Origin of the sequence: Paenibacillus sp. GCM10023250, assembly GCF_042653205.1 — a bacterium.
GTDB lineage: Bacteria > Bacillota > Bacilli > Paenibacillales > Paenibacillaceae > Paenibacillus_Z.
Map to the genome: position 1 here is coordinate 1 of NZ_JBHSHY010000013.1, position 55,680 is coordinate 55,680.

Genomic DNA, 55,680 nt, shown 5'->3' on the forward strand with positions numbered 1-55,680 from the left:
GCGAAAGGGCTCAAGAGTATGCTTTCACGTTATTTGGAGCTTTGTTAACCTTTTGGAACCGCCGTATGCGGACCCGCATGTACGGTGGTGTGAGAGGACGGAGGCTAGCCGCCTCCTCCTACTCGATTTGCCGAACGATCGCCGATCGTCGACCGGGACCGTACGAGTGGGGGAGGATGCGCGCCAAGACGTCGAAGGCGATGCTCGGAGGAAGAAGCAAGCCGGTAAGCTATTCAGCCGTCACAGGCTGTCAGCGGATAACACACGGCGATCAGAGCGGGAGGAGCGCTCCGGGTTAGAGCTTGTAAGCCTGCTCTTCGGCAAAATCGCCGATGATCGGCAGCTTGAACCATCTGCCCTGCAGCGCGAGGAGCATTAAGGCAATCCATAAAACAAATGACAGCGGAGTTAGCAATAAGCCGAGAAACCAGCCGATAAACGGAATGAAGTCGAGCACAATATTAAGGACGAACAACCCCGCGAACAGCACGACAGACTGCATGGCGTGGAATTTCACGAACATGCTCCGTTTCTCGATCGCGAGAAAAAGCAGACCCGTCACGAAGACGCCCAGGTAACAAAGCAGCCCGACAACCCTCGAATCGATACCGGTCGACGACCGGTCGGGCACAAAACGCGGCGCTTGCATCCTTCAGCCACCCCTTCCTTTTGTAGGTATTTATTCGGCCGAAGGAAGAACTATGCGCCGTCCGCGCCAATTTGTCCGCCCAAGCGGTACCAGTTTTGCCAGCATCCCGCCGTTAACGCGCTGTAACCTTCGCGGACGCCGGATCGTTTACGATGAGGGTGGCGGCATCAAGACTCGCCACAGACAGGAGTTTGCGTATCATCATGAACAAACCGAGAAGAAATCGCGGCTATAGATGGGTGGCCGCCGTGCTCGCCGTCCTCGTGATCGGGGGTGCGCTGGCTTATTACAACCGAACGGCGCTGGCGCTGTGGGGGTTCGATACCTTCCTGTCCGGCAAGGTGAAGGATAAGCTGGAGAACTCCTACAAGCCTCTCGAGGGGCGCATGCCGGTGCCAACGACGTACGAGAAGGCGGAGCCGTTCTCGCTGCTGCTGCTCGGCATCGACCAACGAAATAAGGAAATCGGACGCTCCGATACGATGATCTATACGGTCGTCCGGCCCAAGGACGAAGCGATCCTCATGCTCTCGATTCCGCGCGACACGTACGTCGACATCGTCGGCAAGAAGACCAGATCCGGCAGGCGGTGGCAGGACAAAATCACGCATGCTTACGCGTTCGGCGGGGCGAAGATGTCGGTGGAAACGGTGGAGAAGTTCTTTGGCGCTCGGGTCGATCATTATGCTACAATAAACTTCAAGGGCTTTCGCGACGTCATCGACGCGATGGGCGGCATCTCGCTTCCCATCACGAAGGATCTCGTCAATGACGACCCCGATCACGAGAAGTTTGTCGTCAAGGCCGGCAAGCCCGTGTACAACGGCACGGAGGCGCTCAACTATGTGCGCTACCGGGAGGACGCCGGGGGCGACACCAGCCGCGCGCAGCGCCATCAGGTGTTTTTGAACGCGATCATGAACAAGGCGTCGAAAGTCGGGCAGTGGGCGAAAATCCCGCAGCTGGTGGACATTATGGGCAACAACTTCAGCACGGACCTGACACCGGAGCAAATGATCGATCTGGCGAAGAGCATGCTGCAGGAGCCCGATCGCGCGATTTTCAGCCATACGCTGAAAGGAGAAGGGCATCGCAAGGTCGCCGGAGGCGCATGGTACTATTTTGCTGACGACGCGGACCTGGCGAAGACGCAGTCGCTGATCGAAGCATGGCTGGATCCGGCCACGCCGAAGGCACAGCTGCCGCTCCCGGAGGAATATCGGCACGGCGATCCCAACGCGGCGAAAGCGAAGCCGCTCTCGACCCGACCGGCGAAGGGGACCGCGAAGAAATAACGGCAGGCGAATTGCCCCAGCTCTTTCTGCAAGCTAGCGGAAGAACAAGAAGGAAGGTGGGCAGTACACGCATGAATATCGCATTTTTTCTATTACCGAAGCAAGAAGTCGTTTGGCTGACGATGGATGCCACGCTGCGGCAGACGCTCGAGAAGATGGAGCATCACCGGTACACGGCCGTGCCGATTCTCGACAACGACGGCGGCTACGCCGGGACGCTGACCGAGGGCGATCTGCTCTGGCACATGAAGAACAACCCGCAGCTCACCTTTGAGCAGACGAACAAAGTCAAGCTGTCGGACGTGCGGATGCGGCTGAGCAACAAGGCGGTCCAAATCGACGCCAACATGGAAGATCTCTTATCCCTGGCGAAGGTGCAGAACTTCGTGCCGGTCATCGACGACATGAACCGGTTCATTGGCATCGTACGCCGCAGCGATATTATCGATTATTGCGAAGCACTTATCGTGAATGCGAATAATTCCAAGAAAGAAATGGCCGCCGGGTAACCCGCGCCATCCGGACGCCGCCCTCCACGCGAGGGCGGCGTTTTGCGTACGGGGGAAGGGAGCGGATGCAAAGGTTAGACCGCCTCGCCGGCTTCGGCGTACGGCGTTCAATCCGCCTCGGGGGTGCTGGCGCGACCCGCCGCTTCCGCTCGCGCCGCCGGCCGGCAGCCGCCTGCTGGTCGAGGTCTCCTGTGCTTTCGGGATTCGTTTTATGCTATAATGGGGAGTAAAGCTTAGGCTGCGCATAGTAACTGGAGCAAGAGGTGAACGGTTTGAAAACCGGGGCAAAATCGATTTTGTGGAGCGCCGCGGCTTTGCTGCTGCTGCTCGCCATCGCCGTACCGCTCGTGAATGCGCTCGTATTCGCCGTCATGATGGTGCCGGCCGTCGTGCTGTACGCGACGCTGCCGCGGCAGTGGTTCGCCTTGCATATGGCCGCCGTGTACGCGATCGGCGCCATCGTGCTCGGACCTGCAGCCTTGATCGTCGGGTTGTTCTTTCTGATTCCGTCCGTCGTGATGGGCCATCTATACCGCAAGGGGATTCAAGCCCGTCAAGTGCTGACGAGCGTCACGCTGACGCTGCTCGGCTTGTCGCTGCTGGAACTGCTGCTGGCCGATCTGTGGTTCGGGTTCTCGCTCATCCATGAGATTCGCGTGATGATCACGGACACGGTGGACGGCCTGAACCGCGAGGGCATCATGCCGGGCACGTGGACCGCGGACATGACGGAATCGTACATCCAGAATTTGATCCATTCCATTCCGATGGCGCTCATCGTCGCCTCGTTCGTGCTTGCGGTTGTGACGCACGCCATCGCGGGGTCCGTCCTGCGGGCTGGGGGATTGGCCGTGCCGAAGCTGCAGCCGATCCGGAAATGGATGCTGCCGCGGATATTCGTCCTGTACTACTTGATCGTACTGCTCGCGGACATGGCGGTGCCAAGCGACGCGACCTCATTCATGGCGGTCGTGCTGCATAACCTGGCGCCGCTGATGAAATTGGCGTTCTCCATTCAGGCGATGGGTTTCTTCTTCTATATTGCGCATGAACGGAAATGGAACAAGGCGATCCCGGTGCTTCTTGCCGTGATTGTCGCGATTTTTCCGCCGTTTAGCTTGATCGGGGTGCTGGACGCGGCGTTTCCGATCCGAAAAGCGTTCAAGAAATCGTGACACAGGGGCGGAAACGAACATGCCGAAGTTTCTGATAAAACGATGGCACGGCCTGCATCATTTATGGGCGTTCGTGCTGATGTTGTTCATGTCGATCGCGCTTGCGACATACGATTGGAAGCTGGGGGTGCTGGGCCTCGTGCTGTCCGGCGCCATCGGCGTCTACTCCGTTCTGGCGGAGCGGGCGTTCCGCCGGGATTTGAAAATGTACCTCGGCACGCTGTCCTACCGCGTAAAGAAGGCGAACCGCGAGGTCATCAGCGATCTGCCGTTCGGGATCATCCTCTATAATGAGGATAAGACGGTCGAATGGCATAACGCCTTCATCACCAACATGATGGAGCGGGACTCCATCGTCGGCGAATCGCTGAACGACCTGTTCCCGACGTTATCGCAGGCCAAGGAACGCGAAGGCACGATCGAAGCGTCGATCGGCAACGCCATCTACGAGCTGATGTTCCGGTTCGACGAACGGCTGCTCTACGTCCGCGACATCACGAAGCAGTGGCAGCTGGCCAAGCGGTACGAGGAAGAGAAGCTCGCGATCGGCATCGTGCTCATGGATAATCTCGAAGAAGTCACCCAAGGGATGGACGATCAGCAGCGCAGCGCGCTCATGTCCCGGGCGACGGCGGAGATTACGGAATGGGCCAACAAGTTCCGCATCTATCTGAAGCGGCTGACGTCGGACCGCTACCTCGTCATTACCGACCAGCGCACGCTAAAGCAGCTGGAGCTGTCGCGCTTCGTGCTGCTCGACGAGGTTCGCGAGATTGTCGCGGAGAACAAAATCCCGATGACGCTCAGCATCGGCTTCGCGGCCGGCGCGGAGAGCATCGTGGAGCTCGGCCAATGGGCGCAGACGAGCCTCGATTACGCGCTCGGCCGCGGCGGCGACCAGGCGGCCGTCAAGGTCGGGCAGCGCCAGTCGTTCTACGGCGGCAAGTCCAATGCCGTCGAGAAGCGGACGCGCGTGCGGGCCCGCGTCGTGGCGCATGCGCTGCGCGACCTGATGCGCGACTGCGACCGTGTCGTCATCATGGGGCACAAGATGCCGGACATGGATTCGCTCGGCGCGGCCATCGGAGTGCTCAAGGCGGCGCTGCTGTTCAACAAGGAAGCGTACATTGTCTTAGAAGGCGTCAATCCCGCCATCCAGCGCATGGCGGAGATGCTGCGGGAAGACGAGCGCATCGCCAAGCGGTTCATCACGCCGGATCAGGCGCTCGGCATCGTGGACGGCAAGACGCTCGCCGTCGTCGTCGATACGCATAAGGCGTCGATGGTGAAGGAGCCGCGCCTCTTGACCTTGACGGACAAGATCGTCGTGGTCGACCACCACCGGCGCGGCGAAGAATTCATCACGAACGCGATTCTCGTCTACATGGAGCCCTACGCGTCGTCGACCTGCGAGCTGATTACGGAGCTGCTGCAGTACATCCACGACCGCGTGCTGCTGGACGTGAAGGAAGCGACGGCGCTGCTCGCGGGCATCACGGTCGACACGAAGAGCTTCTCGCTGCGCACCGGCTCGCGGACGTTCGAGGCGGCGTCGTTCCTGCGCCGCAACGGCGCGGACTCCTCGCTCGTCCAGCGCATGCTGAAGGAAGACTTGGCGGAGTACCTCAAGAAGGCCGAGATGATCCGGCAAGCGGAGATCGTCTACGAGCATATCGCGATCGCGGCGACGGAGCAGGGGCGGAAATATTCGCAGCTGCTCATCGCGCAGACGGCAGATACGCTGCTGAACATGACCGACGTGCTGGCCTCCTTCGTCATCGGGGAACGGCCGGACGGGTTGATCGGCATCAGCGCCCGCTCGCTCGGCCATATGAACGTGCAGGTGGTCATGGAGCGCATGGGCGGCGGGGGGCATCTGACGAACGCGGCCGCGCAGCTCGAGGGTACCGTGGCGGAAGTCGCGCAGCGCCTGAAGCAGGTGCTGCAAGAAATCGAACAGGAAGAGGGGTTATTCGAATGAAGGTTATTTTTCTGCAGGACGTAAAGGGGCAAGGGAAGAAGGGCGAAATCAAGGATTTGTCGGAAGGCTACGTGCGCAATTTCCTGTTGCCCAAAAATCTCGCGAAGCCGGCATCGGACGGCAACCTGAAGACGCTGGACGCGCAGAACGCCGCCGAGAAGCGGAAGAAGGAGCAAGAGAAGGCCGACGCGCAGGAGCTCGGCAAGCGGCTGGAAGAGATGAAGGTCGTCGTGAAGACGAAGGCCGGCGAGGGCGGCCGCCTGTTCGGGGCCATCACGAGCAAGCAGATCGCCGAAGCGCTGGAGGCGCAGGGCGTGAAGGTGGACAAACGGAAAATCGAGCTGGACGAACCGATCCGCACGCTCGGCGTGACGCAGGTCTTCGTCAAGCTGCATCCCGACGTGAAAGCGAAGCTGAGCGTGCATGCCGCGGAAGAATAATCACGAAGGAGCCAGGGACGCCATGGATGACGGGCTGACGATGTTCGATCGCGTGCCTCCCCAGAACATGGAGGCGGAGCAGGCGGTCCTGGGGGCCGTCCTGCTGCAGACCGAAGCGCTCATCACGGCGATGGAGCGGCTGCGGAGCGAGGACTTCTACCTGCCGTCGCACCAGCTGATCTACGAAGCGATGGTCGATCTCGGCGAGAACAACCAGCCCATCGACCTGGTGACCCTGACGTCCTACCTGCAGGACCGGCAGCAGCTGGAGGAGATTGGCGGCGTCAGCTACCTGGCGAAGCTGGGCAATGCGGTGCCGACGGCGGCGAACGTGGATTACTACGCGCAGATCGTGGAAGAGAAGTCCATGCTTCGCCGGCTCATCCGCACGGCGACGAACATCGTCTCGGACGGCTACGCGGCCGCGGACGACGTCGGGCTGATGCTGAGCGATGCGGAAGCGCGCATCATGGAGCTGTCCAACCGGCGCTCCAGCACCGGATTCATCTCCATCCGCGACGTGCTGATGGAGGTGTTCGAGCGGGTCGAGCACTTGTACTCCAACAAGGGCGGCGCCACGGGCATCCCGTCGGGCTTCAGCGATCTCGACAAGATGACGTCCGGCTTCCAGCGCAGCGACTTGATTATCGTGGCGGCGCGTCCTTCCGTCGGCAAGACGGCGTTCGCGCTGAACATCGCGCAGAACGTCGGCGTCCGCGCCCGGGAGACGGTCGCGATCTTCAGCCTCGAGATGTCGGCGGGCCAGCTGGTGCAGCGGATGATCTGCGCGGAATCGAACGTCGACGCCGGCCGGATGCGGACCGGGTATCTAGAAGGCGACGATTGGGAAAAACTAACGATGGCGATCGGCTCGCTCTCGGAAGCGCAGATCTACATCGACGACACGCCGGGCATCACCGTCGCGGACATTCGCGCCAAGTGCCGGCGGCTCAAGAAGGAGCGGGGCCTCGGTATGATCTTGATCGACTACCTGCAGCTCATTCAGGGCCGCGGCAAGCCGGGCGAGAACCGGCAGCAGGAAGTCTCCGAGATCTCGCGGACGCTGAAGCAGATCGCGCGGGAGCTCGAAGTGCCGGTCATCGCGCTGTCGCAGCTCAGCCGGGGCGTCGAGCAGCGGCAGGACAAGCGGCCGATGATGTCCGACCTTCGGGAATCCGGTTCCATCGAGCAGGACGCCGACATCGTCGCGTTCCTGTACCGGGACGATTACTACGATAAGGAATCGGAGAAGAAGAACATCATCGAGATCATCATCGCCAAGCAGCGGAACGGTCCGGTCGGCACCGTCGAGCTGGCGTTCCTGAAAAATTTCAACAAGTTCGTCGGGCTTGATCGCACCCATCAGGAGACGGCTTCCTGACCGGGAAACCGCGCGGGTGGCGGGGACGGCGGACGCGGGGCAGTGCTTGCGGCACTTATATTTCAATTTCCGAACAATTGTAGGGGTGACCTTGCGATTGTTCGCTTTTTCGTTGACTTTAGTGGACTAAAACGGTACACTAAACATGCTGCTTTCAAGAGGCAGCCGAGAATTCCTGTGTATGCGTGCGAATAACTTGTAATGTAATTGGGGGTATATCCATGTCAACGGTAGTTGTAGTCGGGACCCAGTGGGGCGACGAAGGCAAAGGAAAAATCACCGATTTTCTGGCGGACGGCGCCGATGTCGTAGCCCGGTACCAAGGGGGCAATAACGCGGGCCACACCATCATGATCGGCAACAAGAAATATAAGCTCACCATGATCCCGTCCGGCATTTTCAACGAAAATAAGGTGTGCGTCATCGGCAACGGCATGGTCATTAATCCGTCCGCCCTCATCGACGAAATTAACTATATTCATGACAATGGCTTCTCCACCGATAACTTGAAAATCAGCGACCGCGCGCATCTGATCATGCCGTACCACCTCGTGCTGGACGGCCTCGAGGAAGAGCGCAAAGGCGACAATAAAATCGGCACCACCCGCAAGGGCATCGGCCCGTGCTATATGGACAAGGCGGCCCGCAACGGCATCCGCGTCGCGGATCTGATGGACGCCGAAGAATTCGGATCGAAGCTCCGCCGCCTCGTCGCGGAGAAGAACCAAGTGATCGAGCAGATGTACGGCGGCGAGAAGCTGGACGCGGACGAGATCCTCGGCCAGTACCTCGGCTACGCGGAGACGCTGCGCCCGTACGTCACGGACACGTCCGTCGTGCTGAACGACGCGATCGACGACAACCAGAAAGTGCTGTTCGAGGGCGCGCAGGGCGTCATGCTCGACATCGACCAAGGCACGTACCCGTACGTCACGTCGTCCAACCCGACGGCGGGCGGCGTCTGCATCGGCTCCGGCGTCGGCCCGTCGAAGATTCAGCAGGTCATCGGCGTGGCCAAGGCGTACACGACGCGCGTCGGCGACGGCCCATTCCCGACAGAGCTGAATGACGCGATCGGCGACACGATCCGCGAGAAAGGCCACGAGTACGGCACCGTCACCGGCCGTCCGCGCCGCGTCGGCTGGTTCGACACCGTCGTCGTCCGGCACGCGCGCCGCGTCAGCGGCATCACGGGTCTGTCCCTGAACTCGCTCGACGTACTGTCGGGCCTCGAGACGGTCAAGATCTGCACGGGCTACAAGCTGCGCGGCGAGATCATCGAGCACTACCCGGCCAGCCTCAAGCTGATCTCCGAGTGCGAAGCGGTCTACGAGGAGCTGCCGGGCTGGAGCGAGGACATCTCGAACGCGAAGACGCTCGACGACCTGCCGGCTAACACGCGCCGCTATGTCGAGCGCGTCTCCGAGCTGACGGGCATCCCGATTGCGATCTTCTCCGTGGGCCGCAACCGCGAGCAGACGAATCCGGTCATGCCGATTTATATCTAACTCACCCCGATAGGAAGAGGGCTGCGAGCGATCGCGGTCCTCTTTCTTTTTTGCGAGAGTTGAATGACCCGGCCGCCCCGTGCCCATACTTGAAGTAGAGGCGATAGGCAGCACCATCATAGCCGCGGGTTGCTAGGCGGCATAGCAAAGGGTGATAGACATGTGGAAGATAACGGGGAAGGTCGCGGCGGCGGTCGGGAAGCTGGCGGCGTCGGCGCTGCTGATCAGCTTCCTGTCGATCTGGACGACGGGCTACGTGGTGAACAGCTACGTGGAGACGCTGCTGAAGCAGTTCCATATTCCGCTCGAACAGCAGCCGTTCGCGCTCAGCGGGATGTGGGGCGGGATGTGGGGCGCCGATCCGGAGCTGAAGGACGGCGCGAAATCGAACGCGGCGGATAGCGCGAAGGATAAAGGCAAGTCGGCAGCGGGCAGCGGCGATGCGAGTACGGGCGAGGATGCGCCGAAGAGCGGCAGCGGAGCAGCGGCGGATGCAAGCGGCGCGTCCGGCGAGGACAAGACGGGCGCTTCGAAGGAAGGCGACGGCAGCAACGACGGGTCCGTCGATGCGTTCGGCGACCTGCCGCAGGGCGAGCTGAGCGACATCGGCGGCGGCACAGGCCCGAAAGGCAACAGCGGCGCGGATTCCGGCCAAGACAGCGCGAGCTCGGGCGATGCGTCGAAAGACGCGGCGAAGGACGGCGTGGCGATGTCGACGGACGAGATCAATGCCGCGAAATCGCAGATCAGCGACGCCGACAAGGAGAAGCTGTTCAGCGTCATGAACAAGCTCCCGCAGGAGGCGTGGCAGCAGATATCGACCTACATGGAGAACGGGCTGACGGCCGAGGAAATGACGAAGGTCAAGCAGCTGATGGCGCAGTATTTGGACCGCGCGGCCTACGATGAGATGTCATCGATTCTGAGCAAATATTAATCTGTGGTCAATGGACGTCCGGTTGAACCTCCGCGCAGCGTTATGATACAGTAAGGAACGTGACTGACGATGTAGAAATTACCTTGTCGGATCCGCTCTAAACTTGGCAGCATAACGCGAAAAGGAGACGATCATGACCATTTTTACGGACAAGGGTCGATTCCGAAAGGCATGGAACTCATTCCGGGCATCTTTTCGGCGCGTAGGCCCTCAACAGGACAATCGGATGACGGATACGGATATAGAAAGCGGCTCGACGCGGCGCATGCTGCGGAAGAAACCGCTATTGCTCGCAGGAAGCGCGATCGTCGTGCTGACGATCGCCGGCTTCAGCGGGGCGCATTATGTGAAAGCCCACACCGTGGATTTCGTGGAAGTGTACCGGGACGGCAGCTTGATCGGCGAGGTCGGCTCGAAGGACCAGGTCGCGGATTTTATCGAAGAGACGCAAGCGAAGCTGGATGCCGGCAATAAGGGTGTACATATGGTGCTCGAGACAGGTGAGATCACATATGGGCATAAAAGCGCTTACAAGGCGGAGCCGGATACGGCCGCCACGCTGCAGAAGCTGGGCGGCATGTTCCAGTCGCACGCCACCGGCGTGGTGATGACGATCGACGGCAAGCAGGTCGGCATCGTGAAGGACCAGGCGACTGCGGACGCGCTGCTGCAGCGGGTCGAGGACAAGTACGCACCTAATACGAAGTCCGCCAGGACGGAAGTCACGGCGCTGGCGTATGCGGCCGACGGCAGCGTGAAGTCGAAGACCGCGCTGAAATCGGTGCAACTGCTGGAGAAGGTCGCGACCAGCGAGAAGAGCGTGCAGCCGTCCGACATTACTGATCCCGAGCAGCTGTATCTGAAGCTGATCAAGGGCACGGTGAAGCCGAAGTCCTATACGGTGCAGGAAGGCGATTGCGTCGGATGCATCGCGCAGAAGTTCGACATCTCGCCACAGGTCATCTACGAGCGGAACAAGTGGATCAAGGACGACATGATCAAGGTCGGCGACGTGCTCGACTTGACCGTCCTGCAGCCGGAAGTGACCGTGCAGACGGTCGAGAACGTTACGGAGACGGAAACGATCGAGCCGAAGACGGTCTACCAGAAGAACAGCAAGTTGAAGAAGGGCGAGCAGAAGGTCATCCGCCAGGGACAGAGCGGCAAGAAGCAGCTCGTATACCGGCTGGTGAAGCAGAACGGCTACCTGATGAGCGAAGAGCTGATCAGCGAAGTCGTGCTGGAGCCTTCCGTGCCGGCCATCATCATGAAGGGCACCAAGGACGTCGGCGAAGGCACCGGACAATTCAATTGGCCGGTAACCGGCCACCGCCTCACGAGTTATTTCGGGATGCGCTGGGGCGCAATGCACCGCGGCGTCGACATGGTGGGCAACCACAACATCATGGCAGCGGACAATGGCGTCGTGTCCTTCGTCGGCACGCGTCCGGGTCTCGGCAACTGCATCATCATCGACCATAAGAACGGCTACGAGACGTGGTACGGCCACCTGAGCAAGATCCTCGTGAAGAAGGGCGAGACGGTGAGCCAAGGTTCGAAGATCGGCATCATGGGCAACACCGGCCATTCCTTCGGCACGCATCTGCATTTCGAGGTGCATAAGAACGGCGAACTGCAGAACCCGCTGAAATATCTATAATCCGATATGCGGAGACACCAACCACCGCCCGGCCCTTCGGCCGAGGCGGTGGTTTGCGCTTCAGGCTGGGCGCTATTGGCCGATAGGAGGCGGATTCGCCGTTTTTCGCCTAAATCTCCCCTGATCTGAGCGAACTTTCATTGGGAACGGACATGCCGCTATGGTAGAATAAAGGCAGATTGCTTATCGAATGGCGGTGTAGCGATGCACGGTAAAATCTTAGTGGTCGACGACGAACAACCGATTGCGGATATTATAAAATTCAACCTGGAGAAGGAAGGCTATCAAGTCATTTGCGCCTTCGACGGGGGCGAGGCGGTCCGGCTGGCGTTCGAAGAGCTGCCGGACCTGATTTTGCTTGATCTGATGCTGCCGGTGAAGGACGGCATGGACGTCTGCCGCGAGGTGCGCACCCGGCTGCAGACGCCGATCATCATGCTGACGGCCAAGGACACGGAGCTCGACAAGGTGCTCGGCCTCGAGCTCGGCGCGGACGACTACGTGACGAAGCCGTTCGGCACGCGCGAGCTGCTGGCCCGGGTGAAGGCGCATCTGCGCCGGACGAAGAGCGAGCCGGCCGCGGCGCCCGCCGCGGCGAACAGCGCGCAGGGAACGGAAGGACCCGCGCGGACGGACAAGCAGGGGCTGGCGATTTTCAACCTGTTCATCGATACCGACATGTACGTCGTGTACAAGGACAACGAGCCGCTCGATCTGACCCATCGCGAGTACGAGCTCGTGTATTACCTGGCCCGCAACTGCGGCAAGGTCATGACGCGCGAGCATCTGCTGCAGGCGGTCTGGGGCTTCGAATACTTCGGCGACGTGCGCACCGTGGACGTGACGATCCGCCGGCTGCGCGAGAAGATCGAGGATGATCCGAGCCGTCCGGAATATATATTGACGCGGCGCGGACTGGGGTATCTCATGCGCAATCCGAAATCCGGAGGGTACGGCTTCGGATGAACGGGGGCATACGGTTCTTCCGCACCATTCAGGTCAAGCTGATCATCATCTACGTGCTGCTCATTCTGATCGCGATGCAGCTGATCGGCGTCTACTTCATCAGCACGATGAAGACGTCGCTGACCTCGACGTTCACGAACAATATGAACGAGCAGGCGAACCTGCTCTCCGAGATCGCGGCGCAGACGCTGTCCAACCAGCCGGAGAAGCCGGGCAGCCCCGACGACCAGACGCGCGAGGAGTACTTGGCCGTGCTGGTCAGCAACCTGTTCAGCATCAACGAGGCGGAGATTCAGGTGATGGACGCGAGCGGGAAGGTGCTGGCGACGTCGTCGCAATCCCATCAGTCGTACATCGGGAAGAAAAACACGTCGCTTGCCGTCAGCCGCGCGCTGCAGGGCATCCGCGACAACGAAGAGGAAATCATCGACGAGGACGGGCTGCGCAAGAAAGTCATTGCGAAGCCCGTCGTCTATAGCGATAAAGTCGTCGGCGCGGTCTACCTGGTCGCGTCGATGAAGGAGCTGTACCGGACGGTCGACCGGATCAACCGGATCTTCATGTCCGGCATGCTGTTCGCGCTCGGCTTGACGGGCGTGCTCGGCATCCTGCTCGCGACGACGATCACGAATCCGATCAAGGCGCTTACGCGGCAGGCGGCCGGCGTTGCCGAAGGGCGATTCGACCAGCAGGTGCCGGTGCTCGGGGACGACGAGATCGGCCGGCTGTCGGAAGTGTTCAACAACATGACGATGCGGCTGCGGGACGCGCTCTCGGCGAACGAGGAGGAGAAGGAGAAACTGGCTTCGATCCTCGCGAACATGAGCGACGGCGTCGTGGCGGCGGACGAGCGCGGCTTCGTGATCATCAGCAACCGCCGGGCGCAGGAGATGCTGCGCAGGGAGAACTGCGAGGGCGTGCGCCTAAGCGAGCTGTTCGGGCTCGAGGAATCGCAGCTGAGGACGCTGCCGGACGGGAACGCTCAGCCGCAGGTGATCTACCACATGCAGGCCGAAGGCGAAGAAGAGGACGAGCTGCTGCGCGTAACGCTGACGCCGATCCACCGCCGGGAGCACGGCATCTCCGGCACGATCGCGGTGCTGCAGGACATCACGGAGCAGGAGCGGCTCGAGCAGTCGCGGCGGGAGTTCGTGGCGAACGTGTCGCACGAGCTGCGCACGCCGCTCACGACGATCAAGAGCTATGCGGAGGCGCTCGATGAGGGCGCGTTGGAGGAGCGGGAGCTCGGACAGCGCTTCGTCGGCGTCATCCGCAACGAGACGGAGCGGATGATCCGGCTCGTCACCGACCTGCTGCACCTGTCGCGGCTCGACTCCAACCAGGCGCCGCTGCGCAGGCAGCAGACGAACGTGCCCGAGATGCTCGAGGAGGTGGCGGACCGGTTCTCGTTCCAGATGCGGAAGAAGGCGATCCGCGCGAGCGTCCGGGTCGATGACGGGATCAAGACGGTCTGGCTCGACCGCGACCAGATCGACCAGGTGCTCGACAACCTCGTCTCCAACGCGATCAAGTATACGCTCGACGGCGGGCGCATCGAGATCTCTGCCCGCAAGCAGGAGACGTCCGCGATCGCGATCAGCGTGAAGGACACGGGCATCGGCATTCCGAAGCGGGATCTCGGGCGCATCTTCGACCGGTTCTACCGCGTCGACAAGGCCCGCTCACGGAGCATGGGCGGCACCGGTCTCGGACTGTCCATTGCCCGGGAAATCGTCAAGGCGCACGGCGGCTCCATCTCGCTCGACTCCGAGCTGAACGAAGGGACGACCGTGACGGTCGTGCTGCCCTTGATGAGCGGAGGTGAGACGGCATGATTGACCGCGCGAAGACCGCGATTCTGACCGTGCTCGTCGTCGTCAGCCTCATCCAGAGCTACCTGCTCGCGTACAGCATGCCGGGCCTCGGTGTCACGGCGTCGCCGCAGCAGGGGTACATACCGCCGGTGACGATGGGCGAAGAGGAACAAGTGGAGAACGTGATCTTTCCCGAAGACATGGTGCTGCACCTCGGCAAGGCGAGGCACACGGTGCTGTATCCGGCGTCGAATTTCTATAACTTGATCTTCGAGAAAATCAAGAGCCGCGAGTTTAAGGGCTTCCAGCGCGCGGCCGTCTCCGCCGTCGACTGGAACGAGGTCCGGGACGGCGACCAGGGGATCGAGCTGCGCTTCGGGCGCGGGGTGCCAATGGAGCTGCTGAGCAAAGTGCTCAAGCTCGAGGGCGATGCGCCGTTCATGAACGACGTCGTCGACCGGATCTGGATCTATGCCGGCAGCGACGGCGAGGAAGTGCGGACGTACTTCTTCAGCGCCGACAATATGACCGTCTACGAGTCGGTGAAGGCCGACTTGACCGCGCAGGACGTGCAGATGTACGTAGGGTACGGGGAATATCAGGTGAATTACAAGCGGGTCGGCCAGGATCTGTACCTGCCGGAAGGGCCGGTGGAGGCGAGCGCCTCCGTGGTCGGCTACGACAGCTATACGCCCGAGCAGATGCAGAGCTACTTGTTCCTCGATCCCGGCGTGACGCGGACGATCAGCGACCGCAACGGCTCGCAAATCTACACGGACGGCAAGCGCGGGCTGCAGATCGAGCAGAACGGACGCTGGCTCAGCTATACCGATCCGGTCGCGGTGCAGGGCCAGGGCGACAACGAGAGCCAGAACGTCTACGCCGCCGTGCAGTTCGTCAATTCGCACGGCGGCTGGGACGGGATGCACCGCTTCGTACACGCGGGCGGCCCAGGGGGCGGGCAGGTGCTGCGCTTTCAGCAGTATTACGGCTCGTTCCCGGTCATTCCGATGGATCCATTCCTGTTCGGCAGCATGAAGCTGCGCCTGCAGGAAGGCGACGTCTCGGAATACGAGCGGTCGATGCTGATGCTCAAGAAGAAGCCGGACAAGCGCAGCGTGCGCTGGCTGCCGGGCGGCGACATGCTCGAGAGCGCGCTCACGGGCTACGCCCGCAAGGCGGACGTCGCTGCGATCTACCCGGCGCTGCTCGCCCGTCCAGCGAACGACAAGACACTCACGCTCGACCCGGTCTGGGCGGTGCGTCTGGGCGACGACACGCAGGCGGTGCTGCTGGAGGCGGTCCCGGGCGGCTACAAGCCGCTGCCGGGCGAGCCAGGCGGCGCGCCGCTCGAGCAGCCGGACGGCGGCGGAAACGCGAGCTCGGGCTCGGGCGATAGCGGCGCGCACGGCAGCGGCGCCACGGGCGGCGGCATCGCCATGGGCGGGCTGCCGCCGAGCCTGACGGGGGCGTGGTAGGCGGGCGAGCGGGCAACGCCGCTGGCGCGGCGGCAGGGCGCATGGCGGCGCCGGATAGGCGGCCGGCCAAGCTCCGTCCTGTTCGCCCGCCGCGTGGCGGCAGCTTGTTCACATCGAGAAACGGTCAATCGAAGGGGATGTCGGTATGGACTGGGGCAGGGCGAAGAGTGTGCTGATCGTCGCGTTCTTGCTGCTCAATCTCGTGCTTGGGTACCAGCTCTGGTCCAACATCCGGGAGGGCCGGGACGCCAGCACGGACGTGAATGATTTGCGCCCGGAGACGCAGGCGCTCATGAAGGAGAAGGGCATCAGGCTCGACGCGAGCATTCCATCGGATACGCCCGCGCTGAAGGATCTGACCTTCCGCGCGAAAACGAAGCTCGGCGGGGGCGAGCGCCACGAGCTGGAGACGCCCGTGGACAGCAAAGCGGTGTTTAACGAGAAGGAGCTGCTCGCGAGCCTGGGCGGCGTCATCCCGGATTTGAATAAATACGCGTTTGGCGAGAACCTCGACAGCGAGTTCGTGTTCTATCGGACGGTCGAGGGCCGGCCGATGTTCGACGTGAAGCTGGAGCTGTTCTACAGCAATTTGAAAATCACCGCGTACAAGCAGGACGTCATCGAGGTGCTGCCATCCGAGAAATCGACAGCGCAGGCCGTGCTGCCGGCGACCAAAGCACTGGCGACGCTCATCGAGAAACAGCTGCACGACGGCGCGGTCATCAAGGAGATCAAGCTGGGCTACCACGGGCAGATTTTCAACTCGGACGTGCAGGTGTCGGCGCCGACGTGGCGGGTGCTGCTGGAGGACGGCGGCCAGTTCTACATGAACGCCATCAGCGGCGAGGTCGTGACGGAATAACGGGCGAACGGTTCGGAAGAGCGGGTTCGAACGGCAAGAGGATGGACAGCGGGCAAGCAGCTCGGCCGGCGATGGGACCGGCGGGCCGGAGCGGGGAAAGGGCAGGTTAGGGGAACCTATGGGACTACGATTTACGGTATTGGGAAGCGGTTCGACGGGAAACGCGACGATCGTGCGGGGGCAGGATGCCACCGTGCTGGTCGACGCCGGGCTGAGCGTGAGGCGGCTCGAGGAATTGATGCGGGAGCAGGGCGTGGCCGGTCATGAGATCGATGCGGTCGTGGTGACGCACGAGCATTCCGACCATATTAAAGGGCTCGGGGCGTTCGCCCGCAAGTTCAACGTGCCGATCTACGCCAACGAGGCGACGTGGGGCGCGCTGGAGCGGCATGTCGGGCAGATCGGGAGCGAGCAGCGCGTCGTCGTCGAGACGGGCGAATGCGTTAATTTCGGTACGCTGCGGGCGACCTCCTACGCGATCTCGCACGACGCGGCGGAGCCGGTGGGCTACGTGTTCGAGGAGGACGGGCTGAAGCTCAGCCTCGCTACCGATCTGGGCTACGTGAGCGACAAGGTAAGGCGGATGATCGAAGATTCCGACGTGCTCGTACTGGAGTCGAACCACGACGTGAACATGCTGCGCATGGGACGGTATCCGTGGAACATCAAGCGGCGGATCTTAAGCGACGTCGGGCATCTGTCGAACGAAGCGGCCGGAGAAGCGCTGTGCCAGCTGATGACGGACCGGACGAAGCGGGTATACCTGGCGCATCTGAGCCTCGACCACAACCTGATTGACTTGGCCCGGATGACGGTGAATGAAGTGTTGGAGAACAACGGGCATTTCTTCAAGAAGGACGAGCATCCGCTCCGCGAGACGTACTATGACCGGCCTACGGCATGGGATGAAGTGAAGCGGAAATAAGCTCGTCCAGCTCGGCATCGAGCGAGCGCATCTTGCGCTCCAGCTCGTCCGGGGCGAAAATGCCTTTGTCGACCAGCAGCTCCGTCAGGGCGCCGATCGTGAGCAGGGCGCGGTAATGGTCTTCCTTGAGATCGGCCAGCTTGGCGGCGAGGTTGAGCTGCTCGAGCGCGGCGGACGCTTTGCACGGCATGGGCGGTTCCTCCTTCGGGGGCAAGAGATTGTAGAGCGAGACGTCATCTACTACTAGTGTAGTCCAATCTACCGATAACATTCCTAGATTCGCAAAATAATGATCTTGATGTCCCCGGGCGTCGGGAGGAGCGATTAGACATGAGCTTATTCGATGATGATTTCTATTCGACGCGCGTATCGCGGAGAGCGCGGGCGTCCTTTCTGGCCGGGAAGGCGGCGCCGTTCAAGCGCCGCCGCCTCCGGTGGACGCCGGCGAAGCTCGCCCTCGCCTCATCGGCCGCCGGTGCGGCCGTGGCCGTGCTCTTGTTCGGGCTCTTCGCGGGCTTCGACCGCGGAGACCATGTGGTGAGCGCCGTCGCCGGGGTCACGAAAGTCGGCATGAACGAGAGCGGGGACCCGCTGGAGAAGACGATCACGGCGGCGGCGAAGGTTCGGCCGGCGGTCGTGAGCATCATTAACGAGCAGGCGGTGCCGGCTGGCGCGGCGGGCGGCGGCTCGGGCGGATCCGGCGCCGGGGACGACGGTTCGGGGCTGGAGCAGGCGGCGCTCGGCTCCGGGTTTATTTTCGAGATCGTGAAGGGCAAGGCGCATATTCTGACGAACAACCACGTCATCGCCGACGCCGCGGCCGTGAAGGCCGTGATGAGCAATGGCGACACGCGCGAAGCGAAGATCATCGGCAAGGACGAGATCACGGACCTCGCCGTGCTCGAGATGGACGCGCGCGGCATCGACGCGGTGGCGAAGTTCGGGGAGTCGGACGACCTGCGCGCCGGACAGTGGGTCATGGCGATCGGCAATCCGCTGGGCTTAAGCGATTCGCTCTCCATGGGCATCGTGAGCAAGACGAAGCGGATCATTCCGGTCTCGCTCAGCCAGGACGGCAACTACGACTGGGAGCAGGAAGTCATCCAGATCGACGCGTCGATCAACCAGGGCAACAGCGGCGGTCCGCTGATCGATCTCGACGGCAACGTCGTCGGCATCAACAGCATGAAGATCGCCGATTACGGCGTCGAGGGCGTCGGCTTCGCGATCCCGTCGCATCAGGCGCTGCCGATCGTGGACAGCCTGCTGAAGTACGGCAAGGTGAAGCGGCCGTATCTGGGCGTGTACACGATGGACCTCGCGCAGTACTTGGCGCAATCGGCGGCCGCCGACGCCGCGGGCAGCAGCCCGGGCGACGGCAAGAGCAGTGATGGCGATAGCGGGGACGACGCGCAGGCGGGCGACGGCGACGGTGGCGGCCCGGCGGGCGGCCTCGAGCCGGGCGCGGACGGATCGTCGCCAGGCGCAGGCGGTGCGCTGCCGGGCGCGGGCGGCGGCGACAGCGGCACGATCACGGTGCCGCGCAGCGAGCTCCAGTTGCCGGACGGCGTCAAGGACGGCGTCATCGTCCTGCAAGCGGTCGGGCCGGCGCAGGCAGCAGGCCTCAAGCTGAACGATATCATCGTGAAGCTGGATAACCAGCCGGTCTCCAGCACGTTGGAGCTGCGGAAGTACCTATACGGGAAGAAGCGGATCGGCGATGCGATCGCGGTCACGTACTACCGCGACGGCAAGAAGGCGGCGACGACGTTAAAGCTCGAGGAAAAAACGGAAGACTAAGCGATACCGATCGCAACAGGCGAATCAGCTCGTGGCAGCGCCCGGAAGCGGGACCTGGCCTTACGGGCTGATTTTTTTGCGCCGATTGCGTACAATGGAGCTAACGGACCAGATTAGAGTTGGAGGACAAGCCTGTATGTATTGTGTATGCAAAGAGCACGTGGAGCTGGCGATCGACAAATTCGTGGACGAGTACGAGGATGCGCCGGACATCATGGACCTCGTGAAGACGAAGTTCGCGGAGTGGGAAGCGCCGGCGACGTGCGAGATGCCGCGGTGCGATCATATCGCGGAATACTTGGTGGTGTAACGATGCACATTCAAATCGCTGCCGTCGGCAAGTTGAAGGAGAAGTACCTCGCGCTCGGCATCGCCGAGTACGCGAAGCGGCTGGGCCCGTACGTGAAGCTGACGCTCACGGAGGTGCCGGACGAGCGGGCGCCCGAGACGATGAGCGCCGCCGAAGAAGCTCAGGTGCGCGAGCGCGAGGGCGAGCGGCTGCTCGCGCAGCTGAAGCCGGACGCGCATGTGATCGCGCTGGCGCTGGACGGGGAGCTCTGGTCGAGCGAGGACCTCGCCGGCCAGCTCGATTCGTTAGCCACGTATGGGCGGAGCCACGTGGCTTTTGTCATTGGCGGGAGCACCGGGCTCGCGCCCGCCGTCTTGAAGCGCGCCCAGCAGCGGCTGAGCTTCGGGCGGATGACTTTGCCGCATCAGCTCATGCGGCTGGTGCTGCTGGAGCAGGTGTACCGGGCGGTGAAGATTAATCGCGGGGAACCGTACCACAAGTAACGGCGAAAATTTTGAATTGAAGATCTATACGTTTGGGCTAAGTGCCAGCAAGTGTTTGAGGTTATCATCAATGAATTGATTATCGGCACTGTTGATGCCACGACCTGCAAAATGACCCCAGATCGAATGGATGGGCTTAAGAACCGCATTAGGCATTTGGTTAGCCTCGTATCTATTGTCGTCCGCTGTGCAGAAGAGATCCGTGCTCCCTGGCATGATGCAGGCTAGAGCGCTGATACTCTTAAGTGCCTTATGGAAATCTCCATTATAGGAGGAGTTAGCGCTAATATCTGCATGTTGTCCTGTCCATAACATGGCCAGGACATTGTGCGGATCCATCTTCATAAAGCTATCTTCCCATACGCCAGTCACAAACTCTTCCAAGGAGTCAAATCCTAGCGAACGATAAAGCTCCTCCCGGTAAAACGCATGAGACAATCCCCATCCCGCATAGACGCGGCCAACAGCCCGCAAGTTATCGGAAGTCAGCTCGTTCAGCCTGCTTGGATTGAAATCAACGGCAGACAGCAGCGAAGCTTTCAAGCTGTCCAGAACTACGAATGTATGAGGCCAAGGCTTGGCTATTCCCAAGAAAGGTGCAATGCGTTCCACCATATCCGGATAACTGGCTCCCCATTGATAGGCCTGAATCCCACCCATGGACCATCCAACGACTAGAGCAATTTTTTGGATGCCGAATTTTTCGGTCACCAGCCGATGCTGGAATTTTACGTTGTCATAGATGGTTACCTGCGGAAAATAAGCCCGGTCAAATGGCGGAGGCGTGTTGCTGGGAGATGAAGATAATCCGTTACCCATCAGATTTGGAACAATAATAAAATATTTCTCCGGGTCCAGAGCCATTCCGCTGCCAATCAACCATTCATTTTGAATGTGCTGATCGCCAAAGGCAGTGGGATAGACGATAACATTATCGTTCCGCTCATTTAATTTCCCGTAAGTCTTATAAGCGAGAAAAGCGCCGGGCAGCGTCACTCCTGATTGCAAGGCGACATTCCCCAAATCGAAAATTTCATAATCCATCTTGGAAGCACTCCCTTTTCAGTATGAAACCACACGTTCGCCGGACGTTCACCGGATGATTTCTTGTGCTAAGTATAAATCCGTGATAGTCTCAATAAAAGTGAATGAAATTAAATGTAGTCTTCAATAATTTTGAAGGTTAAGGAGAGTTATAGGATGGAGCTGCGCCAATTGAATACATTCCGCACGGTTGCAACAACCTTAAATTTCACTCGTGCGGCGGAAGTGCTTAATTACGTCCCCTCCAACGTAACGATGCAAATGAAAGCATTGGAGGCTGAGCTCGGTGTTCGTCTCTTTGATCGCCTGGGCAAGCAGCTTGTTCTTACGTCTGCGGGTAAGCGTTATTTAACTCATATCCAAGGCGTACTTGATAAATTGGACGAAGCCCGCAGCGACGTTCATAACGATGGAAATCTAAGCGGAACCCTAACGGTCAGCGCCAACGAGGTGATTTGTGCCTATCGGCTTCCGGCTGTCTTTCGGCAGTTTCGTTCGCAGTATCCGGGAGTTCGTCTAATTTTCCGCTCCGTTTCCAATCAAGAGCTCAAGCAAACCCTTTTTGAGGGAATGGCGGATGTCGTTTATATGTTGGATGAACCCATCCGCTCAAATGGTCTAGCCGTGGAATCGTTGGTGGAAGAGAATTTCCGCTTGTTCGCTGCACCGGACCACCCGCTAGCGAGACGAACGGTTCTGCAGCTGGAAGATTTTCATGGAGAAGTATTCCTGACGAATGAAAAGGGTTGTCCTTATCGAACCATGTTTGACCGGTCATTCGAAAAAGAGGGCATTGACAGTATTACATATTTAGAGTTTCAAAGTGCGGAAGCCATTAAACAATGCGCAATTTCGGGAATCGGTATTGCCTTTCTTCCTGAAATCGTAACAGCAGCCGAGGTTGAACGAGGAGAACTTGTTCCCCTTTCTTGGCAAATTCCGGACCTGCACGTGTATACACAGATGTTGTGGCATAAAGACAAGTGGCTTTCACCCATCATATTATCTTTCATAGAAGCAGCTAGGCATGTACTAAAGTAGGAAGAGGCACCTGTTCAGAAGGTGCCTTTTTGATTCGCCGTTCCCCGCGCTTTCCCCCATAAGGATGAAATCGGCATCTTGATCAATCGACCGGTCGTAGAAGTCCTTCATTTGAAAATAAACGCAATCGATCTATATTCCCTCGGCTGCAGCCATCTCGGCTTTTGCCGATAGACCCGTTAAGGAGAACCGTATCATAAGTAGGGCGAATAATCGCCCATAGGCGTGGCAAGTATTTTGTTACAATAACGGGTAGAAATGAAAATGAATTGAAAAATCGAAAGGATATCTTATGAAGAATTAATAATACCCTACCTTGTGAGCTGCCTTCGGTATTTTACCGGAGTCAGCTTGTTTAATTTCCGTTGTGATCGGCCATGGTTGTAAAAATGAATGTAAGCTTCCAGTTCAGATGGTGCCTTTGGCAATGCTGAAAGCTCAATCCATCGGGATTTATTCCGGTTGAAGGATTAGTATTTTATATATCAATATGATATATTATAATTATTAATATGACAGAACGATATATATTGAGGCACCCTCACATCCGTTAATGGTTCATCTTTGTTCGATTTCTCAAATAGGACTGCTCATAAACCGATTATTTTAAATTCTCTATAGAAAGGTGAGGTATATTTTGAAAATCCAAGGCGTCATTCTCGGAATTCTAAATTCAGGTCCTCATTCTGGATACGAAATCAAGCGTTATTTAGAAGAGCGGTTCTCCTTCTTCTTCGATGCCAGTTTCGGCACGATTTATCCAACCTTGAGGAAAATGGAGACGGAATATCTCATTACAAAAGAATCCGTGAAACAAGAAGGTAAACCGGATAAAAATATTTACAACATAACCGGTTCCGGAGTTGATCGCTTTCAAGAATATTTAAATGCGCCTTTGGAAAAGGAAGTGTCTAATTCTGATTTCCTAATGCGATTGTATTTCGGAGAGATGGCCACCAAAGAAACGATGGAGACGCTGCTCCGCCAAGCTTTGAAAGAAAATCAAGACCTGTATGACAAGCTGAATGAAAAATATGAGCAGTATGAAGGATCTCCGCACATATTCCAGAAGTCGTGTATAGAGCTAGGATTAATTCATTATGATTCGTTTATTCAAAAAATAAACAGCCTTTTAACAGTAGCTGAAAATATGGAATGATTATTTCGATTTTAGGGAGCGAACAAAACATGAGCGAACAATTATTCAAACTAGGTTTTTCGAACTTGGATCTTGAACAAAACGCCGTACCGCTAAAAACGCAAGGTCGTATTCCTTCCTGGTTAAACGGTACTTTGTTCCGAAATGGCCCGGCCAAATTCTCCGCGGATGAAAACGCGGGCTGGCATACGCATTGGTTCGATGGACTTGCCATGCTGCATAAATTTTCGTTTTGCGAGGGCAATGTGATTTACTCAAACCGTTATTTGCGATCGAACGCTTACTACTCGACGCTGGAAAAGGGACAATTTAATATCGGTTTTGGCTCGAAAGGCGGCACCAGTATCAAGTATGCCAACAATACGAATATTAACGTGGCTATTCTTGACGACCGGTTTGTGGCGCTAACCGAAAATCCTGGCATTATGGAATTCAATCCGGTTAATCTCGAAACCGTAGACGTATTCAATTTTGACGACAGTCTGGGCGGCCAGTTGACGACGGCGCATCCGCATTATGATCTGCAGACCGGACGTTACATCAACTTCACGACTGAATTCGGACGTGCGCATGCGTATAATGTATATTCGGTAGCTCCGCATAGCCGCAAGCGAGATTTGATTGCCTCGGTTCCGACGGATCGGCCAGCCTACATGCACAGCTTTGCAAACACGGAAAATTATGTCGTCATCACGGAATTTCCGCTCGTGATCGATCCTCGCGATTTGGCAAATGAACACAAAACGCTGATCGAAAACTTTACATGGAAGCCAGATCATGGAATGCTGTTCCGCGTTGTGCGCAAGTCAGATGGGGTCATTCTGAAAACATTCGAAGCCGAAGCTTTCTTCTCTTTCCATCACGTGAATGCTTTCGAGATCGACGGCGGTTTGGTTTTGGACATTTGCGCCCTGAAGGATGACAAAACGGTAAATCATTTGCAAGTCAGCAATTTGAAGGGGAAAACGGGCGAGCCTATTTTCGTTCAATTGCGCAGATATACGGTGAGGTTTGATTCGCGAAATGTTTCTTACGAAGCGATCTCTCCGGAATCCATCGAGCTTCCGACGATCAATTACGCCCGGTGCAGCGGCAAATCTTACCGCTATGCGTATGGAATTAGTACCAACAAGGAGCATTACGAGAATTACCCGAATCAATTGGCCAAAGCGGATGTGCAGAGCGGTACGACAACAATTTGGCGTCAAGACGGCTGCTATCCAGGTGAACCGATTTTTGTTCAACGACCGAATGCGAATGGCGAAGATGACGGTGTCTTATTATCGGTCATTCTGGACGGTCGCAATTCGCACTCCTTCTTGCTCGTTCTAGACGCGCAAACGTTCGAAGAACTGGGAAGAGCGGACGTCATTCACCATATTCCTTTTGGTTTTCACGGGATGTTCACTAGCGAGCAATATATGTAAAGAGCTGTAGACATCGAGGGTGAGTCAGTCATCAAAGCATCGTTAGAGGGATATGCTGAACCGTATCATAAATGACGGCGATTTTTACTGGAGAACGTCCAATATGGAGTTCTCCTTCACGTCATTTACAGGTGCTCGATCCACGACTTCCTAAAATCATCGTATCCGTGATCAGCGGAACGGATATTCTGAATGATCGCCGGAAGGGTTCGATTGAGCACGGGATGATACCGGAAAAGAATCAGGTGTTCGCTCCGCACATAGCTTTCAATTCGATTGATCCATCGCTCGCGTTTGGTTTTATCCGGTTCGATCTTATATCCTTCTAACATGCTGTCGATCGTCCGAAGATGCTCCTCGCTCAGAAACCTGCGATAGATGAGAGATTCATTATAGAAGCTGTCCAAGATGGATAAGTACGGATCGGCGGATGCGCTTTCCCCCATAAAGATGAAATCAGCATCTTGATCCATCGACCGGTCATAGAAGTCCTTCATTTGAAAATAAACGCAATCGACCGATATTCCCTCGGCAGCAGCCATCTCGGCAAACCAACGTGCCTCCTCTCTTTCCCTTGGAACATGATTCGCATATAGCGTCAGTCGCTCGCCCTCGTAACCTGATTGCGCAAGCAGCCGTTTCGCTTCGTCTTTGCTCTTTCTCGGCAGGCTCGATTTCCAGGGGATGAAACTCGAAGCCGCCACCAAAGATTCGCGTCCCAGATCGACCTGCATTTGATCCATATCCAGCAAATGATAGAGCGCTTCCCTGAACTTAAGTTGGCGAACGATCGGTGATTTCCGGAAATTGAATGCGAGATACCGATATTTATTCAAGACGTCCTCCTTCAGGAAGGCAGGGTCATGCGGAGCATGATCTTTGTTTAGATAGATCATTGCTTCTGAAGCTTCTTCGGAAGCCAGATATAGCTCCACTTCGTCGAGAAAAGGCCGTTCCAGGAAATACTGATCGAACGCCTGCAGAACAATCAGGGTATCTGATCGCTTTTTCAGCTGAAACGGGCCGGTGCCGATCCATTTGTGTTCTGCAAAAGGTTCGTCCTTAGGAAGAATGGATAAGTTGCAAGCGCAGAGATACCTCGGAAACAATAAATTCGGTCGGTTCAAGCGAAAGTGAACGACATACGGAGATAGGCACTCCATTTCCTGAATGTCCTGAACGAGCCACCGCATCGGCGCTTTTTCGCCTTGGAACCGCCGAAAGGTATAAACGACATCTTCGCTGGTTAAGGTGCGATGATGATGGAAGCGAACCCCTTTCCGCAGATAAAAGGTCCATGACGAATGGTTGTTATCCGATATCCAGCGATAAGCCAGATGGGGACGGACTTCCTCTGTTATTGGATCGTATACGGCCAATGTATCTCCAAGCTGTTGAATACAATAATGTTCGAGTGAGATGGATGCCACCAATGGATCAAGCGTCGACACTTTATTCATCACAACCGTACGCAAAACATCCTTCTCATGATCGGGAGAATGCAGTCCGAATAAATGCTGCACCTCTTTCGACACTTCGGCGATCCATGATTTCGGAACCGAAAGTTGTAAAAATCGAATAATGTCTTCCAGTTGATCATTGTTGACGCATGCTAGCACAGCTTGCTCCACTTCATCCTGAAAAGATCGCGCGAATGTAAGACGCGAAAGATTTCCCCTTCCGATACCTGGATCGTAACGAAATCGTCCTTCTTGTTCATATTTTTTTAGTTTTCGCTTCACGTTTTTTCGGTCGCAAAACCAGATGCTTTCGAGCTCGAGAAGTTTGAATTCCACTCGTTTCTCTACTTCTCGTTCGTACAAGAAAGCCCGCATTTCATAATAGGAAAAGTCTCTCATGACCATCCCTCCACATAAAAGGGGTCGATTATTCGCGAATCATACCATTTTTACCCCCTTTTGACCAGCGTATAATTGTGAGCAAAGGAGGGGCTTGCATATGTATAAATCTTTGCATCCGAACATTCGATTGAGGCTTTACGTCACGTTTCTAAGCCGATTAAGCGGCTCGATGATATTCCCGTTTATTGCGATTTATTTTTCTCGGGAGTTGGGAACGGCTGTTGCGGGAGGTATAGTGATGGCCCAAGTAGCTGTCGAATTGCTCGCTAGTTTTGCTGGAGGATATTGGGCAGACCGGATTGGCAGAAAACCCCTGCTTGTCATCGGTGAGTGTTTGAACACCTTTGCTTTTCTAGGGATGCTTTTGGCGAACTCACTCTGGTGGTCTTCTGCTTGGGTCACTTTCGCCATGCTCTTGCTCATCGGCATCGCAACAGGACTGATAAATCCAGCCGCAGATGCCATGCTGATTGACGTGAGTACCAAGGAAACACGGACCTACATGTATTCCATCAACTACTGGACACGCAACATCTCGCTCATGCTCGGACTCATGGTTGGCGGATGGTTTTTTCAGAACCATCTTTTCGGGCTGCTGTTCGTCCTCTTTAGTATGTCCCTATTTACGCTGACAATTACCCTGCTGTATATCAGGGAAACGTATGATCGTCAGCATCCCGTCACCGTACCCGCTTCTAACGGATTGCATGCCGTGCTGAGCAGTTATCGGGCGGTTGTTCGCGATATTCCGTTTGTCTGGTTTACGCTGGGAGGGATTGCAATTTACGCACTTGAGTTTCAGCGCGTCAATTTCATTTCCATCCGAATGGAGCATGAAATCGCCGCGCGTACCGTCCGATTGTTCGATTTTCCTCCGTTTATATTGGATGGCGTAAAGTTAATGAGCCTGCTAACCGTCGAAAATACGCTGCTGATCGTTTTGTTCGTATCCACCGCGGCCAAGCTCATTCGCAATCGTTCTGAACAGCCTGTCATGTACGCCGGATTCACTCTCTTCGGTCTCGGTTATGCCTATCTCGCCTTCTCCAATCAAATTGTGGGATTGTTCCTTGCCGTGATCGTATTGACGATCGGAGAACTGTTGTACGTTCCGACACGCCAAACGATGCTGGCGAGCATCGTGGACGAATCGAAACGCGGGTCCTATATGGCTTTCAACGGCCTTGTCGTACAAGCCGGGAAAATGTTCGGAGCCTTGGGCATCTTCGTGGGAGGATGGGTCAGCAATATCGGAATGGGCTTGCTCTATTTGCTTTTTGCAATCATGGCGATCGGCTTATCAAGACTGGGCTGCGTCAAATGGAATCGCCAAACAAAAGCAATGAAGATGCCTGCATCTATTATAAAGTCATGATAGCCTGACAACCGGCGAGACAAACGTTACAGGCACATACTTAGATAGTAAGGTGCAAGCGGTATGAAGATTTCAACCGGAGATGAAAACCATCATGATTCTCGTCTATTACCTCGTTACCTCAATCGGAGCGCTGCTGTTGGGCTTTGTTCAGCCCGCGCTTGGCGTACCCGAGGTGCCGTGCTAATCGCAGGCACGTTTGCCGCTGACTGGCTGTGGTACGCAGTCACCGGCCATTCGGTCGCCTATACTTCTCCTGCTTCCTTCCCGCATCCATTCTGGATCATTGTGGTCGCCCAATTTATAGGAGCGGCGGGAGAAGAGGTGGGTTGGCGCTGCTTCCTGCAACCGACGCTTCAGAGCCGAATCGGCACCTTCCCGGCCTCCATCGTCGTGGGCATTGCGTGGGGCGTCTGGCATATCGGCGTTTTCGCCGAAGGTTGGGTTTATGCGTCGCTGTTCATTCTATTCGCCGTCTCCCTCTCTGTCATATTCGGCGAACTGTTAAGCGATGCTAGAGGCGGGAGGCTCTTGCTGGCCACTTCGTGCCATGCCCTGTTTAACCTAGGCATGCTCCTCTGGTTCAACGAGGAGGACGGCAGCCGCTTGGCGATGGGCACATTGGCCTCGGCATGCACGATCGCCGCCGTCATCGTTATGGTGATCGTACGCGGGAAGTGGGCCGGGACCAGTGCTGTCCATCTACCGACTAAATCGGCGAGATAACCGTGATCAACTGAGGGTAACTAAAGACAGCGCGGAGAACTTTATCACAAGTAACGGTGAAAATATTTGCAGGAGGAGCATGGCGGCGTATGTGCTTTAGCTAAACACTGCGAGTGGCAAGTTTTTGGACAATGTATTAAGGGCAGGGATCTGAAGTGCGGTAACGAATAATGAATGGCATCCCCCCTGCAATAGTTGAACTTGACGAGTCGGATGCCTCGAAATATATCCTGCTACTCTAAGAGAGAAAGGAGGTCATTGGATGAATATGCTCGAGAGCTTTAATAGTGCGTTAGACTATATCGAACGGAATCTGGAGAATGAGATCGACGAAAATGAGCTGGCGAAACGTGCTCACTGTTCTGTTTATCATTTTAAAAGAATGTTTTCCTACTTGGCGGATATTTCGCTTCATGAATATATTCGTCGTAGACGTCTAACGCTTGCGGCGCTTGAGTTGCAGAACAGCCCAGTCAAGGTGATTGATGTCGCCATGAAATATGGATACTACTCGCCTGATGCATTTACGCGTGCTTTTCAAGTCCAACATGGAGTTACGCCAACAGAACTGAGGATATCGAACCAGTCACTGAAAGTATATCCTCCAATGACCTTTCGATTATCTATTGGAGGTGGCGAACCGATGATGTTCAGAATTGAAAACAAGGATGAATTCCAAGTGATCGGAATAACCAATCGGGTTACACCGATTGAAATGGGCGAACATCCTGGCGTCGAGCAAGTTTGGAGGTCTACGGATCACGACACGTATGCCGAATTGAAATCGATTAATAACGTAGAGCCATTCGGTATTCTTCATGTGAACGTAGGCGAAGAGTTTGGAAACAGAAAGGCTGATTATAATTACTATCTAGCCGTAGCCTCGACGGAAGTAAGTCCAGACAAATTTTCTAGGTTAGTCATACCGGCGATGACCTGGGTCGTTGTTGATACGAAAGTTCCTTGGGAACCGGGAAAATGGAAGCAAATCTACGGAGAATGGTTTCCTACCTCAGGGTATGAACAGGTTGAAGGACCAACAATACAAGTGGGGCCCGAGATCCAAATAGGCGTGGAAAAGCAGCTTCTCACAGAAGAAGTTGGAGTAGAGTTCTGGATACCTATTAAGAAGGCACGGTAGATCAAACAGATCATACTCTTGACATTAGGGCCATCCGATACCGGGTGGCCTTAAAACTTGCCGCTACAGACGGTGCGGAGAACCTTATCACAAGTCATGCATCAAAGAAGTGGCAAAGAACTCAATAAAAAGCATCATTTTTTGATACATTTAAAAGATACAATCAAACTTGTAAGAAATAGAGCATCGGAGGAGATAATAATATGTCTAACTACTCTATCAGAGCAATCCTCAAAAACGACAAAATGACGGGTACGGAACAAACCACGAAAGGAGAAACGCTTCCTCGGGGAATAGCGATTGCTTATTGGGTTGCGACGGCGCTGCTTGCTTTTGTAGTGGGGAGCGGAGGAATCGGGGATATCACCCATCAATGGGGGACGATCGAGACGGAGGAGATATTGGGGTATCCTTCGTACTTTCTGACCGTGATCGGGATTTGGAAGGTGCTAGGGGCGATCGCCGTTCTAGTACCGGGTTTTCCGCGAATGAAAGAATGGGCATACGCAGGTATTTTCTTTGAAATGACGGGCGCTGCCGCATCGCATGCATTCGCGGGAGACTATGGGGCTTATTCATACCATATGCTCACCACCATTGGTTTTGCAGTCCTGACGATCGTTTCGTGGGCATTGCGTCCGAACAGCCGCAAACTTTAAGTTCGATGAAGAATATCGCCAAAGGAGAGATGGAAGTGTCCTATACAGTTGATTTCAAAAAGGTGTCTACGGTTGGTTTAGAGTCTTCCCCCGTAGCAGATGCGCTTGCGGGTTTACGCGCGAATGAAGCTCGTTACTTCATGAACAAATACAAGCAGGAATTTACGGTTGTACCCGCTAGCGAAAGCAAGGAGACGCTGGATTATGTGAATCGCATTTTGAAAGAAGAACGCGGCATTGAGTTCGCAGCCATGCCGTTGCAAACGGCGCGTCTTCAAGTGGAGAATATCGACTGGACCTTCGTCTTTTATGAGGATGGTCTAGGGGTCAACGTCCTGTATACGGTGGATGACGCTAAGAAGCGGGCCGTAGGGTTTAAGCTGTCCGAGGGAATGGAAGTACCTAAGGAGCTGGAAGAGAAGAAGTTCAAGTTTGCTAGACAGAAGTCTAGCCTAGCGGGGACGATTCGCGGCACGTTTTTTGTCATTAAAGGCGAATATTAAGGTAATCGGCCAAATCTAAAGGGGGCTGCCGCGGGCAGCTCCTTTCGTCACTTCGTCGTTATGACCGTTAAGTTTAGTTCACGTTCATGCGCTTCCAGTTTGTTTTTCTCATCCTGTACGGGTTGGGTTTCTCAACTATAAAGACATTCTTGAATGCTTTTCTTTCGAGGTGGGAGAGGGTATCCCGTGTTCCAGGTAATTTGGAACAGAGTAATGATTGGAACGTATACAAGACAGATGCGATGCTAATAAGTAGGGGAGTTTAATGGAAATTAAAGAAATAGCTATTGTTGGTGGAGGAACTATATGTTTTATAATAGCGGGATTATTAATTAATCGAGCTGCAAACGGGGACCATGTAAGGTTATTAAAGTGGTCCATTACTACGAGTTATGTACTTCTAATTCTTAGTATTACATTTAGTCTATACAACGATCATCATATTGATAGTTCGTTTGATTTTTATCTATTCGGTGTTTACGACACCAAAACATTCATTAAGGACTATTTTTTCGTAGCATACAATTTGTTCTTCATTATGTTACAAGTGTTTATGAAAATGATTGTCCGCTGGAGAGGTGTTAATAATATAACAGTAGAGCAAAAGGTTAATATGTTAATTACAGTCTCTATTGTGGTTAATCCTATATTACAAATCGGATTCATCGGTTCTGTATTTAATTACTGGTGACTGAAATAATATTAGTTGACCGTCTGCTTTTATGGGGCGGTTTTCATTTGCTCAAAAATCAGCTTCAAACAGTGACAGCAAGATGACGATCTGCAGCTCTCTTAAAATTAAAAGACCCTTGAAAAAGGGTCTTCGTGCCGAGTAACCAATTTATCGTTGAATCGCATAGCGCAGTTGGACGATGCCGCCGCCGAGGGGCTGGCAGTTCAGCAGCTCCACATGCTTATATAAGTAGTTATCGTTGTCGAGTAGAAGATTCAGCCCCTTGCCTTCCATCACGGGCGCCACATTGAAAATCACTTCGTCTATAAGATTTTGGCTGAGGAATGAATTGTGGATATCCGCGCCACCGCTAATGAGAGCGGTTTGATGGCCTTTTTGCCGCAGGTGGTTCAAGGCTTCCTCTGGCGATCTGACAACCGTTACGCCCGGAATATCCATATCCGAGGCGTTCTTAGAAACGACGACGATGTCGACTTGGCCAAAGGGACCTGGACCGCCGTTGCCGCGCATACCTTCGAACGTGCGGCGCCCGACAATGAAATTTCCTGCAGCTTTCGCGTGTGTCGCGAAGTCGTGCAACGCTTCTTTCTTCGGCGGGTTATCTGGACCGGATTGCGCATAATTGCCATTGGCTGTTAAGGTTGCCCATAAAATGGTTTTCATAATAAAACGCCTCCTCTAATTCTCTTCCGTATTCTTCGAATTGCTGCAACTACCCGGTCCGGACGATCTTCTTGCACGTAGTGCGAGGCATCTTCCAGAATCTCGGTTTCGTTTAACGGCAAGTATCTTTGCCATTTGGCCATCTGTTCGATCGGGAAGCCTGCGCTGTCTTTCATTCCCCACAAGATTTGAGCGGGCACATCGGATAAATTCGACAACTTCGATTCAATGTCGGCAAGCCACTTTCGTGCCTTGCGGATCTGCCTTGGAAATACCCATGTCGGTATCCTGGACTTCGGAGTCGGAAACGGGTCGGTATAGGCTTTTCTCAAGCTATCCGTGACTTTCTCGGCATGGTGTATGCCGTGCGGAACAATGATTTTGGCGAAGAAGTTGCGCCGTGTTTGAAGCCAGCGGCCGATTGGCCATCCTCCCATAGCGAGTGAAAACAATCTCATCGGCATAATTTCAGCAGGCCAGGCCCAAGTATTCATCACGACGATGCCGTGCAAGTTATTCCGATGCTGAACCGCGTAGTTCAGCCCGATCGGGCCTCCCCAATCCTGAACGACTAGAATGACATCCTTTAAATTCAGATGTTGAATGAGATCATAAACGGCTTTCGATTGCTCCTGTGGGGTAAACCGATAGCCTTCAGGTGCCTTCGACATCCCGAACCCGGGGTAATCGGGAGCGATCAGACGGAATTCCGTACGAAGCTCCTTGATTACGTTTCGATAAAGATAGGACCACGTAGGGTTGCCGTGCAGGAGAAGAACAGTCGGCCCTTGCCCTTCATCGACGTAGTGAATGTGTCCGTCGCGGTAAGGCATCCAGCGGTCGTTAAACGGATACTCCGCTGTGTCCAATTCAAACGATCTGATCATGCTGTGCCCTCCTTCCTTGGCCTATTGGGATCATTTCCCTTTGTTTGATTTACATCATAATTGGTATGTGGTACTTTTGAAAAGTAGTTACATTTACGTGCAATAGTTTCAAAAAATGAACTATGGAGTGATTACGATGATCGATCGATCATGTCCCGGTGTCGTTGAGCCAATTTTGGAGCTTCTGGATGGCAAATGGACGCTTCTGCTCTTATTCGAATTGTTGAACGGAACCAAGCGATTCGGGGAACTGCGCCGCAAGCTGCAGCCGATAAGTCCGAAAACGTTGACAGACCGCTTGCGGCTGTTGGAGGAGAAAGGACTCGTCACGCGTACGCTTTATCCTGGCGTGCCATTGCATGTCGAATATGAATTTACCGAGAGTGGGAAGGCGCTGCAATCGATTTTCGAAGCGATGTGGAACTGGACGCAGGAGCATGGTGCTCACCTGAAAAGAGAGGCGAATGATAGCGGTCAAGGGGCATAGACGGTGATCAGATCTAAGGCCATCCCAAGGTGACCTGCGAGCCGACGGAACAAGGCATATCTGCCATGCAGAGCATTAATACAACGATTCTGCAATCGTCCTTTATGGTGGTCTTCATGGGCACAACTGCCTTAAGTGTTGTTTTGGGGATCGTTTCATTTATTAAATTGGGCAAAACTAGCGCGTTATACGTGATTGCAGGAAGCCTGCTCATCTTTGTCGGAGTGTTCCTGGTGACAGCTCAATGTACCGCTCAACGATGTTTTAGCCGCCGTTACCTCCGGGAGTCCGGAGGGGGCACAAGCGTGGAAGGAATATTTGGACAGTTGGATGCCGTGGAATCATGTGCGGACGATTGCTTCTATCGGGGCACTGATTTTCTTTATCGTCGCAATTCGCAGGATATGATAATTTTGGTCTAGGAATGGGAATCGTCATGCTCATCTTCACCGTAAAGGACGCCCAATGGCGTCCTTTATTTCGCTCTATAGCTGTTACGGGGAACCGTAGGAACATTGAAGACGGGGGAACTGGTCGCTCCCGAAGACAATCCGGTCGCCTGGACGGCCCACTCCGACCTGGCCGAAGCCGCGGCGGCGGTCTTATGCGGGCAGGAGATAGACGGCATGACCCCTAATCTCACGGCATCCGAAGCGATCGACATGGCAGGGATCGCGGCAATCGCTTCCGAGATCTTGGGGAGGACGATCCGCCGGATCGTGGTGTCGGACGAAGCGTTTCGGGACCGCATGCGGTCTCAAGGTGTACCGGAAGCTAGCGTAAAGATGCGGGTGGGGATGTTCCTGGCAAGCGGTCGAGGCGATTTCGCGCAAGTCGATCCTACGCTAGCCCAATTGATCAGCTGTCCTCCGCTGAGTATAAGGGAAGTGCTGAAGAATTCAATTAAATAACCAAGTGACAACCTATTGTTTATGGGGTTTTCCGAACGAAGAAATTTATAAGAACGGATTGGCGTGTTCATGCCGGAGCCGAACAAATGGAAATGTCAGAAGCCGACTGTAATTAGCAGTCGGCTTCTGGTGGTTTCCAATGCGGCGAGCGGATAGTTAAACAAAACCTTCAAGAACCACCTTACCAATCGTCTTATTGCTCTCCAATAGCTTGTGAGCTTGACGAAGGTTCTCTGCCGAGATCGGTCCAAGTAGTTGGGAAAGCGTTGTCTTCAACTTTTGCTGGTCTACGGCATCCGCGACCCGATTGAGCAGCCGATGCTGCTCGATCATATCATCGGTTTCGTAAATCGCGCGCGTGAACATAAACTCCCACACGAAGGTAGCGCTTTTGCGCTTGAGCAGGGTTAGCTTGAGCGGAGAAACCGGATCATCAATCGCACATACGATTCCTTGTGGTGCGACGGCTTCACAGATGCCCTCCCAGTGCTTTTCCAAAGCATTCAGGCAAAAAATGTACGGAACGCTTGGAAACCCAATGGCCTCAAGCTGCGGAAGAAGCGGCTCATGGTGATTGATCGTATAGTCCGCGCCCATGGATGTAACCCAATCCACCGTTTCCGGCCTTGATGCCGTACCGATGACCGTAAGTCCTGCTTGTTTCGCAAGCTGGATGGCAATGGATCCTACGCCTCCGGCAGCCCCGATAATAAGAATTGACTTTCCCTCGTTTACGCTTGGATCTTGGGAGATGAACATACGGTCATACAAGGCCTCCCAAGCTGTAATAGAAGTCAAAGGAAGAGCGGCCGCTTCCGCGAAATTCAACGAGGTCGGCTTACGCCCGACGATTCGTTCATCGACGAGATGGTATTCGCTGTTTCCGCCTTGCCTTACCAGGCTGCCCGCATAAAAAACTTCATCCCCGGGACGGAACAACGAGCAATCCGGGCCTACCTCCTCAATAATGCCTGCTACATCCCAACCTAGAATTTTAGGGGCAGCCTCAACCCTGTCTTTAGGAGCCCGCACCTTGACGTCAACCGGGTTAACCGAGATGGCGACAACTTTAACTAAGATGTCACGGCCTGTTGCTTGGGGCTTGTCGATCACGATATCAACCAGACTTGCCGGGTTGTCTATGGGGAGGTATTGTGTTAGTCCTATTGCTTTCATGGTATTCATCATCAACGACTCCTTTCCCCGCTAGTATAACATTTTCGAGTATGGACTAAAACAAGGCTGCCGGGACACCGAAGACGGTCGGCTCGAACGAAAATCCGAGTCTCGACTCCGAATTTCGCATTTCCATGTCGACAGGAATAGAATACGACTTAAACCATGGTTATCGTCAAGCCGTCTCATGTATAATAAACCGTGCAGCAGCTGCTCGTGTTTCCCAGTTCATGGCATGGTTATGATTGTTCATCTGAGGTGCTGTGCGATGAATAGCGCAGCACGGTCCAGGGCTTGATCGGCCTCATCGAGAATACCTGTGAACGCCTGGAAAACATGAGGGACGTCGGCGGTAATGTCGAGGATGACATCCACGCCTGCTGCCCGCGCTCGGTCGGCGAACTGCGTGGAGTCGTCAAGGAGCAGCTCGCTGGTTCCGACCTGCAGCAGGACCGGGGGAAAACCGGCAAGATCGGCGAACCTGGCGGGGCTCACGAGTGCATGCTTCGGATCCTGACCGGCGAGATACATCTCGTCCGTCCATGCAAAGCCCTCACGGGTGAAGAACGGATCGATCCCCATGTTGCTATCCACGCTAGCTCCGAAGTGCGTCTTATCGAGCCCAGGCGAGAACGCCACTACCGCTGCCGGCATCGGCAGACCTGCATCCCGTGCCATCAGGCAAGTCGAGACCGCAATACCGCCACCAGCAGAGTCTCCGGCAAACGCAATGGACGCCGCCTGGGCGCCATGGTCTAAAAGCTCCCGATAGGCCGCGAGAGCATCCTCAAGTGCCGCAGGGAACGGATGCTCTGGAGCCAGGCGATAATCGAGCGAGACGGACCGGATATGGGTCCTGTCGACCAGGTTTGCCGTAAGGGACATGGCCGTATAGGGGGAACCCATTATATACGAGCCGCCATGGAAATAAAGAATGATCCCCGGGCGGGCATCCTGTTCGGGGTCAACGGTCACGCCGGGCCGATTACCGAGGGTTGTCGGCGTGGTGCGCACGCTACCGGGGTCACCTTAGTGTTGAGTTACGTTGATTTAGCAGCGTTTTACAAGGCGCGTAATTTGTTGCTATAATGACAGATACTTAACATGAAAAGGATTGTGGGAGGTACAAATGTCTAGTTTGCCGTATTGCCCGAAGTGCGGGTCCGCCTATACCTACGAAGATGGGCTTATGCTCGTATGTCCAGAATGTGCCCACGAATGGGCAGCGGGATCCGAAAATGACCCCGGCGACGAACAGATTGTAAAGGATGCAAACGGCAACGTCCTGAGCGATGGGGACACCGTAACCATCATTAAAGATCTGAAAGTCAAAGGAAGCTCATTGACGTTGAAGATCGGCACCAAGGTGAAAAATATTCGATTGGTCGACAGCGATCATAATATCGATTGCAAAATAGACGGGTTTGGCGCAATGAAGCTGAAGTCGGAATTTGTCAAGAAAAGCTAGCGTCTAAGAAGGGCCATCCCGCGAGCCACAAGGGATGGCCCTTAATCTTGCCGTTATAGCCGGCACGGTGAACCGTATCCATAAATAAAGCGAAGTCAAAACACCAGAGCACCCTCGTTTGGAGTGTCTCTGGTGTTAGTCCGCGTTTAACGCACGCTCCAAACGCGCCGCCGTCTCTTTGGATGCGGAGAACAGCATGATTTTATGATCGGGATTGCCAAGCGGCTGCAGGGCGACATGTTCGAATTCCATCTCGCCGATACGGGGATCGAACCTCTGCTTGTGGCGATCCGTTACGATCTGAACGTTATGTAACGGCCATAGCTCGCAGAACAGCGGGCTGTTCTGCGAGAACTCTTCAATTAATGCGCTGAATCTCGCATCATTGGGGAAGTGCGCGTAATCCGCGCGGAACTGCGCAATCATGACTTGCATGCCGTCCTCCCAGTCCTCGGTCTCCAGCCATACACGGGCACCAGACAACAGATGCCGCATCCAATTGATGCGTCCCTCCTCTAGGCAATCGGAGAAAGGCGGCAGATGGAAGACGAACGCAGCCGCTTGGTTCCACAGCTGCAAATCCCAATAGCGATCCATTATAAAAGCGGGATGCGGTTCAAGCGCCGCGATCATCCGTTCCAAGCCTACAGGCAACGGCTGAGGATCGACCCGCTCCTGATCAGCCGGTCTTGCGAGAAGAAGCAGATGCTGGCGTTCATCTGCATTAAGCTGCAACGCGGTGGCGATATGATTCAATACATCCTCTGAAGGGTTGACGTTTCTGCCTTGCTCGAGCGAAGTATACCAAGACGTTCCAATGTGGGCCAGCTGCGCAACTTCTTCCCTTCGGAGACCTCGCGTCCGCCGCCGTCCATGGGATACCAAGCCTACATCATCTGGTGACAGACGCGCTCTGCGGAGCCGCAAAAATTCACCGAGCAGCTTTCTTGAAGTGGATTCATCCATGCAAGCGGCCTCCTTAAACTGATACTTCCAATCCTACGATAAACGAAGGAAGGAAGCCACGCTTCTCTTCGATTATACTGCCCATGTAACGTCTAAAAAAGTAGGAGGCTGTTCGAGGATGAACGTATTTGTTACAGGATCCACTGGGAAGGTAGGAAGCCGCTTCGTGCCGCGCTTGCTGCTTCGCGGTCATCACGTCAAGGTGTTGGTCAGAGAGGCGGCCAAGGCGGACGGGCTCCGCAGCCAAGGGGCCGAAGTCATCGAGGGTGATCTGTTGAGTCCGGTTTCGTATAGGGATGCGCTAGCCGGCATAGATGCCGTGGTTCACCTGGCGGCGCAGTTCCGCGGCGTAGACGAAGCGACCACGCGAGCCGCGAACATCGACGGCAGCATCGCGCTGGGCCGCGCCGCTTTACAGGCAGGCGTGCCGAGGTTTGTTTTCTCCAGCACCAACCGTGTGTACGGCTCCGGCCGTCGCTCACGGCCCAATCGCGAAGATGACGAGCTTAAGCCCGCCTTTGCGTATCCGCAATCCAAAGCGGAGGCAGAGGCGGCACTGTTGAGGCTGCATCGCGAAGAAGGATTGGGACTGCGCATTATCCGGCTTCCGTTCGTCTATGGCGAGCAAGACCCTCATATCGAAGAGATTATTCCACATTTGCGTAATTGGCATCCAGCCAAACGATTCCATATGGCGCATCACGCCGATGTTGGGCAATCGCTGATGCTCGCGGTCTCCGCAAACGGCATTGACGGCCGAATTTACAATGTCGCCGATGACGCGCCGATCTCTGTTGCCGAGCTGCTTCAGCTTCATCACAGTGACAGCACAGCGGAAGCGCTCCAGCAAGAAGTTGACCACTGGGACATGATCGTCGATACGACACGTATACGTAACGAGCTACATTACCGGCCGATTTACCCGTCCTTCTACACGGCCAGGGATGCAGGTGCTATCTGAGGCTTCCGTATTTACTATAACCGTGACCACCTCGACCACCTCGTCCACCATCGACTCCAGCGTGCGGGTTTGAGCCTCCCGGCTCCACTGCAGAGCTGACCCGAATAGCCCCCAACTGGCCACCAGGGCCGTAGTGTCCGGCTTTTGCTGCGAGCCGCTCCGTGCAGGTTCCGATGGCAGCCATCGGAGCAGGAGACGATACAGTTCCTTCTGCATGGCGTTCTCGAGCAGCGGTTCGAATTGTTTGTCTCCCGGCGTGAGGTACTGGCGGAATCGGACGAGAAATCGGAAGACGGTCCGAACCAGGACATGCAGATTGTCCGGACTGAAGGGGGCATCATCCGGCAGGTTTTTACTAAGAATGAGTTGAAACTTCTCCGTCATCCAATAAGCGAGAAACGCGAATTTGTCTTCAAAATGGGCATAGAAGGTTGCGCGGTTGACGGCCGCTCGGTTCGCAATGTCGTGAACGGTTATGGAATAGAGGTTTCGCTTCTCGTCGAGCAGCTCGTTAAAGGCTTGAATGAATAACTGACGGGTTCTCTTGACGCGGGGATCGCTTGGATTTACCGGCATGCTGCACCACGCTTTCTTCGGATCTCAAAAACAGACAAAACGGCGATTGTGTCGGGAACGCAACGAAACCGGCCTTTTGCTGATTGTTGGCCGGGCTCGGGCCCTTTATCGTTGACGTATGCGATCTATGGTTACACAAATCCGTATCGTTCGCAAACGTTGTACAGAGAAGAAAGGGTGAGCATAACATGATTATCGTGACTGGAGCGAATGGGAAGTTAGGCAGGGGCGTGGTCGAGCAGCTGCTTACGCGCATCCCGGCTGAGCAGATTGGCGTCAGTGTTCGGGATGTGCGACAGGCGCAGGATCTAGCGGAGCGGGGCGTACGTGTGCGTTATGGCGATTTCGCGAACGCGGAGAGCTTGCTGAATGCATTTGAAGGTGCCTCGCAGGTGCTCCTGGTTTCCACCGGTATTTTGGGAGAGGCGGGGATCCGTCAGCACCAGACCGCGATTGACAGCGCGAAGACATCCGGCGCCGGACGGGTGCTCTACACGAGTCATTTGGGCGTTTCTCCGACGTCGTATTTTCCGCCTATGGTTCATCATGCCGCGACGGAAGATCTGCTTGCAGCGTCGGGTGTGCGCTACACGTCGCTTCGGAACGGCTTTTACGCCTCCTCCTTGGTCGGATTAATCGGCGACGCCGTCAATACGGGCGAGTTGATCGTTCCCGAGGACGGTCCGATTGCCTGGACCGCGCACTCGGATTTGGCTCAAGCGACCGCAGCGATCGTAACCGGGAAGCACGGGGAGGGTCCATTCCCGAATCTAACGGCCACTGAAGCGATCGACATGGAGGGGGTTGCGGCGATGGCATCGGATATTGCCGGCCGGCCTATCGAGCGAAGAGTCGTAACGGATGAAGCGTATCGGGCGCATCTGACTGCCCAAGGCTTTCCGGAGATGCGCATCGCGATCACCTTGGGGTTATTCCGTGCCAGCCGGCACGGGGACTTCGCGCAAGCGGGTAACGCTTTAGCCGACCTGATCGGACGGCCTCCGTTGACGCTCAGAGAATGTTTAAGCGCGTCTTTGCCGCTGTAGACACGCGATGAGACTGGTTTGATTCACGTAAGGAAATTCGCGTAAGGAGAGGGCCATCCTGCCTAGGGTGGCCCTAACTCGAGCTTATGACCTGCCGGGAACCTCAGCTTCGCTGCCCTCTTTCCTCATGATTCAGCAGCCATTCTTTGCTGTAACCGAAAATCAGGCCTCTATTTTTATTTGCCGGAGTTCATTGCAATTGAAGTGAACAAGAGACAAAATAAGATAGTAAATAGCTGATGTACGGTTGGTGACGATGATGATAACAGAATCAAGAACGACCTATATTTATAACTCCCACCAAAAATGCCTGGCGCATCACTTGGATCCGAATGATCTGCCGGCCTCTAAAGAAAAATTGCCGGATCGCGTGGTGGAGCAAAAGAAGCGGGCCTTGGATGTTACGATTGCTGCGGCAAGAAAATTTATGACGCGGTTAATCTCCGATTTGGATGGGACGGCTGTTTTGATCTGTATCACGGATCACGAAGGGTATATTTTGGAAATGTACGGCGATGAAGAGATTAAATGGCAAATCGAATCCTTGGGTCTGTGCCCCGGAGTCCGATTAGAGGAAGAGAAGGTCGGAACGAATAGCATTGAAATGGCCTTGCGAATGGGACGATCCGCCCAGCTCATCGGACCCGATCATTTCTTTCGGTGTTTGCATGAAACGGCTTGTTTCTCCGTACCCTTTCATTCGGCCGGCAGGATAAGCGGTACGATCTCGATGATGATGGCCGCTCATCATGTAAGTCCCTACCATCTAGCCTTGCTCCAGTCGGTTGTCGATTCCATCGACCGAGAGGTAACGGCCAAGAAGCAGAATAAGAAATTATTAGTCCTGAATCAGGTGCTCATGGAGAACAGTCGAAACGGGGTTATTCTGACCGATGAGGAAGGAAACATCGTCGAAATCAATCCTTATGCCGAGAACGTATTATCCAGCAATAAGGGCGAACTGTGCAATCGTCATATTACGGAAGTAGCGGTTATCGGAGAATACATGGGCAGCGTGCTGCGAGGCAGTCAGAAATATGAAGACATCGAGATCACGCTATCGAACAAAACGTTTTTATTCGACTCCTTTCCCATTCATGATGAATTCAACCAAATCATCGGCGTATTCGGCCAGTTTCGGGATATTACGGACAGACTGGTTCTAAAGAGACAACTCATGCTAAGCGAGAAATTGTCGGCCATCGGGAAAATCAGTGCAGGGCTTGCCCATGAGATTCGCAATCCGCTGACGTCCATCATGGGATTACTAGCGCTTCTTAAAGAACATTTCAAACCAGCCAACCCTGGGCAAAAAGATTATTTTCGAATCATCTTCAGCGAATTGGAACGCATCAAAAATCTGGTGCAGCAATTTGTGATGATGGCGAAACCGGATCAGAACGAACTCATCAAAACGAACGTAAACGTACATACCCTCATGGAAGATATTTTGGCGTTAATGGAAAGCGACTTCCATAGTAAACACATAAACGTCCAGTATCACCCGTTGTATCAAGCGGAGATGGAGATCGATAAGGATAAAATCAAACAGGTGATTCTCAATATTTTACAGAATGCCTTGGATGCCATCGATTTGGATGGGAACATATCCGTCGTGATCCGGCAGAGCCAGCTTGATCCGGGGATTGAAATTACGATCAGAGACGATGGCGCCGGGATGGATAAAGATACATTAGACAAGCTGGCGACGCCGTTTCATTCCACGAAAAAATACGGGTTAGGCCTAGGATTATCGATGAGTTATCGGATCGTTGAATTGCATAAAGGACGAATCAAAGTAGAAAGCGAGCATGGAAAGGGGACCACCTTTACCATATGGCTGCCGGAAGGTTGAACATATACAAGAGAGGATACAGGCAGGAAGATTCAAAGCGATCCAATCGTTTATATATTTTGGTTTTGGGGGCGATCTCGTGAAAAGTAACATGAAATCGTTTTTGTTAGGCTTTGTTGTATGTGCCATGCTTGGTTCGACCACTGTGTATGCGACCGATTCAACCCGAATTGAAGTTTATTTTAAGAAGCTAAAGTATGTCTTTAATGGAATTGAGAAGGTTCCAAATTCTGCTGGCGAGGGTTTTATATATCAGGGAACCACTTATGTGCCGCTAAGATTTGTTAGTGAGTCATTAGATAAAGAGGTAAGTTGGAATCCTGGGACCGGAACGATACGGGTTAGCGATCATCCTAGTCGTTTTTTAATGGAGGATTTAAGCATAACCGATACCTTAACGAATTCAATCATTCGAGTTGGAATGTCCAAAAAAGAAGTCGAACAAAAGCTTGGGATTGCTGCTGACGTGAATTTTTTGAATATCTACAACTATAATGGTCTGGAGATATTTTATAGAAATGATAAGGTAGCGGGATTGATGGTAAAGACAGGGGAAAATACGACGAATCGTTATCAAACGAACAAACACATCGGACTAGGCGATAATTATAACAAGATATTTACCAGTTATGGAAATGGACTTGTTGACGAGCAATTTGATGCAGCCACCTTTCTTTTTGCCAGTGAGAACGGTAAGCTCAACAAAGTGGATTCAAGAGAAGATGTAACGGATACTTCTTCTGCATATGTAATTTCTTTAAGCTGGGATCGTACCAATAAAACGGTCAGTATGATTTTAATTGGGGATTATCAGTTTGCATATTCAACGCAATAACAACCGCACATCAACAAACCGGAGGGGTCATCCAAAAGGATGGCCCTAAAACCAGGGGCTGCCGCGGGCAGCTCCTTTTCCATTTTCGCAGTATGGTTCACGTTGTCTATATTCAGTTCATAAAACCGATCTACGCTATACAACGTGCTTAAAAATAGGTTGGAACACGGGAGGAACGAATATGAACAAAAACGTGCTAATTAGCGGAGCGAGCTTTGCGGGGCTTTCAACAGCTTACTGGATGAATAAACTGGGCTACAAAGTGACTATTGTCGAAATAGCCAAAAGCCTAAAAAAAGGGGGCTCGCCTGTAAATATCCGTGGGAATACGGTCGACATCGTGAAGCGAATGGGGCTGCTCGACCAAATTCAGTTGAATCATCTGCGCATGGAATTGACGGAATTCAAAAATTCCGATGATGTCACGGAAAGAGTGGAAGCAAGAGAGGATCGCGCCTCGGACGAATATGAAGTCGAGCGGGACGTCCTGTTGAATATCCTGTACGAAGCTGTTAGCAAGGATGTCGACTTTATTTTCGGGGATCGTATCGCGTCAATGAAGGAAGAGGCTGGCGGCGTAGATGTTGTGTTAAGAGGGGGGCAAAGGCGCTCTTATGACCTCGTATTCGGCTGTGACGGTATTCATTCGGTCGTCAGAAAATTATGCTTCGGGGAAGAGGCGGAGTTTTCGCATTTTCTAAAAGCGTATTTTTCAATCACGATTGCAAATAAATTGTTGATCCGCGAGAATACGACGCAACTGTACAATGAGCCGGGCAAGATGATTATGCTGAACGCCTACAACAACAAAACCGATATTGTCCTCTGTTTTGCTTCGGACAAGGAAATCTCATACGACTACCGGAATGAAGAACGGCAGCGAGAAATCATTTTGGAGCAGTTTACCGGACTCGGCTGGCGAACGCCGGAATTGCTAGAGGAAGTTAAGCACTCACAAACGTTTTACTTTGACAAGCTGTGTCAAGTGAAAATGCCGTCGTGGACAACAGGCAGGGTTGCGCTAGTCGGCGATGCCGGATACTGTGCATCTCCTGCTGCAGGAATGGGCGGGTCACTGGCCATAGACGGGGCTGCCGCCTTGGCCGACGCTTTCCAAACGTGCAATGGAAATTACGAACTTGCGTTTCAAGCCTACAATACGAGTTTTCGCCCCTTCATCGAGGAAGTGCAATCTGCTGCGGAAATGTTTGTAGATTTTCTGGTCCCGTGAATGAAAGAGGCGATTCGCGAAGGAAATTCACAAGAAGGATAGCAGGGGTCGACAATGGTTCATATTTTGCAAAAAAGATAGGCCTTCACATCTCTCTATAGTACTTCAAACGATAATAAGTGTTAGATCCAATAATGAACAGATAGACAAAAGCCAGCAGCAAGACCGCCATGAGATCGATACCCATCAAGGACAATGCCACAAGTAAAGCCCCAATCACAAAAACCATCATGTCGTATGCTTTCGCCTTGGCCCGATTCGCGATGGCCACATTACGCTCGTCTTTCTGGTCAATCTCGAGCTGCTTGGCTGCGGCGGGAGCATGCCTCATCGCGTATTGAAGGATCATTTCGCCAAGACCGTGACCGAAAATACTGCAGCCGAGTCCGACACAGAGATAAGGCAGCGCGCGCATCATCCCTTGCGGATCTTCCATGGTCTTGATGAAGTACAGGCCGGCCGCTAGAAGTCCCACGCCTGCAATGGTGTACAGATAAGACGCCATCGTTTTGTTCATACCTGCTCATCCCCTTCATAAATAAAGATGTCTTCGATCTGCATGCCGAAAAAACGAGCAATCTTGAACGCGAGAAGGATGGACGGGTTATATCGCCCGTTTTCCAGCGAACCGATCGTTTGCCGGGACACTTCAAGGGCCGCTGCTAATTCTTCTTGATTCATTCCGCGTTGCTTGCGAATCTCTTCTAAACGGTTGTCCAATGCGTTCATCCCTCCAATGGAAAGCCAACTTTCCATATGAAAAGCGTACCTCGCAGAAGGATCAATGTCAAGCTTGCTTTCCATCGGGACACAAAAAAAGCAATCCCGCTTAGAACGGCCCCAAATCTGCGGTTACAAGCAGCGCGGGGAATTTTTCCATAAGCGACGGCGAAAATAGTTCACAGGCGGAACGCATGGATGCGATATCCTTTAAGCTTAGAATTTCAAATGCAGGTATGTTAGACTGAAATTTGAGGAGCCGACATTCACTCGCTCCTCTTTTTCTCAATAGCGAAACTGTTGAAATCATGTATTCATGTGAAAGGGAAGCAGCCATGGGCAGAAAGCAATCCTATACGGAGTCGGAACTTCTGGACTTAACCAAAAAGTTAGTGCTTGAGCGCGGATACGACGGGTTTCATCTCAAGCTGCTTTCGCAGCATTTACCCGGTGCACGAAGCACGATCTACCAATACTATTCAAACAAGGAAGAAATCGTTGCCGCTTGCATGAAGCGCGTCATCAAGGGGGTCATCGAGAAAGCCTCGAAAATCGATGAGACCGACGCGATGCAGGCCCTTCAAGAGCTGCTTGGCATTTATGTTGAAGAATCCAAGCTGCATCAACTGCTGGGCGATGCTCATAAAATCAATACAACGAATTCCGAAGCCGCTAGCCGGGATCTCGAGGTTGTTGAGCAAGCTCATGCAACGCTAAAAGTTCAGCTAACGCGTCTCTTCCAAAGAGCGCAGCAAGAGCAAAATCTTAGAGAAGACATTCCGCTCCCCGTGCTGATCGGCGGGTTTTTCAACCTCATTAACACGCCGAACATGATGAACATTCCTACTCCTGAGTGGAGCCAGGTATTGTTTCAAATGTGGATGGGAGGAGCGCAACGGTAGGACGCCGCTTCGTTTTAATTTGACACTTGTGTCGAATATGCTGTTTAATAGATGGGGGCCGAAAATAAATGCATGGCGTACAACCAAAATGACACAAGTGTCATAAATAAAGACAAGGGGTGAGAGCGTGTTTTTAGCTTTAAAGGAATTGATGCATAGCAAGCTGAAATTTCTGATGATCGTCATTATTTTTGTCTTGGTGGCTTGGTTGGTATTCATCCTATCGGGACTCGGCAACGGGTTATCGACCCTTGCGGCGTCGGCATTCCAAAATATGAAAGCCGATTATGTCGTCTTTGAACAAGGGTCGCAATCGACCATGGGCAAATCCCTGTTATCCGACGAATTGGTGGCGCAAGCCGAGAAATTGCCTAATGTGACTGCCGCATCCCCCATGGGGAGCACAATGGCTACCGCATTGAAAGGAAATAGCGCCAAGAATGAGGATAAGGTCGATATCGCGATCTTAGGGATTCTTCCCGGCAGCTTCCTAGAACCGGCAGTCATCGAAGGCGAGGGACTGTCCGCGGCGAATCCGACAGGCGCCATTGTGAATAAGACGATGCAGGATGAAGGCTTCAAGCTGGGGGATACATTTCAACTAGACGGCTCGACACAAGCCTTGACGATTATCGGGTTCGTCGATAACCAGACCTACAACCACCTTTCGGCTGTGTTCGTTCCGATGTCCGAATGGCGGAAGATTACGTTTGCCGCCCCGGGATCGGATAAGGGAGTCGCGGGCCCGGTTAACGCCATCATGCTGCAGGGCAGGCATATTGATCCTGCTTCTATTAGCAGCAAGCTCTCCGATACCGATACCGTCACCCGCAAAGCGGCGATACACGGCATGCCGGGGTACAAGGAGGAGAACGGCTCCATTATGATGATGTTGGGCTTCTTGCTTGCGATCTCCGCCTTCGTGCTCGGAGTATTCTTCTATGTCGTTACGATGCAGAAGACCCAACAATTCGGCATCATGAAGGCGATCGGCGCAAGAAACGGCTTTCTCGGCAAAGCCATTGTTTCGCAGGTCATTGTTCTATCGTTGACGAGCATCGTTGTTGCCGTTCTGCTCACGTATGGGACTGCGGCGATTATGCCGAAGGGAATGCCGTTCAAGCTGGAAGCTAGCCTCGTGGTCGAGTACTCGGTTATCCTTCTTGTTATCGCCGTGCTCAGTTCGCTGGTCTCGGTTCGAAAAATAACTAAAATTGATCCGCTGAAGGCGTTGGGGAGGGCCGAATAATGACAGCGTCAGGACTGCAAGTCAGCAACGTTACGAAGTATTACGCCGAGGGAGGCAACCGGATTTCCGCGCTTGAAGGCGTGTCTATGTCGGTGCAGCCTGGGGAGCTTGTAGCTGTCGTCGGGCCTTCCGGGTCGGGAAAGAGCACGTTTCTATCGATTGCCGGCGCGCTGCTCAAAGCCTCGGAAGGAGAGGTCAACCTGAATGGGCATCTTCTATCTAAGCTTTCCGATAAAGAACTTTCCAACGTAAGATTGAAGGAAATCGGCTTTGTGATGCAATCGTCTAATCTGGTCCCTTATTTGAACGTTCTCGACCAATTGCTCGTAGTCAAGAGGATGTCGGGCAAAGTGAAAGCCAAGGATCGGGCTTTCGCCGTGCAGTTGCTCGAAGAATTGGGATTGGGTTCGAAACTGAAAAGCTTCCCGGAGGAGCTGTCCGGCGGCGAGAAACAACGTACGGCGATCGCGCGGGCCTTAATCAACAATCCTAACGTGATTTTGGCGGATGAACCTACGGCTAGTCTCGATACCAAGCGTGCCCATGAAGTGGTCGGTCTGATCGCCAATGAGGTGAGATCGCGCCGGAAAGCAGCCATCATGGTCACGCATGATGAACGCATGCTTGAATATTGCGATAAAGTATATCGGATGGAAGACGGCAAGTTGTCGCTAGCCGAACTGGCAAGTCCGGTGCGCGCGCGATAAGAAGCAGGCCATCCGCCAGGGATGGCCCGCTATCGCGTCGTTACGGATCGCGCAGGAAACGTGGCATTCGCTCCGATCTCATGCGGTTCGGCGCGTATGGCTTCAGGCGAAGGGAGCAACGGTTAATCCACGAATGGAAACCAGCCCGGTCTGCGCTGAATAGCGGCCCACAAATTGTCGGGAATCGCCAACGCCTTTTGAGCGGAGCGGGAAATCGTGGTTTTTAGTTCGTGTTCGCGCCCGCTCCGTACCAAATGGGCCCAATCAGGGTTCATGATGATGGCATGCCCGAGGGCTGCCAATGGAACGCCGGTTGCCAGCGCCTTCCCGACATCCTCTGGCGTCAACAACCCGCCGACGCCGATGACGGGGATACGGCTGCCCGCGCGCTGCTGGATCATGACGACTCTGGACGTTGCAGTGCTGGCATCGTGTCTCGGACCCGCCCAGAACCGATCTACGGAAACATGCAGATAATCCAAGGATTGTTCGGTGAGCACATCAACGAATTGAAGCGTATCGTCCATGGTAATGCCCGGGTGTTCATTTTCCTCCGGAGCCAAGCGATACCCGACTGCAAATGGGGCCGCGGCGTGCTGGGCAACGGTGTCGTTGACGCGCTGGATCACTTCCAACGGGAAGGCCATGCGCTTCTCCAGCGTTCCTCCCCAGCGATCCGTTCTTCGGTTGGCGTGCGGGGAGAAGAAGTTCTGGACGAGAAATCCATTGGCTCCGTGGATCTCCACGCCGTCGAAACCGGCCTCAATGGCCCGGCGGGTCGCCTCTGCGAATGCATCGATCGCTTGCTCGATTTCGTGTTCGGTCATCTCGTGGGGGACGACGGCGCTATCCCATTCTCCGGCAATTGCGCTCGCGCCTATGACACGACCGTCAGGGACTAGATGCGGGTTGGCCTTTCGGCCGCCATGATAGAGCTGGACGATCGCCCGGGTTCCGTTTTCCTGGATCGCGGCGGACAGCTTCCGTAATCCGGGAATCAGCGCATCGTGATCGATGCCGAATCCGTGCTGCGCAACTTTCCCGTGCTGCGATACGAACGAACCGGACGTAATGACAGCCCCTAGCCCATTAGCACGAGCGCGATAATAAAGCAATTCGTCATCGGTCACTTCGCCATGGATGCCGGAGGCCGTTAATGTCATGGGGGCCATGATGATCCGATTATGAAGCTGCACGCCGGAAGGCAGACGAAACGGAGCGAATATAGCTTGGTGCGTGGCGTTCATTTTTATGCCTCTTTTCTTTGTATTCAGGTTCTTCTGTTCAAGGAACATGTTACGCCTTAGAGCGCGCTCTAACGCAAGCTGGAATTTCGTGATAAAATAAAGCCATGAAGGAACAATATACAATCCAACAAATTTCCCGGATGACCGGACTGTCTGCGCACACGCTGCGATACTACGAGAAGATGGGGCTGCTTGGCGGGGTAGGCCGAAACCATCAAGGATATCGTCAATATGACGATGCCGATCTCGCATGGATCGAGTTTCTGCTGCGCCTACGCGCGACCGGAATGCCGATTCGCGACATGAGGCGGTTCTCCGAGCTGCGCAGCAGAGGGGAGTCCACCCTCGGCGAGAGACGCGAGATCTTGGAGACCCATCAACGGAAGATCAAGACGCAGATTCAAGAGCTCGAGCGGCATCTTGCCAAGATCCAGGAGAAGGTCGCCTTATACGCCGACGTAACCTGATTGGACAACCCACACGCAAGCGGTCAAGCTGGAATAGATTATCCCATCTTGAAAATGGAGGGGATAGCATGTCAAAGTTTCTTGATACGCGAACGTCGCAAAATGCCAGCACCGGGGGGTCCATTGAGATTACATTAACCCCCATGACACCGACTGCCATAGGCGTTGTCGGACTCAATGTTACGGGAGCCGGTGGAGAACTAAGAGTGACCCTTAGCGGAATCGCCGCGATTAATCTGCCGGCCGGACCTCAGCCTGAAGGTTCTGTCATCGTCTTGGCCGTCGTGCGTGGTACGGCTTTAGTTCAAGAGGCGTTAGTCGGGGATGTCGTACTCCCATTGCTCCCGACGGATACCGGCGTGAAAATTCTTAATTTAACCGTTTCGGATTATAACGTGCCGTATCCCGCTTCGAATGAGCTCGTTTATTCGCTTGCCGTGTTTTCCGCTGTTGGAGGAACGCGACTCGGGCCGGAAAGTTTTTATGCCTCCGCGTATTCGAACTAGCAAGGTGACAAGACGATCAAGGTAGGAAGGTTCACCCAGGCACCCTGTTAAGGGTGCCTTTCCTGCGTCCCGATGAAGGAAGCACAGGCCACTTATCGAATAGTAAACGTAGTGGAAAGCGTTATCATCGAGAGTGAACAGGCCTTTTTCAAGAAAAGGAGATGGTGCGTGTGCTGAACAACAAGACGAACCCTGCCGATGTGATCGGCTATTGCTGCCTGAGGTTTCCGGTGACGGATCTGAAGAGGTCCGTTGCGTTTTACTGCGAGGTGCTGGGCTACGAATTGCTGTCGGCGGACGAGGTGTTCGGCGAAGCGCACATGGCTCTGAAGAACGGCAACGACCCAAGCCTCTTCTTGATGGAGACCAAGCCGGAAGCCTTCTCCCCGCTGCGGTTCGAATTTCCGCGGTCCTACTGGGTGACGAACGGCGCGAGACAGGCGACGATGATCGAGCTGCTCACGAACGATTTGCTGGCGCTGCATGAACGGCTGCAGCACGCCGGCGCCCGGATCGACGCGGAGCCTGCGTTTACGGAGGAATTTGGGTACTTCACCTTCTATGATCCGGATGGGCATTTTTTTCGGGCGGTGGAGGAGCGAGGCGAGTAGGGCTGACGTTCAGGGACGCGCATGAACGTAGTCGATGGACCATTTCCATGTCGAATTCGAGGAGGGAGCCGCCATGCCGGCGACGAAGGACCGCATCGCGATCGTGCCCGCGAACGAGGCGTCTTGGGAAGACTTGGAGCAGGTGCTGGGGCCGGTGAAGTGCCACTCGGACCGGTGCTACTGCCAGCGGCACAAGATTCTGAGCGCGGAGTGGCGCCGGATCGATGACGACGAGCGCGCCTTCCTGCTGCGCGCGCAGACCAACTGCGGCAGCCCGGAGGCGGACACGACCAGCGGTCTGGTCGCGTACCTGGGTGATGAGCCTGTCGGCTGGGCTGCAGTCGAGCCGCGCGCGCACTTCAGCAACTTGCTGAGGAGCCGCATTCTCTGGGCGGAGCGGAACGAGGACAAGCAGGACGAAGGCGTATGGGCCGTCACCTGCTTCATCGTGCGCAGAGGCTATCGCCGACGCGGCATCATGTATGCGCTCGCCCGCGCGGCCGTCGGCTTCGCCCGGCAGCGGGGCGCCCGCGCCCTCGAGGGGTATCCGATGGCCACCGAGCCCGGCAAGGAGATCACGTGGGGCGAGCTCCACGTCGGCAGCCGGAACGCCTTCGCCGCGGCCGGCTTCCGCGAGGTGACCCATCCGACGCTTCGGCGGTACGTGATGCGGGTGGATTTTGAGTAGGGCTAGGCTGGTCTCTATGAGTCTAGGCGAATGCCAGCCGGGCATACTGAGAGAATAGGAGGGATGGCAATGGCGTATACCGTTGAGTTCAAGACCGTGTCCACGGTCGGACTGGAGTCCTCGCCGGTGGCGGAGGCGCTGGCCGGCTTGCGCGCGAACGAGGCTCGTTATTTCATGAACAAATACAAGCACGACTTCACGGTGGTGCCCGCGAGCGAAAGCCAGGAGACTCTGGATTACGTGAACCGCGTGCTGCAGGAACGCGATATCGCGTTCGCGGCCAAGCCGCTGGAGACGTCGCGGTTCCAAGTGGAAAACATCAAGTTCGCCTACGTGTTCTATGAGGACGGGCTGTCGGTCAACGTCATGTACACGGTGGACGATCCCAAGAAGCGGGCCGTCGGGTTCAAGCTGTCCGAGGGCATGGACGTGCCGAAGGAGCTGGAAGGGAAGTTCAAGTTCGCGACGCAGAAGTCCAAGCTGGCCGGCATCATCCGGGGCTCGTACTTCGTCATCAAGGGCGAGTACTAATCCTCGCGGCTGAAATGTCCACGCCGCATACCGCCGGTGATAAGCCCCCAAGCAGCCTCTATTCCTTCACCGGACTAGAGGCTTTGTTCGTTGGGTCACCGATGCCGCCGGCAGCCGGAGCGAGCCGATTAGCGGTCGGGGGCGGAAACGCGGTACAATACGGAGGACACGCCATTCCCAAGCGGATGGCCGCCGATCAGCAAAACCAGCGAAGGAGATTTTCAAAATGAACCACACCCAGGACAATCACTTCATGTTAAGCGAAGACGTCGATTATGACCAAACGATGTTCGGCGCGCTCGGCATGCGGATCACCGAATGCACGGGAGACCGCGTCGTGGCGACGATGCCCGTCGGACCGGCGACCCGCCAGTATTTCGGCGCGCTGCACGGCGGCGCGTCGGTGGCGCTGGCCGAGACGGTGGCGAGCGTGGGCACGTACCAGCTCATCGACAAGGAGAACCAGCTGGCCGTCGGCATGGAGATCAACGCGAACCATATCCGCTCCAAGCGGGACGGCATCGTCACCGCCGTCGCGACGCCGCTGCATAAGGGGCGGACGACGATGGTTTGGGACATCAAGATATCGGACGAGGACGATCGGCTGATCTGCGTCTCCCGCTGCACCGTGGGCATCATCCCGAGAGTGCGCTAGCCGGACCGGATGTGCCTGCTCATAACCGGCAAAAAAAGCTCCCTCAAAGCGCAAACGAGGGAGCTTTCATATTATCAGGTTAACCAGTCTTTACTGGTTAGCCCTTTTTTATGGCCGTTTTTGCTATGCCGTTCTGCATGGCGATGCCAGGCTCGCCCCCAAGGGCATCCGGCACAGCAACCCAGCGCCGTTATTCAATCGTGCTCTTCAACGCTTGATACATATTGGCCGTATGTTGGTCGACCTCGTCCCGCGGCATGCGCAGGCGGCCGACGGAGGAACCGTAGCCGATCTCCGGCTGGCCTTCCTCCAGGCCCTTGAAGATCCCGTCCGCGAAGGCGTCCAGCGGCTCGCCGTGGACATGCAGCCCCGTACCGCCTAGGTCCGTATTGACGGCCGGAGGCGCCACCTCGATGATTTCGACGGACGTCTCCGCGAGCTGATGCCGCAGGCTCACGGTGAAGGAATGCAAGGCCGCTTTGGTGGCGGAATAGATCGGCGCGATCGCGAGCGGGGTGAAGGCGAGCCCGGACGTCACGTTCAGGATCGCGGCCGCTTCCTTCGCGGCGAAGTGCGGCGCGAACAGCATGGCGAGATGGATCGGCGCTTCTAGGTTGGTGGCGATCTCGCCGGCGTAATGCGGCCAATTGTCCTTGGCCTCGGCCTTCAACACGTGGAAGCGCTGCTGGATCCCCGCGTTGTTCACCAGGACGTTCACGTCCGGATAGTGCGTCGTGGCCCACTCGAACAAGGCCGTGCGCTCAGAATCACCGTTCAGGTCCGCCGCGTGCGTCACGAGGCCGGGCACCTTCTCCTTCGCCTGCCGAAGGACGTCCTCGCGCCGGCCGGTCACGATGACCGTGTTGCCGGCTTTCGCGAAGCGCTCCGCGAAGGCAAGTCCGATGCCGGAACCTCCGCCGGTGATCAGGATGGTATTTCCTGTGAGTTTCATGGGCAGCTCCTCTTTTCTAACGAATTTGGCTTGCGTGCTTGGCAAGCCGGCGTGGCGCGCAGGGGCGGCGGCTCGCGCTTGGTTGCGGATGGCGGCCTGCTCGTCCTGCAGCGGCCCGCGGTCCACGGAAGCGTCGCATGCGCCGCTTCAGGGAATGTTATCCTGCTGATATGAATAGGATACGCCTCGCACCGCGGTTCAAGTCAACAAAAATTTCGGCATCCGCCGGCGGACGAATCCGTCCCGCGCGAAGACGCCCGGTCCGATTTACCCCACGCATACCAAGGTCCCCCGCGAATTTCTAGTCCATTCGTCCCGGATATTCGAGAAATCTAACGTTTGTTGACTGCATTCTCAAGTTTGTTGTCTAGTTGAAGGCGGTCCATATTCTTTACAATGACATCAATCGGGTTCTGAATGCGCTTACTGTAAGCGTGTACTGAAAGCGCATGCACACATAAAAAAGCGAGCAAAAGCAAGGAGTGGTCGAACATGGATAGGAAGACCGGGCGCAAGCGCGCACGAACGCGCTGGCGCACGCAAGATACCGAACTCACGCTGCTGGCCTTACCGACGACCGTCTGGTACATCTTGTTTTGTTTCCTGCCGATGTTCGGCCTCGTGATCGCCTTCAAGGATTTCAAGATTCGCGGGGGGTTCCTGAGCAACGTCATCCATAGCGACTGGACCGGGTTCAAGAACTTCGAATTCCTGTTCAAGTCGAACGACGCCTGGATCGTCATTCGCAACACGCTGGGCTACAACCTGATCTTCATCGTGCTCGGCATCGCGGTGCCCGTCACGCTGGCGCTCATGATCGGCCAGCTGCACAGCGGCAAGGCCGGCAAGTTTTATCAGACGCTGATGTTCCTGCCGTACTTCCTCTCCTGGGTCGTGGTGTCCGCCATCGTGTGGGCGTTCCTGAGCTTCGACAAGGGGATCGCGAACCAGTTCCTGACCGGCCTCGGCCACGACCCGGTGAACTGGTACATGGAACCGAGCTACTGGCCGTACTTCCTGATCTTCATGAACGTCTGGAAGGGCCTCGGCTACGGCATGGTCGTCTACCTGGCGACGATCACCGGCATCGACAACACGTACTACGAAGCGGCCGTCATCGACGGCGCGTCCAAGTGGCAGCAGGCGCGGTTCATTACGCTGCCGCTCATGAAGCTCGTCATCGTGATGATGTTCATTCTGGCCGTCGGGCGCATCTTCTACACGGATTTCGGCTTGTTCTTCCAAGTGCCGCGGGATTCCAATTCGCTGTTCAACGTGGCGACCACGGTCGACGTGCTGGTGTACAAGCAGCTGAAGACCGCGACGGTCGGCATGGCGTCCGCCTCCGCGTTCGTCCAATCCGTGCTGGGCTGCTTGACCATACTGCTGGCCAACTGGATCGTGCGTCGCGTCGACCGCGAGAGCGCCATGATGTAAAGGAGGATGCGGAACATGTCATCAAGCGCGAAATTCGAGTCGGGTCTCGATAAGTTCAACCGGATCAAGCCCGGCACCAACCTGCTGTTCAACCTGATCTTCATTATTCTGGCGCTGCTCTGCCTCATCCCGGTCCTCGTGGT

General features: G+C 55.0%; 60 protein-coding genes and 1 pseudogene (1 of these 61 only partly in view). 46 read left to right on the plus strand and 15 right to left on the minus strand.

Annotation, left to right across the window (positions count from 1 at the left end; all coding sequences use genetic code 11):
• Positions 1 to 295: 295 nt before the first annotated feature.
• Positions 296 to 649, minus strand: coding sequence for a DUF4870 domain-containing protein (locus tag ACFPB1_RS12475; RefSeq protein WP_379225624.1), 354 nt, complete (start codon positions 647 to 649; stop codon positions 296 to 298).
• A gap of 203 nt (positions 650 to 852) precedes the next feature.
• Here ACFPB1_RS12475 and ACFPB1_RS12480 point away from each other — a divergent pair, with 203 nt between their 5' ends.
• From ACFPB1_RS12480 to ACFPB1_RS12545, 14 genes are all read left to right on the plus strand, one after another.
• Positions 853 to 1,944, plus strand: a complete 1,092-nt coding sequence (locus ACFPB1_RS12480) for an LCP family protein (protein WP_379225626.1) — start codon at positions 853 to 855, stop codon at positions 1,942 to 1,944.
• A gap of 71 nt (positions 1,945 to 2,015) precedes the next feature.
• Positions 2,016 to 2,453, plus strand: coding sequence for a CBS domain-containing protein (locus ACFPB1_RS12485; RefSeq protein ID WP_379225628.1), 438 nt, complete (start codon positions 2,016 to 2,018; stop codon positions 2,451 to 2,453).
• A 263-nt stretch (positions 2,454 to 2,716) separates the two neighbouring features.
• Complete coding sequence (locus ACFPB1_RS12490) at positions 2,717 to 3,628, plus strand: DUF2232 domain-containing protein (RefSeq protein WP_379225630.1); 912 nt, start codon at positions 2,717 to 2,719, stop codon at positions 3,626 to 3,628.
• A gap of 19 nt (positions 3,629 to 3,647) precedes the next feature.
• Entirely contained in the window at positions 3,648 to 5,609 is a 1,962-nt protein-coding gene (locus ACFPB1_RS12495) for a DHH family phosphoesterase (protein WP_379225632.1), read from the plus strand.
• Entirely contained in the window at positions 5,606 to 6,049 is a 444-nt protein-coding gene (gene rplI / locus ACFPB1_RS12500; RefSeq protein WP_379225634.1) for a 50S ribosomal protein L9, read from the plus strand. The genes ACFPB1_RS12495 and rplI overlap by 4 nt, the downstream gene beginning before the upstream one ends.
• A 22-nt stretch (positions 6,050 to 6,071) precedes the next feature.
• A complete protein-coding gene (dnaB, locus tag ACFPB1_RS12505; RefSeq protein ID WP_379225636.1) occupies positions 6,072 to 7,430 on the plus strand; it encodes a replicative DNA helicase in 1,359 nt (452 codons plus the stop codon).
• A 221-nt stretch (positions 7,431 to 7,651) separates the two neighbouring features.
• Positions 7,652 to 8,938: an adenylosuccinate synthase gene (locus tag ACFPB1_RS12510; protein ID WP_379225638.1), complete on the plus strand. Its 1,287-nt coding sequence runs from the start codon at positions 7,652 to 7,654 to the stop codon at positions 8,936 to 8,938.
• A gap of 160 nt (positions 8,939 to 9,098) precedes the next feature.
• Positions 9,099 to 9,875, plus strand: coding sequence for a hypothetical protein (locus ACFPB1_RS12515; RefSeq protein ID WP_379225640.1), 777 nt, complete (start codon positions 9,099 to 9,101; stop codon positions 9,873 to 9,875).
• Between the two features lie 226 nt (positions 9,876 to 10,101).
• Positions 10,102 to 11,535, plus strand: a complete 1,434-nt coding sequence (locus ACFPB1_RS12520) for a peptidoglycan DD-metalloendopeptidase family protein (RefSeq protein ID WP_379225642.1) — start codon at positions 10,102 to 10,104, stop codon at positions 11,533 to 11,535.
• A gap of 204 nt (positions 11,536 to 11,739) precedes the next feature.
• Complete coding sequence (gene yycF, locus ACFPB1_RS12525; protein WP_379225644.1) at positions 11,740 to 12,501, plus strand: response regulator YycF; 762 nt, start codon at positions 11,740 to 11,742, stop codon at positions 12,499 to 12,501.
• 74 nt (positions 12,502 to 12,575) lie between these two features.
• On the plus strand, positions 12,576 to 14,336 hold the full coding sequence (locus tag ACFPB1_RS12530; protein ID WP_379225898.1) for an ATP-binding protein: 1,761 nt from the start codon (positions 12,576 to 12,578) through the stop codon (positions 14,334 to 14,336).
• Complete coding sequence (locus ACFPB1_RS12535; protein WP_379225646.1) at positions 14,333 to 15,793, plus strand: YycH family regulatory protein; 1,461 nt, start codon at positions 14,333 to 14,335, stop codon at positions 15,791 to 15,793. Before ACFPB1_RS12530 ends, ACFPB1_RS12535 begins: the two co-directional genes overlap by 4 nt.
• 145 nt (positions 15,794 to 15,938) lie before the next feature.
• Positions 15,939 to 16,655 carry a two-component system regulatory protein YycI gene (gene yycI / locus ACFPB1_RS12540; RefSeq protein WP_379225648.1) on the plus strand — a complete coding sequence of 239 codons (717 nt, stop codon included), beginning with the start codon at positions 15,939 to 15,941 and terminating at the stop codon, positions 16,653 to 16,655.
• Positions 16,656 to 16,773: 118 nt separating this feature from the next.
• Positions 16,774 to 17,580 (plus strand): MBL fold metallo-hydrolase, encoded by an 807-nt coding sequence (locus ACFPB1_RS12545; RefSeq protein ID WP_379225650.1) that lies wholly within the window; start codon positions 16,774 to 16,776, stop codon positions 17,578 to 17,580.
• Here the strand turns inward: ACFPB1_RS12545 and ACFPB1_RS12550 are convergent.
• Positions 17,549 to 17,770 carry a hypothetical protein gene (locus ACFPB1_RS12550; RefSeq protein ID WP_379225651.1) on the minus strand — a complete coding sequence of 74 codons (222 nt, stop codon included), beginning with the start codon at positions 17,768 to 17,770 and terminating at the stop codon, positions 17,549 to 17,551. The genes ACFPB1_RS12545 and ACFPB1_RS12550 overlap by 32 nt on opposite strands.
• 140 nt (positions 17,771 to 17,910) lie before the next feature.
• Here ACFPB1_RS12550 and ACFPB1_RS12555 point away from each other — a divergent pair, with 140 nt between their 5' ends.
• From ACFPB1_RS12555 to rlmH, 3 genes are all read left to right on the plus strand, one after another.
• The gene (locus ACFPB1_RS12555) at positions 17,911 to 19,380 is read left to right on the plus strand and encodes a S1C family serine protease (protein ID WP_379225653.1); all 1,470 of its coding nucleotides are present in this window, start codon (positions 17,911 to 17,913) and stop codon (positions 19,378 to 19,380) included.
• Positions 19,381 to 19,516: 136 nt separating this feature from the next.
• The gene (locus tag ACFPB1_RS12560) at positions 19,517 to 19,690 is read left to right on the plus strand and encodes a CxxH/CxxC protein (protein WP_379225655.1); all 174 of its coding nucleotides are present in this window, start codon (positions 19,517 to 19,519) and stop codon (positions 19,688 to 19,690) included.
• Between the two features lie 2 nt (positions 19,691 to 19,692).
• Positions 19,693 to 20,172 (plus strand): 23S rRNA (pseudouridine(1915)-N(3))-methyltransferase RlmH, encoded by a 480-nt coding sequence (gene rlmH, locus ACFPB1_RS12565; RefSeq protein ID WP_379225657.1) that lies wholly within the window; start codon positions 19,693 to 19,695, stop codon positions 20,170 to 20,172.
• Between the two features lie 24 nt (positions 20,173 to 20,196).
• Here the strand turns inward: rlmH and ACFPB1_RS12570 are convergent, their stop codons facing one another.
• On the minus strand, positions 20,197 to 21,216 hold the full coding sequence (locus ACFPB1_RS12570) for an alpha/beta fold hydrolase (RefSeq protein WP_379225659.1): 1,020 nt from the start codon (positions 21,214 to 21,216) through the stop codon (positions 20,197 to 20,199).
• A gap of 156 nt (positions 21,217 to 21,372) precedes the next feature.
• On the opposite strand from ACFPB1_RS12570, the gene ACFPB1_RS12575 reads away from it, so the two are divergent.
• A complete protein-coding gene (locus ACFPB1_RS12575) occupies positions 21,373 to 22,257 on the plus strand; it encodes a LysR family transcriptional regulator (protein ID WP_379225661.1) in 885 nt (294 codons plus the stop codon).
• A gap of 311 nt (positions 22,258 to 22,568) precedes the next feature.
• Here ACFPB1_RS12575 and ACFPB1_RS12580 read toward each other — a convergent pair whose 3' ends face one another.
• A complete protein-coding gene (locus tag ACFPB1_RS12580; RefSeq protein WP_379225663.1) occupies positions 22,569 to 22,685 on the minus strand; it encodes an IS3 family transposase in 117 nt (38 codons plus the stop codon).
• 209 nt (positions 22,686 to 22,894) lie between these two features.
• Here ACFPB1_RS12580 and ACFPB1_RS12585 point away from each other — a divergent pair, with 209 nt between their 5' ends.
• Both ACFPB1_RS12585 and ACFPB1_RS12590 read left to right on the plus strand, forming a co-directional pair.
• Positions 22,895 to 23,416 carry a PadR family transcriptional regulator gene (locus ACFPB1_RS12585; RefSeq protein ID WP_379225665.1) on the plus strand — a complete coding sequence of 174 codons (522 nt, stop codon included), beginning with the start codon at positions 22,895 to 22,897 and terminating at the stop codon, positions 23,414 to 23,416.
• A gap of 29 nt (positions 23,417 to 23,445) precedes the next feature.
• The gene (locus tag ACFPB1_RS12590; RefSeq protein WP_379225668.1) at positions 23,446 to 24,843 is read left to right on the plus strand and encodes a carotenoid oxygenase family protein; all 1,398 of its coding nucleotides are present in this window, start codon (positions 23,446 to 23,448) and stop codon (positions 24,841 to 24,843) included.
• A gap of 125 nt (positions 24,844 to 24,968) precedes the next feature.
• Here the strand turns inward: ACFPB1_RS12590 and ACFPB1_RS12595 are convergent, their stop codons facing one another.
• A complete protein-coding gene (locus tag ACFPB1_RS12595; protein WP_379225670.1) occupies positions 24,969 to 26,702 on the minus strand; it encodes an ABC transporter substrate-binding protein in 1,734 nt (577 codons plus the stop codon).
• Between the two features lie 100 nt (positions 26,703 to 26,802).
• Here ACFPB1_RS12595 and ACFPB1_RS12600 point away from each other — a divergent pair, with 100 nt between their 5' ends.
• The 6 genes from ACFPB1_RS12600 (at position 26,803) to ACFPB1_RS12625 (ending at position 31,800) form a co-directional block, all read left to right on the plus strand.
• A complete protein-coding gene (locus ACFPB1_RS12600; protein WP_379225672.1) occupies positions 26,803 to 28,080 on the plus strand; it encodes an MDR family MFS transporter in 1,278 nt (425 codons plus the stop codon).
• A 63-nt stretch (positions 28,081 to 28,143) separates the two neighbouring features.
• Complete coding sequence (locus tag ACFPB1_RS12605) at positions 28,144 to 28,806, plus strand: CPBP family intramembrane glutamic endopeptidase (RefSeq protein ID WP_379225674.1); 663 nt, start codon at positions 28,144 to 28,146, stop codon at positions 28,804 to 28,806.
• Positions 28,807 to 29,068: 262 nt separating this feature from the next.
• Positions 29,069 to 29,947: an AraC family transcriptional regulator gene (locus ACFPB1_RS12610; protein WP_379225676.1), complete on the plus strand. Its 879-nt coding sequence runs from the start codon at positions 29,069 to 29,071 to the stop codon at positions 29,945 to 29,947.
• A gap of 203 nt (positions 29,948 to 30,150) precedes the next feature.
• A complete protein-coding gene (locus ACFPB1_RS12615) occupies positions 30,151 to 30,606 on the plus strand; it encodes a DoxX family protein (protein WP_379225678.1) in 456 nt (151 codons plus the stop codon).
• A gap of 35 nt (positions 30,607 to 30,641) precedes the next feature.
• The gene (locus ACFPB1_RS12620; protein ID WP_379225680.1) at positions 30,642 to 31,109 is read left to right on the plus strand and encodes a phage tail protein; all 468 of its coding nucleotides are present in this window, start codon (positions 30,642 to 30,644) and stop codon (positions 31,107 to 31,109) included.
• A gap of 265 nt (positions 31,110 to 31,374) precedes the next feature.
• On the plus strand, positions 31,375 to 31,800 hold the full coding sequence (locus tag ACFPB1_RS12625) for a hypothetical protein (protein WP_379225682.1): 426 nt from the start codon (positions 31,375 to 31,377) through the stop codon (positions 31,798 to 31,800).
• A gap of 150 nt (positions 31,801 to 31,950) precedes the next feature.
• On the opposite strand, the gene ACFPB1_RS12630 is transcribed toward ACFPB1_RS12625, so the two are convergent.
• On the minus strand, positions 31,951 to 32,466 hold the full coding sequence (locus ACFPB1_RS12630) for a dihydrofolate reductase family protein (protein WP_379225684.1): 516 nt from the start codon (positions 32,464 to 32,466) through the stop codon (positions 31,951 to 31,953).
• Complete coding sequence (locus tag ACFPB1_RS12635) at positions 32,463 to 33,353, minus strand: alpha/beta fold hydrolase (protein ID WP_379225686.1); 891 nt, start codon at positions 33,351 to 33,353, stop codon at positions 32,463 to 32,465. The genes ACFPB1_RS12630 and ACFPB1_RS12635 overlap by 4 nt, the downstream gene beginning before the upstream one ends.
• Before the next feature lie 136 nt (positions 33,354 to 33,489).
• On the opposite strand from ACFPB1_RS12635, the gene ACFPB1_RS12640 reads away from it, so the two are divergent.
• From ACFPB1_RS12640 to ACFPB1_RS12650, 3 genes and pseudogenes are all read left to right on the plus strand, one after another.
• Entirely contained in the window at positions 33,490 to 33,840 is a 351-nt protein-coding gene (locus ACFPB1_RS12640; RefSeq protein WP_379225688.1) for a winged helix-turn-helix transcriptional regulator, read from the plus strand.
• 300 nt (positions 33,841 to 34,140) lie between these two features.
• Positions 34,141 to 34,248 (plus strand): annotated as a pseudogene (locus tag ACFPB1_RS12645) (hypothetical protein); the annotation flags it as partial.
• Between the two features lie 107 nt (positions 34,249 to 34,355).
• Positions 34,356 to 34,751 (plus strand): hypothetical protein, encoded by a 396-nt coding sequence (locus ACFPB1_RS12650; RefSeq protein WP_379225690.1) that lies wholly within the window; start codon positions 34,356 to 34,358, stop codon positions 34,749 to 34,751.
• Between the two features lie 156 nt (positions 34,752 to 34,907).
• Here ACFPB1_RS12650 and ACFPB1_RS12655 read toward each other — a convergent pair whose 3' ends face one another.
• Positions 34,908 to 35,936, minus strand: coding sequence for a zinc-binding alcohol dehydrogenase family protein (locus ACFPB1_RS12655; protein WP_379225692.1), 1,029 nt, complete (start codon positions 35,934 to 35,936; stop codon positions 34,908 to 34,910).
• 240 nt (positions 35,937 to 36,176) lie between these two features.
• Positions 36,177 to 36,941, minus strand: a complete 765-nt coding sequence (locus tag ACFPB1_RS12660) for an alpha/beta hydrolase (protein WP_379225694.1) — start codon at positions 36,939 to 36,941, stop codon at positions 36,177 to 36,179.
• 115 nt (positions 36,942 to 37,056) lie between these two features.
• On the opposite strand from ACFPB1_RS12660, the gene ACFPB1_RS12665 reads away from it, so the two are divergent.
• Positions 37,057 to 37,395 (plus strand): zinc ribbon domain-containing protein YjdM, encoded by a 339-nt coding sequence (locus ACFPB1_RS12665; RefSeq protein ID WP_379225696.1) that lies wholly within the window; start codon positions 37,057 to 37,059, stop codon positions 37,393 to 37,395.
• Between the two features lie 135 nt (positions 37,396 to 37,530).
• Here the strand turns inward: ACFPB1_RS12665 and ACFPB1_RS12670 are convergent, their stop codons facing one another.
• Complete coding sequence (locus ACFPB1_RS12670; protein WP_379225698.1) at positions 37,531 to 38,361, minus strand: helix-turn-helix transcriptional regulator; 831 nt, start codon at positions 38,359 to 38,361, stop codon at positions 37,531 to 37,533.
• A 118-nt stretch (positions 38,362 to 38,479) separates the two neighbouring features.
• Here ACFPB1_RS12670 and ACFPB1_RS12675 point away from each other — a divergent pair, with 118 nt between their 5' ends.
• On the plus strand, positions 38,480 to 39,322 hold the full coding sequence (locus ACFPB1_RS12675) for an NAD-dependent epimerase/dehydratase family protein (protein WP_379225700.1): 843 nt from the start codon (positions 38,480 to 38,482) through the stop codon (positions 39,320 to 39,322).
• Here the strand turns inward: ACFPB1_RS12675 and ACFPB1_RS12680 are convergent.
• The gene (locus ACFPB1_RS12680) at positions 39,263 to 39,898 is read right to left on the minus strand and encodes a TetR/AcrR family transcriptional regulator (RefSeq protein ID WP_379225702.1); all 636 of its coding nucleotides are present in this window, start codon (positions 39,896 to 39,898) and stop codon (positions 39,263 to 39,265) included. The two genes, ACFPB1_RS12675 and ACFPB1_RS12680, sit on opposite strands and share 60 nt — an antisense overlap.
• A gap of 188 nt (positions 39,899 to 40,086) precedes the next feature.
• Between ACFPB1_RS12680 and ACFPB1_RS12685 the strand changes: the two genes are divergently transcribed.
• The 4 genes from ACFPB1_RS12685 to ACFPB1_RS12700 all read left to right on the plus strand — a co-directional run bounded on the left by ACFPB1_RS12685 (position 40,087) and on the right by ACFPB1_RS12700 (position 44,865).
• Positions 40,087 to 40,944 (plus strand): NAD(P)H-binding protein, encoded by an 858-nt coding sequence (locus ACFPB1_RS12685; protein ID WP_379225704.1) that lies wholly within the window; start codon positions 40,087 to 40,089, stop codon positions 40,942 to 40,944.
• A gap of 256 nt (positions 40,945 to 41,200) precedes the next feature.
• On the plus strand, positions 41,201 to 42,799 hold the full coding sequence (locus ACFPB1_RS12690) for an ATP-binding protein (RefSeq protein ID WP_379225900.1): 1,599 nt from the start codon (positions 41,201 to 41,203) through the stop codon (positions 42,797 to 42,799).
• 79 nt (positions 42,800 to 42,878) lie between these two features.
• Entirely contained in the window at positions 42,879 to 43,634 is a 756-nt protein-coding gene (locus tag ACFPB1_RS12695) for a stalk domain-containing protein (RefSeq protein WP_379225706.1), read from the plus strand.
• A gap of 181 nt (positions 43,635 to 43,815) precedes the next feature.
• A complete protein-coding gene (locus ACFPB1_RS12700) occupies positions 43,816 to 44,865 on the plus strand; it encodes an FAD-dependent monooxygenase (RefSeq protein ID WP_379225708.1) in 1,050 nt (349 codons plus the stop codon).
• Positions 44,866 to 44,950: 85 nt separating this feature from the next.
• Here ACFPB1_RS12700 and ACFPB1_RS12705 read toward each other — a convergent pair whose 3' ends face one another.
• Both ACFPB1_RS12705 and ACFPB1_RS12710 read right to left on the minus strand, forming a co-directional pair.
• Positions 44,951 to 45,382: a hypothetical protein gene (locus tag ACFPB1_RS12705; RefSeq protein WP_379225710.1), complete on the minus strand. Its 432-nt coding sequence runs from the start codon at positions 45,380 to 45,382 to the stop codon at positions 44,951 to 44,953.
• Entirely contained in the window at positions 45,379 to 45,585 is a 207-nt protein-coding gene (locus ACFPB1_RS12710; protein WP_379225712.1) for a helix-turn-helix transcriptional regulator, read from the minus strand. The genes ACFPB1_RS12705 and ACFPB1_RS12710 overlap by 4 nt, the downstream gene beginning before the upstream one ends.
• 335 nt (positions 45,586 to 45,920) lie before the next feature.
• Between ACFPB1_RS12710 and ACFPB1_RS12715 the strand changes: the two genes are divergently transcribed.
• The 3 genes from ACFPB1_RS12715 to ACFPB1_RS12725 all read left to right on the plus strand — a co-directional run bounded on the left by ACFPB1_RS12715 (position 45,921) and on the right by ACFPB1_RS12725 (position 48,443).
• On the plus strand, positions 45,921 to 46,487 hold the full coding sequence (locus tag ACFPB1_RS12715) for a TetR/AcrR family transcriptional regulator (RefSeq protein ID WP_379225714.1): 567 nt from the start codon (positions 45,921 to 45,923) through the stop codon (positions 46,485 to 46,487).
• Positions 46,488 to 46,614: 127 nt separating this feature from the next.
• Complete coding sequence (locus ACFPB1_RS12720; protein ID WP_379225716.1) at positions 46,615 to 47,736, plus strand: ABC transporter permease; 1,122 nt, start codon at positions 46,615 to 46,617, stop codon at positions 47,734 to 47,736.
• Positions 47,736 to 48,443, plus strand: coding sequence for an ABC transporter ATP-binding protein (locus tag ACFPB1_RS12725; RefSeq protein ID WP_379225718.1), 708 nt, complete (start codon positions 47,736 to 47,738; stop codon positions 48,441 to 48,443). Before ACFPB1_RS12720 ends, ACFPB1_RS12725 begins: the two co-directional genes overlap by 1 nt.
• Before the next feature lie 122 nt (positions 48,444 to 48,565).
• Here the strand turns inward: ACFPB1_RS12725 and ACFPB1_RS12730 are convergent, their stop codons facing one another.
• A complete protein-coding gene (locus ACFPB1_RS12730; RefSeq protein WP_379225902.1) occupies positions 48,566 to 49,690 on the minus strand; it encodes an NADH-dependent flavin oxidoreductase in 1,125 nt (374 codons plus the stop codon).
• A 140-nt stretch (positions 49,691 to 49,830) separates the two neighbouring features.
• On the opposite strand from ACFPB1_RS12730, the gene ACFPB1_RS12735 reads away from it, so the two are divergent.
• The 6 genes from ACFPB1_RS12735 (at position 49,831) to ACFPB1_RS12760 (ending at position 53,148) form a co-directional block, all read left to right on the plus strand.
• Positions 49,831 to 50,157, plus strand: coding sequence for a MerR family transcriptional regulator (locus tag ACFPB1_RS12735; RefSeq protein ID WP_379225720.1), 327 nt, complete (start codon positions 49,831 to 49,833; stop codon positions 50,155 to 50,157).
• A 68-nt stretch (positions 50,158 to 50,225) separates the two neighbouring features.
• On the plus strand, positions 50,226 to 50,663 hold the full coding sequence (locus ACFPB1_RS12740; protein ID WP_379225722.1) for a hypothetical protein: 438 nt from the start codon (positions 50,226 to 50,228) through the stop codon (positions 50,661 to 50,663).
• A gap of 170 nt (positions 50,664 to 50,833) precedes the next feature.
• On the plus strand, positions 50,834 to 51,274 hold the full coding sequence (locus tag ACFPB1_RS12745; protein WP_379225724.1) for a VOC family protein: 441 nt from the start codon (positions 50,834 to 50,836) through the stop codon (positions 51,272 to 51,274).
• Between the two features lie 34 nt (positions 51,275 to 51,308).
• A complete protein-coding gene (locus ACFPB1_RS12750; RefSeq protein ID WP_379225726.1) occupies positions 51,309 to 51,962 on the plus strand; it encodes a GNAT family N-acetyltransferase in 654 nt (217 codons plus the stop codon).
• A gap of 69 nt (positions 51,963 to 52,031) precedes the next feature.
• The gene (locus ACFPB1_RS12755) at positions 52,032 to 52,493 is read left to right on the plus strand and encodes a phage tail protein (RefSeq protein WP_379225728.1); all 462 of its coding nucleotides are present in this window, start codon (positions 52,032 to 52,034) and stop codon (positions 52,491 to 52,493) included.
• 226 nt (positions 52,494 to 52,719) lie between these two features.
• A complete protein-coding gene (locus ACFPB1_RS12760; protein ID WP_379225730.1) occupies positions 52,720 to 53,148 on the plus strand; it encodes a hotdog fold thioesterase in 429 nt (142 codons plus the stop codon).
• Between the two features lie 190 nt (positions 53,149 to 53,338).
• Here the strand turns inward: ACFPB1_RS12760 and ACFPB1_RS12765 are convergent, their stop codons facing one another.
• Entirely contained in the window at positions 53,339 to 54,100 is a 762-nt protein-coding gene (locus ACFPB1_RS12765; protein WP_379225732.1) for an SDR family oxidoreductase, read from the minus strand.
• Between the two features lie 492 nt (positions 54,101 to 54,592).
• Here ACFPB1_RS12765 and ACFPB1_RS12770 point away from each other — a divergent pair, with 492 nt between their 5' ends.
• Complete coding sequence (locus tag ACFPB1_RS12770; protein WP_379225734.1) at positions 54,593 to 55,537, plus strand: ABC transporter permease; 945 nt, start codon at positions 54,593 to 54,595, stop codon at positions 55,535 to 55,537.
• A 15-nt stretch (positions 55,538 to 55,552) separates the two neighbouring features.
• A protein-coding gene (locus ACFPB1_RS12775; RefSeq protein WP_379225736.1) for a carbohydrate ABC transporter permease crosses the window boundary here: on the plus strand, positions 55,553 to 55,680 show its beginning. The gene runs 802 nt beyond the window's last position; only the first 128 of its 930 coding nucleotides appear in the window; it begins with the start codon at positions 55,553 to 55,555; the stop codon falls past the right edge of the window.

Excerpts from the sequence above, each read along its gene's own strand:
- ACFPB1_RS12475 (WP_379225624.1), bottom strand. The coding sequence starts at position 649 with ATGCAAGCGCCGCGTTTTGTGCCCGACCGGTCGTCGACCGGTATCGAT.
- ACFPB1_RS12480 (WP_379225626.1), top strand. The coding sequence starts at position 853 with ATGAACAAACCGAGAAGAAATCGCGGCTATAGATGGGTGGCCGCCGTG.
- ACFPB1_RS12485 (WP_379225628.1), top strand. The coding sequence starts at position 2,016 with ATGAATATCGCATTTTTTCTATTACCGAAGCAAGAAGTCGTTTGGCTG.
- ACFPB1_RS12495 (WP_379225632.1), top strand. The coding sequence starts at position 3,648 with ATGCCGAAGTTTCTGATAAAACGATGGCACGGCCTGCATCATTTATGG.
- rplI (WP_379225634.1), top strand. The coding sequence starts at position 5,606 with ATGAAGGTTATTTTTCTGCAGGACGTAAAGGGGCAAGGGAAGAAGGGC.
- dnaB (WP_379225636.1), top strand. The coding sequence starts at position 6,072 with ATGGATGACGGGCTGACGATGTTCGATCGCGTGCCTCCCCAGAACATG.
- ACFPB1_RS12510 (WP_379225638.1), top strand. The coding sequence starts at position 7,652 with ATGTCAACGGTAGTTGTAGTCGGGACCCAGTGGGGCGACGAAGGCAAA.
- ACFPB1_RS12515 (WP_379225640.1), top strand. The coding sequence starts at position 9,099 with ATGTGGAAGATAACGGGGAAGGTCGCGGCGGCGGTCGGGAAGCTGGCG.
- ACFPB1_RS12520 (WP_379225642.1), top strand. The coding sequence starts at position 10,102 with ATGACGGATACGGATATAGAAAGCGGCTCGACGCGGCGCATGCTGCGG.
- yycF (WP_379225644.1), top strand. The coding sequence starts at position 11,740 with ATGCACGGTAAAATCTTAGTGGTCGACGACGAACAACCGATTGCGGAT.
- ACFPB1_RS12530 (WP_379225898.1), top strand. The coding sequence starts at position 12,576 with ATGCAGCTGATCGGCGTCTACTTCATCAGCACGATGAAGACGTCGCTG.
- ACFPB1_RS12535 (WP_379225646.1), top strand. The coding sequence starts at position 14,333 with ATGATTGACCGCGCGAAGACCGCGATTCTGACCGTGCTCGTCGTCGTC.
- yycI (WP_379225648.1), top strand. The coding sequence starts at position 15,939 with ATGGACTGGGGCAGGGCGAAGAGTGTGCTGATCGTCGCGTTCTTGCTG.
- ACFPB1_RS12545 (WP_379225650.1), top strand. The coding sequence starts at position 16,774 with ATGGGACTACGATTTACGGTATTGGGAAGCGGTTCGACGGGAAACGCG.
- ACFPB1_RS12550 (WP_379225651.1), bottom strand. The coding sequence starts at position 17,770 with ATGCCGTGCAAAGCGTCCGCCGCGCTCGAGCAGCTCAACCTCGCCGCC.
- ACFPB1_RS12555 (WP_379225653.1), top strand. The coding sequence starts at position 17,911 with ATGAGCTTATTCGATGATGATTTCTATTCGACGCGCGTATCGCGGAGA.
- ACFPB1_RS12560 (WP_379225655.1), top strand. The coding sequence starts at position 19,517 with ATGTATTGTGTATGCAAAGAGCACGTGGAGCTGGCGATCGACAAATTC.
- rlmH (WP_379225657.1), top strand. The coding sequence starts at position 19,693 with ATGCACATTCAAATCGCTGCCGTCGGCAAGTTGAAGGAGAAGTACCTC.
- ACFPB1_RS12570 (WP_379225659.1), bottom strand. The coding sequence starts at position 21,216 with ATGGATTATGAAATTTTCGATTTGGGGAATGTCGCCTTGCAATCAGGA.
- ACFPB1_RS12575 (WP_379225661.1), top strand. The coding sequence starts at position 21,373 with ATGGAGCTGCGCCAATTGAATACATTCCGCACGGTTGCAACAACCTTA.
- ACFPB1_RS12590 (WP_379225668.1), top strand. The coding sequence starts at position 23,446 with ATGAGCGAACAATTATTCAAACTAGGTTTTTCGAACTTGGATCTTGAA.
- ACFPB1_RS12595 (WP_379225670.1), bottom strand. The coding sequence starts at position 26,702 with ATGAGAGACTTTTCCTATTATGAAATGCGGGCTTTCTTGTACGAACGA.
- ACFPB1_RS12600 (WP_379225672.1), top strand. The coding sequence starts at position 26,803 with ATGTATAAATCTTTGCATCCGAACATTCGATTGAGGCTTTACGTCACG.
- ACFPB1_RS12605 (WP_379225674.1), top strand. The coding sequence starts at position 28,144 with ATGAAGATTTCAACCGGAGATGAAAACCATCATGATTCTCGTCTATTA.
- ACFPB1_RS12610 (WP_379225676.1), top strand. The coding sequence starts at position 29,069 with ATGAATATGCTCGAGAGCTTTAATAGTGCGTTAGACTATATCGAACGG.
- ACFPB1_RS12615 (WP_379225678.1), top strand. The coding sequence starts at position 30,151 with ATGTCTAACTACTCTATCAGAGCAATCCTCAAAAACGACAAAATGACG.
- ACFPB1_RS12625 (WP_379225682.1), top strand. The coding sequence starts at position 31,375 with ATGGAAATTAAAGAAATAGCTATTGTTGGTGGAGGAACTATATGTTTT.
- ACFPB1_RS12630 (WP_379225684.1), bottom strand. The coding sequence starts at position 32,466 with ATGAAAACCATTTTATGGGCAACCTTAACAGCCAATGGCAATTATGCG.
- ACFPB1_RS12635 (WP_379225686.1), bottom strand. The coding sequence starts at position 33,353 with ATGATCAGATCGTTTGAATTGGACACAGCGGAGTATCCGTTTAACGAC.
- ACFPB1_RS12640 (WP_379225688.1), top strand. The coding sequence starts at position 33,490 with ATGATCGATCGATCATGTCCCGGTGTCGTTGAGCCAATTTTGGAGCTT.
- ACFPB1_RS12655 (WP_379225692.1), bottom strand. The coding sequence starts at position 35,936 with ATGAATACCATGAAAGCAATAGGACTAACACAATACCTCCCCATAGAC.
- ACFPB1_RS12665 (WP_379225696.1), top strand. The coding sequence starts at position 37,057 with ATGTCTAGTTTGCCGTATTGCCCGAAGTGCGGGTCCGCCTATACCTAC.
- ACFPB1_RS12670 (WP_379225698.1), bottom strand. The coding sequence starts at position 38,361 with ATGGATGAATCCACTTCAAGAAAGCTGCTCGGTGAATTTTTGCGGCTC.
- ACFPB1_RS12675 (WP_379225700.1), top strand. The coding sequence starts at position 38,480 with ATGAACGTATTTGTTACAGGATCCACTGGGAAGGTAGGAAGCCGCTTC.
- ACFPB1_RS12680 (WP_379225702.1), bottom strand. The coding sequence starts at position 39,898 with ATGCCGGTAAATCCAAGCGATCCCCGCGTCAAGAGAACCCGTCAGTTA.
- ACFPB1_RS12685 (WP_379225704.1), top strand. The coding sequence starts at position 40,087 with ATGATTATCGTGACTGGAGCGAATGGGAAGTTAGGCAGGGGCGTGGTC.
- ACFPB1_RS12690 (WP_379225900.1), top strand. The coding sequence starts at position 41,201 with ATGATGATAACAGAATCAAGAACGACCTATATTTATAACTCCCACCAA.
- ACFPB1_RS12700 (WP_379225708.1), top strand. The coding sequence starts at position 43,816 with ATGAACAAAAACGTGCTAATTAGCGGAGCGAGCTTTGCGGGGCTTTCA.
- ACFPB1_RS12705 (WP_379225710.1), bottom strand. The coding sequence starts at position 45,382 with ATGAACAAAACGATGGCGTCTTATCTGTACACCATTGCAGGCGTGGGA.
- ACFPB1_RS12715 (WP_379225714.1), top strand. The coding sequence starts at position 45,921 with ATGGGCAGAAAGCAATCCTATACGGAGTCGGAACTTCTGGACTTAACC.
- ACFPB1_RS12725 (WP_379225718.1), top strand. The coding sequence starts at position 47,736 with ATGACAGCGTCAGGACTGCAAGTCAGCAACGTTACGAAGTATTACGCC.
- ACFPB1_RS12730 (WP_379225902.1), bottom strand. The coding sequence starts at position 49,690 with ATGAACGCCACGCACCAAGCTATATTCGCTCCGTTTCGTCTGCCTTCC.
- ACFPB1_RS12735 (WP_379225720.1), top strand. The coding sequence starts at position 49,831 with ATGACCGGACTGTCTGCGCACACGCTGCGATACTACGAGAAGATGGGG.
- ACFPB1_RS12740 (WP_379225722.1), top strand. The coding sequence starts at position 50,226 with ATGTCAAAGTTTCTTGATACGCGAACGTCGCAAAATGCCAGCACCGGG.
- ACFPB1_RS12750 (WP_379225726.1), top strand. The coding sequence starts at position 51,309 with ATGGACCATTTCCATGTCGAATTCGAGGAGGGAGCCGCCATGCCGGCG.
- ACFPB1_RS12755 (WP_379225728.1), top strand. The coding sequence starts at position 52,032 with ATGGCGTATACCGTTGAGTTCAAGACCGTGTCCACGGTCGGACTGGAG.
- ACFPB1_RS12760 (WP_379225730.1), top strand. The coding sequence starts at position 52,720 with ATGAACCACACCCAGGACAATCACTTCATGTTAAGCGAAGACGTCGAT.
- ACFPB1_RS12765 (WP_379225732.1), bottom strand. The coding sequence starts at position 54,100 with ATGAAACTCACAGGAAATACCATCCTGATCACCGGCGGAGGTTCCGGC.
- ACFPB1_RS12770 (WP_379225734.1), top strand. The coding sequence starts at position 54,593 with ATGGATAGGAAGACCGGGCGCAAGCGCGCACGAACGCGCTGGCGCACG.